The 57,671-nt window shown below is 45.2% G+C and carries 49 protein-coding genes, 4 tRNA genes and 3 rRNA genes (2 of these 56 cut by a window edge); 46 read left to right on the top strand and 10 right to left on the bottom strand.

Features of this window, described 5'->3' with window-relative positions:
* The 11 genes from clpB to J4N40_RS13630 form a co-directional block, all read left to right on the top strand.
* A protein-coding gene (gene clpB / locus J4N40_RS13680; RefSeq protein ID WP_005381873.1) for an ATP-dependent chaperone ClpB crosses the window boundary here: on the top strand, positions 1-1,200 show its 3' end. 1,374 nt of this gene lie to the left of the window's left edge; the window shows 1,200 of its 2,574 coding nt (coding positions 1,375-2,574); the start codon falls outside the window, past its left edge; its stop codon occupies positions 1,198-1,200.
* Between the two features lie 522 nt (positions 1,201-1,722).
* Positions 1,723-3,275 (top strand): 16S ribosomal RNA (locus J4N40_RS13675).
* Positions 3,276-3,370: 95 nt separating this feature from the next.
* A tRNA-Ala gene (locus tag J4N40_RS13670) sits at positions 3,371-3,446 on the top strand.
* Between the two features lie 10 nt (positions 3,447-3,456).
* Positions 3,457-3,532 (top strand) — tRNA-Glu (locus J4N40_RS13665).
* 294 nt (positions 3,533-3,826) lie between these two features.
* Positions 3,827-6,717: ribosomal RNA gene (locus tag J4N40_RS13660) — 23S ribosomal RNA — on the top strand.
* Between the two features lie 93 nt (positions 6,718-6,810).
* Positions 6,811-6,927 (top strand): 5S ribosomal RNA (gene rrf, locus J4N40_RS13655).
* The 16S, 23S and 5S rRNA genes sit together here with 4 tRNA genes alongside, the layout of an rRNA operon.
* Before the next feature lie 77 nt (positions 6,928-7,004).
* A tRNA-Asp gene (locus J4N40_RS13650) sits at positions 7,005-7,081 on the top strand.
* A 35-nt stretch (positions 7,082-7,116) separates the two neighbouring features.
* Positions 7,117-7,193: transfer RNA gene (locus J4N40_RS13645), tRNA-Trp, on the top strand.
* Between the two features lie 476 nt (positions 7,194-7,669).
* Positions 7,670-8,002: a DUF1904 domain-containing protein gene (locus tag J4N40_RS13640; protein ID WP_005381768.1), complete on the top strand. Its 333-nt coding sequence runs from the start codon at positions 7,670-7,672 to the stop codon at positions 8,000-8,002.
* A gap of 12 nt (positions 8,003-8,014) precedes the next feature.
* Positions 8,015-8,851 carry a penicillin-insensitive murein endopeptidase gene (mepA, locus tag J4N40_RS13635; RefSeq protein ID WP_005381766.1) on the top strand — a complete coding sequence of 279 codons (837 nt, stop codon included), beginning with the start codon at positions 8,015-8,017 and terminating at the stop codon, positions 8,849-8,851.
* 323 nt (positions 8,852-9,174) lie between these two features.
* Positions 9,175-9,483, top strand: a complete 309-nt coding sequence (locus J4N40_RS13630; RefSeq protein ID WP_005381765.1) for a hypothetical protein — start codon at positions 9,175-9,177, stop codon at positions 9,481-9,483.
* Between the two features lie 42 nt (positions 9,484-9,525).
* Here the strand turns inward: J4N40_RS13630 and J4N40_RS13625 are convergent, their stop codons facing one another.
* The 3 genes from J4N40_RS13625 to rdgC all read right to left on the bottom strand — a co-directional run bounded on the left by J4N40_RS13625 (position 9,526) and on the right by rdgC (position 12,263).
* Positions 9,526-9,780 (bottom strand): YfhL family 4Fe-4S dicluster ferredoxin, encoded by a 255-nt coding sequence (locus J4N40_RS13625; RefSeq protein WP_005381763.1) that lies wholly within the window; start codon positions 9,778-9,780, stop codon positions 9,526-9,528.
* Positions 9,781-9,782: 2 nt separating this feature from the next.
* Positions 9,783-11,183, bottom strand: a complete 1,401-nt coding sequence (trhP, locus tag J4N40_RS13620; protein WP_025768851.1) for a prephenate-dependent tRNA uridine(34) hydroxylase TrhP — start codon at positions 11,181-11,183, stop codon at positions 9,783-9,785.
* 165 nt (positions 11,184-11,348) lie between these two features.
* Positions 11,349-12,263 (bottom strand): recombination-associated protein RdgC, encoded by a 915-nt coding sequence (gene rdgC, locus J4N40_RS13615; RefSeq protein WP_017821958.1) that lies wholly within the window; start codon positions 12,261-12,263, stop codon positions 11,349-11,351.
* Between the two features lie 224 nt (positions 12,264-12,487).
* Between rdgC and phoB the strand changes: the two genes are divergently transcribed.
* Genes phoB through J4N40_RS13600 form a run of 3 tightly spaced genes read left to right on the top strand, consistent with a single transcriptional unit; the run spans position 12,488 to position 15,475 of the window.
* Entirely contained in the window at positions 12,488-13,177 is a 690-nt protein-coding gene (gene phoB / locus J4N40_RS13610) for a phosphate regulon transcriptional regulator PhoB (RefSeq protein ID WP_005381752.1), read from the top strand.
* A gap of 40 nt (positions 13,178-13,217) precedes the next feature.
* The gene (phoR, locus tag J4N40_RS13605) at positions 13,218-14,516 is read left to right on the top strand and encodes a phosphate regulon sensor histidine kinase PhoR (RefSeq protein ID WP_005383667.1); all 1,299 of its coding nucleotides are present in this window, start codon (positions 13,218-13,220) and stop codon (positions 14,514-14,516) included.
* A complete protein-coding gene (locus J4N40_RS13600; RefSeq protein ID WP_017821959.1) occupies positions 14,516-15,475 on the top strand; it encodes a PstS family phosphate ABC transporter substrate-binding protein in 960 nt (319 codons plus the stop codon). Before phoR ends, J4N40_RS13600 begins: the two co-directional genes overlap by 1 nt.
* Before the next feature lie 34 nt (positions 15,476-15,509).
* Here J4N40_RS13600 and ppx read toward each other — a convergent pair whose 3' ends face one another.
* A complete protein-coding gene (gene ppx, locus J4N40_RS13595) occupies positions 15,510-17,015 on the bottom strand; it encodes an exopolyphosphatase (protein ID WP_033905789.1) in 1,506 nt (501 codons plus the stop codon).
* A complete protein-coding gene (gene ppk1 / locus J4N40_RS13590; protein ID WP_005381748.1) occupies positions 16,999-19,089 on the bottom strand; it encodes a polyphosphate kinase 1 in 2,091 nt (696 codons plus the stop codon). Before ppk1 ends, ppx begins: the two co-directional genes overlap by 17 nt.
* Positions 19,090-19,296: 207 nt before the next feature.
* Between ppk1 and J4N40_RS13585 the strand changes: the two genes are divergently transcribed.
* Genes J4N40_RS13585 through phoU form a run of 4 tightly spaced genes read left to right on the top strand, consistent with a single transcriptional unit; the run spans position 19,297 to position 24,755 of the window.
* A complete protein-coding gene (locus J4N40_RS13585) occupies positions 19,297-21,501 on the top strand; it encodes an ABC transporter permease subunit (RefSeq protein ID WP_005381747.1) in 2,205 nt (734 codons plus the stop codon).
* Positions 21,502-21,531: 30 nt separating this feature from the next.
* The gene (pstA, locus tag J4N40_RS13580; RefSeq protein WP_085569935.1) at positions 21,532-23,205 is read left to right on the top strand and encodes a phosphate ABC transporter permease PstA; all 1,674 of its coding nucleotides are present in this window, start codon (positions 21,532-21,534) and stop codon (positions 23,203-23,205) included.
* A gap of 2 nt (positions 23,206-23,207) precedes the next feature.
* Complete coding sequence (pstB, locus tag J4N40_RS13575) at positions 23,208-24,026, top strand: phosphate ABC transporter ATP-binding protein PstB (RefSeq protein ID WP_005381745.1); 819 nt, start codon at positions 23,208-23,210, stop codon at positions 24,024-24,026.
* 30 nt (positions 24,027-24,056) lie between these two features.
* Positions 24,057-24,755: a phosphate signaling complex protein PhoU gene (gene phoU / locus J4N40_RS13570; protein WP_005381744.1), complete on the top strand. Its 699-nt coding sequence runs from the start codon at positions 24,057-24,059 to the stop codon at positions 24,753-24,755.
* 62 nt (positions 24,756-24,817) lie between these two features.
* On the opposite strand, the gene ppk2 is transcribed toward phoU, so the two are convergent.
* The 3 genes from ppk2 to J4N40_RS13555 all read right to left on the bottom strand — a co-directional run bounded on the left by ppk2 (position 24,818) and on the right by J4N40_RS13555 (position 27,303).
* Complete coding sequence (ppk2, locus tag J4N40_RS13565) at positions 24,818-25,594, bottom strand: polyphosphate kinase 2 (RefSeq protein WP_053306543.1); 777 nt, start codon at positions 25,592-25,594, stop codon at positions 24,818-24,820.
* 70 nt (positions 25,595-25,664) lie between these two features.
* Entirely contained in the window at positions 25,665-26,408 is a 744-nt protein-coding gene (locus tag J4N40_RS13560) for a copper homeostasis protein CutC (protein WP_115386388.1), read from the bottom strand.
* 283 nt (positions 26,409-26,691) lie between these two features.
* A complete protein-coding gene (locus J4N40_RS13555) occupies positions 26,692-27,303 on the bottom strand; it encodes a peroxiredoxin C (protein WP_005381738.1) in 612 nt (203 codons plus the stop codon).
* A gap of 199 nt (positions 27,304-27,502) precedes the next feature.
* Here J4N40_RS13555 and J4N40_RS13550 point away from each other — a divergent pair, with 199 nt between their 5' ends.
* The 3 genes from J4N40_RS13550 to aceA all read left to right on the top strand — a co-directional run bounded on the left by J4N40_RS13550 (position 27,503) and on the right by aceA (position 32,077).
* Positions 27,503-28,408, top strand: a complete 906-nt coding sequence (locus J4N40_RS13550; RefSeq protein ID WP_005383681.1) for a hydrogen peroxide-inducible genes activator — start codon at positions 27,503-27,505, stop codon at positions 28,406-28,408.
* 606 nt (positions 28,409-29,014) lie between these two features.
* Positions 29,015-30,643, top strand: coding sequence for a malate synthase A (gene aceB, locus J4N40_RS13545; protein ID WP_017820561.1), 1,629 nt, complete (start codon positions 29,015-29,017; stop codon positions 30,641-30,643).
* 120 nt (positions 30,644-30,763) lie between these two features.
* The gene (aceA, locus tag J4N40_RS13540) at positions 30,764-32,077 is read left to right on the top strand and encodes an isocitrate lyase (protein WP_104978818.1); all 1,314 of its coding nucleotides are present in this window, start codon (positions 30,764-30,766) and stop codon (positions 32,075-32,077) included.
* A 123-nt stretch (positions 32,078-32,200) separates the two neighbouring features.
* Here aceA and J4N40_RS13535 read toward each other — a convergent pair whose 3' ends face one another.
* The gene (locus J4N40_RS13535; protein WP_017820562.1) at positions 32,201-32,650 is read right to left on the bottom strand and encodes a CBS domain-containing protein; all 450 of its coding nucleotides are present in this window, start codon (positions 32,648-32,650) and stop codon (positions 32,201-32,203) included.
* A gap of 312 nt (positions 32,651-32,962) precedes the next feature.
* Here J4N40_RS13535 and J4N40_RS13530 point away from each other — a divergent pair, with 312 nt between their 5' ends.
* From J4N40_RS13530 to J4N40_RS13495, 8 genes are all read left to right on the top strand, one after another.
* Positions 32,963-34,129, top strand: coding sequence for a S1 family peptidase (locus J4N40_RS13530; protein WP_104978820.1), 1,167 nt, complete (start codon positions 32,963-32,965; stop codon positions 34,127-34,129).
* 268 nt (positions 34,130-34,397) lie between these two features.
* Positions 34,398-35,450 (top strand): tRNA preQ1(34) S-adenosylmethionine ribosyltransferase-isomerase QueA, encoded by a 1,053-nt coding sequence (gene queA / locus J4N40_RS13525; RefSeq protein ID WP_005381728.1) that lies wholly within the window; start codon positions 34,398-34,400, stop codon positions 35,448-35,450.
* A 147-nt stretch (positions 35,451-35,597) separates the two neighbouring features.
* Positions 35,598-36,734 carry a tRNA guanosine(34) transglycosylase Tgt gene (tgt, locus tag J4N40_RS13520; RefSeq protein ID WP_005381727.1) on the top strand — a complete coding sequence of 379 codons (1,137 nt, stop codon included), beginning with the start codon at positions 35,598-35,600 and terminating at the stop codon, positions 36,732-36,734.
* A 177-nt stretch (positions 36,735-36,911) separates the two neighbouring features.
* On the top strand, positions 36,912-37,241 hold the full coding sequence (gene yajC, locus J4N40_RS13515; protein WP_005381725.1) for a preprotein translocase subunit YajC: 330 nt from the start codon (positions 36,912-36,914) through the stop codon (positions 37,239-37,241).
* Between the two features lie 21 nt (positions 37,242-37,262).
* Positions 37,263-39,119, top strand: coding sequence for a protein translocase subunit SecD (secD, locus tag J4N40_RS13510; RefSeq protein ID WP_005381724.1), 1,857 nt, complete (start codon positions 37,263-37,265; stop codon positions 39,117-39,119).
* A 14-nt stretch (positions 39,120-39,133) separates the two neighbouring features.
* Positions 39,134-40,081 (top strand): protein translocase subunit SecF, encoded by a 948-nt coding sequence (secF, locus tag J4N40_RS13505; RefSeq protein WP_005383689.1) that lies wholly within the window; start codon positions 39,134-39,136, stop codon positions 40,079-40,081.
* Positions 40,082-40,245: 164 nt separating this feature from the next.
* Entirely contained in the window at positions 40,246-40,662 is a 417-nt protein-coding gene (locus tag J4N40_RS13500; protein WP_017633921.1) for a hypothetical protein, read from the top strand.
* Between the two features lie 141 nt (positions 40,663-40,803).
* Positions 40,804-41,115: a hypothetical protein gene (locus J4N40_RS13495; RefSeq protein ID WP_115385748.1), complete on the top strand. Its 312-nt coding sequence runs from the start codon at positions 40,804-40,806 to the stop codon at positions 41,113-41,115.
* A gap of 70 nt (positions 41,116-41,185) precedes the next feature.
* Here J4N40_RS13495 and suhB read toward each other — a convergent pair whose 3' ends face one another.
* Positions 41,186-41,989, bottom strand: coding sequence for an inositol-1-monophosphatase (gene suhB, locus J4N40_RS13490; RefSeq protein ID WP_005381722.1), 804 nt, complete (start codon positions 41,987-41,989; stop codon positions 41,186-41,188).
* Positions 41,990-42,220: 231 nt separating this feature from the next.
* Here suhB and trmJ point away from each other — a divergent pair, with 231 nt between their 5' ends.
* The 17 genes from trmJ to bamB all read left to right on the top strand — a co-directional run.
* Positions 42,221-42,940, top strand: coding sequence for a tRNA (cytosine(32)/uridine(32)-2'-O)-methyltransferase TrmJ (gene trmJ / locus J4N40_RS13485; protein ID WP_115385749.1), 720 nt, complete (start codon positions 42,221-42,223; stop codon positions 42,938-42,940).
* Between the two features lie 125 nt (positions 42,941-43,065).
* On the top strand, positions 43,066-43,572 hold the full coding sequence (iscR, locus tag J4N40_RS13480; RefSeq protein WP_005381720.1) for a Fe-S cluster assembly transcriptional regulator IscR: 507 nt from the start codon (positions 43,066-43,068) through the stop codon (positions 43,570-43,572).
* A gap of 28 nt (positions 43,573-43,600) precedes the next feature.
* Entirely contained in the window at positions 43,601-44,815 is a 1,215-nt protein-coding gene (locus J4N40_RS13475) for an IscS subfamily cysteine desulfurase (protein ID WP_005381719.1), read from the top strand.
* A 38-nt stretch (positions 44,816-44,853) separates the two neighbouring features.
* Complete coding sequence (iscU, locus tag J4N40_RS13470) at positions 44,854-45,237, top strand: Fe-S cluster assembly scaffold IscU (protein ID WP_005381718.1); 384 nt, start codon at positions 44,854-44,856, stop codon at positions 45,235-45,237.
* Positions 45,238-45,307: 70 nt separating this feature from the next.
* Positions 45,308-45,631, top strand: coding sequence for an iron-sulfur cluster assembly protein IscA (iscA, locus tag J4N40_RS13465; protein ID WP_005381717.1), 324 nt, complete (start codon positions 45,308-45,310; stop codon positions 45,629-45,631).
* Positions 45,632-45,686: 55 nt separating this feature from the next.
* On the top strand, positions 45,687-46,202 hold the full coding sequence (hscB, locus tag J4N40_RS13460; RefSeq protein ID WP_033905803.1) for a co-chaperone HscB: 516 nt from the start codon (positions 45,687-45,689) through the stop codon (positions 46,200-46,202).
* 21 nt (positions 46,203-46,223) lie between these two features.
* A complete protein-coding gene (gene hscA / locus J4N40_RS13455; protein ID WP_115385751.1) occupies positions 46,224-48,077 on the top strand; it encodes a Fe-S protein assembly chaperone HscA in 1,854 nt (617 codons plus the stop codon).
* Positions 48,078-48,090: 13 nt separating this feature from the next.
* The gene (gene fdx, locus J4N40_RS13450; protein ID WP_005381713.1) at positions 48,091-48,429 is read left to right on the top strand and encodes an ISC system 2Fe-2S type ferredoxin; all 339 of its coding nucleotides are present in this window, start codon (positions 48,091-48,093) and stop codon (positions 48,427-48,429) included.
* A 52-nt stretch (positions 48,430-48,481) separates the two neighbouring features.
* On the top strand, positions 48,482-48,676 hold the full coding sequence (gene iscX / locus J4N40_RS13445; protein ID WP_005381711.1) for a Fe-S cluster assembly protein IscX: 195 nt from the start codon (positions 48,482-48,484) through the stop codon (positions 48,674-48,676).
* Between the two features lie 161 nt (positions 48,677-48,837).
* The gene (pepB, locus tag J4N40_RS13440; protein WP_005381709.1) at positions 48,838-50,136 is read left to right on the top strand and encodes an aminopeptidase PepB; all 1,299 of its coding nucleotides are present in this window, start codon (positions 48,838-48,840) and stop codon (positions 50,134-50,136) included.
* 95 nt (positions 50,137-50,231) lie between these two features.
* Complete coding sequence (gene ndk / locus J4N40_RS13435) at positions 50,232-50,657, top strand: nucleoside-diphosphate kinase (RefSeq protein WP_042521171.1); 426 nt, start codon at positions 50,232-50,234, stop codon at positions 50,655-50,657.
* 373 nt (positions 50,658-51,030) lie between these two features.
* Positions 51,031-52,158, top strand: a complete 1,128-nt coding sequence (rlmN, locus tag J4N40_RS13430) for a dual-specificity RNA methyltransferase RlmN (RefSeq protein WP_017633913.1) — start codon at positions 51,031-51,033, stop codon at positions 52,156-52,158.
* A gap of 435 nt (positions 52,159-52,593) precedes the next feature.
* The gene (gene rodZ / locus J4N40_RS13425) at positions 52,594-53,544 is read left to right on the top strand and encodes a cytoskeleton protein RodZ (RefSeq protein WP_005383707.1); all 951 of its coding nucleotides are present in this window, start codon (positions 52,594-52,596) and stop codon (positions 53,542-53,544) included.
* A gap of 6 nt (positions 53,545-53,550) precedes the next feature.
* Positions 53,551-54,669 carry a flavodoxin-dependent (E)-4-hydroxy-3-methylbut-2-enyl-diphosphate synthase gene (gene ispG / locus J4N40_RS13420; protein ID WP_005381699.1) on the top strand — a complete coding sequence of 373 codons (1,119 nt, stop codon included), beginning with the start codon at positions 53,551-53,553 and terminating at the stop codon, positions 54,667-54,669.
* A gap of 26 nt (positions 54,670-54,695) precedes the next feature.
* Complete coding sequence (gene hisS, locus J4N40_RS13415; RefSeq protein ID WP_005381698.1) at positions 54,696-55,964, top strand: histidine--tRNA ligase; 1,269 nt, start codon at positions 54,696-54,698, stop codon at positions 55,962-55,964.
* Between the two features lie 126 nt (positions 55,965-56,090).
* Positions 56,091-56,705 (top strand): YfgM family protein, encoded by a 615-nt coding sequence (locus J4N40_RS13410; RefSeq protein ID WP_005381697.1) that lies wholly within the window; start codon positions 56,091-56,093, stop codon positions 56,703-56,705.
* 12 nt (positions 56,706-56,717) lie between these two features.
* A protein-coding gene (bamB, locus tag J4N40_RS13405) for an outer membrane protein assembly factor BamB (protein WP_005381696.1) crosses the window boundary here: on the top strand, positions 56,718-57,671 show its 5' portion. Its footprint extends 207 nt past the window's final position; 954 of the gene's 1,161 nt are visible here — the first part of the coding sequence; it begins with the start codon at positions 56,718-56,720; the stop codon falls past the right edge of the window.

The raw sequence follows: 57,671 nt of genomic DNA, 5'->3' as shown, positions 1-57,671 counted from the left end.
GAAGAGGTTTGGAATACAGAAAAAGCAGCTCTTTCTGGCACTCAACATATTAAGTCTGAGCTTGAACAAGCTCGTATGGACATGGAGTTTGCTCGCCGTGCTGGCGATCTAAACCGTATGTCGGAGCTTCAATATGGTCGTATTCCTGAACTTGAGAAGCAGTTAGATCTTGCAACCCAAGCTGAAATGCAGGAAATGACGCTATTGCGTAATAAAGTAACCGACAACGAGATTGCAGAAGTACTTTCTAAGCAAACCGGCATTCCGGTATCCAAGATGCTAGAAGCGGAAAAAGAGAAACTACTTCGTATGGAAGACGTGCTGCATAATCGTGTGGTAGGGCAAAGCGAAGCGGTCTCTGTTGTATCGAATGCCATTCGTCGTAGTCGAGCTGGGCTTTCTGATCCAAACCGACCAATTGGCTCCTTCTTATTCTTAGGTCCAACTGGTGTGGGTAAAACAGAGCTTTGTAAGACACTTGCGAGCTTTATGTTCGACAGTGAAGATGCGATGGTCCGTATCGATATGTCTGAGTTCATGGAGAAACACTCAGTGGCAAGGTTGGTTGGTGCTCCTCCAGGCTATGTCGGATATGAAGAGGGTGGTTACTTAACTGAAGCGGTTCGTCGCAAGCCGTATTCGGTAATTTTGTTAGACGAAGTAGAGAAAGCGCATCCGGATGTATTTAACATTCTGCTGCAAGTTCTCGATGATGGGCGTTTAACGGATGGTCAAGGTCGTACTGTTGACTTCCGTAATACGGTTGTGATCATGACATCTAACTTGGGTTCATCTCGTATCCAAGAGAATTTCGCAACATTAGACTATCAAGGTATCAAGAGTGAAGTGATGGATGTGGTTAGCAAACACTTCCGCCCAGAGTTCTTGAACCGTGTTGACGAAATCGTGGTGTTCCATCCACTTGGTCAAGAGCACATTAAGTCCATTGCTTCTATTCAATTGGAACGTTTGGCGAAACGACTAGAGGAGAAAGGCTATCAACTAGAAGTTTCCGACAAAGCACTCGACTTGATCGCTCAAGTTGGTTTCGATCCTGTGTATGGTGCGCGTCCTTTAAAACGTGCAATTCAGCAGAATGTCGAGAACCCGTTAGCCAAATCAATTCTTTCTGGTGAAATCGTTCCAGACAAGACAGTGCAGCTAATTGTTACTAATGACCAAATTTGTGCTCATCAATAATTGTATGGATACAGTAAAATTGAGATAAAAATCACACTAAAGGGGCCGTTTGGCCCCTTTTCTATAGTTTTTTAGAGTCTTTTGTCTGTTTTCTATACGAATAAACTAAAAAGGTGAGTTTTTTTAAAAAATGCACTTGTGTTCTTTAATGAACTCCCTATAATGCGCCTCCGTTGTCACGGGAAAGCAAGTGAAGCGGAACCTAAACAACTACGGTTAGTGAGTTAAAATTAACTCGCAGATAAATAACTTAAAAAAGTGTTTGACACGATAAGTTATCTAGCTAAAATAGCCGTCCACTTTGAAGAGAACTTCGAAGTGTGCTCTTTAAAAATATAGACCTATCAATCTGTGTGGGCACTCGTTGATGATAATCCAATTCGATACTTCGGTATCAAATTAGGTTTCAATGAAACGAAGTGACCATTGAATCGAAAGATTCAGCACAGTCAATTCAAACATTACTTCTGCTATTTATTAGCGAAAGGAATGTTCAGTATTCATTGAGCCGAACAAAATCTTAAATTGAAGAGTTTGATCATGGCTCAGATTGAACGCTGGCGGCAGGCCTAACACATGCAAGTCGAGCGGAAACGAGTTATCTGAACCTTCGGGGAACGATAACGGCGTCGAGCGGCGGACGGGTGAGTAATGCCTAGGAAATTGCCCTGATGTGGGGGATAACCATTGGAAACGATGGCTAATACCGCATGATGCCTACGGGCCAAAGAGGGGGACCTTCGGGCCTCTCGCGTCAGGATATGCCTAGGTGGGATTAGCTAGTTGGTGAGGTAAGGGCTCACCAAGGCGACGATCCCTAGCTGGTCTGAGAGGATGATCAGCCACACTGGAACTGAGACACGGTCCAGACTCCTACGGGAGGCAGCAGTGGGGAATATTGCACAATGGGCGCAAGCCTGATGCAGCCATGCCGCGTGTGTGAAGAAGGCCTTCGGGTTGTAAAGCACTTTCAGTCGTGAGGAAGGTGGTAGTGTTAATAGCACTATCATTTGACGTTAGCGACAGAAGAAGCACCGGCTAACTCCGTGCCAGCAGCCGCGGTAATACGGAGGGTGCGAGCGTTAATCGGAATTACTGGGCGTAAAGCGCATGCAGGTGGTTTGTTAAGTCAGATGTGAAAGCCCGGGGCTCAACCTCGGAATAGCATTTGAAACTGGCAGACTAGAGTACTGTAGAGGGGGGTAGAATTTCAGGTGTAGCGGTGAAATGCGTAGAGATCTGAAGGAATACCGGTGGCGAAGGCGGCCCCCTGGACAGATACTGACACTCAGATGCGAAAGCGTGGGGAGCAAACAGGATTAGATACCCTGGTAGTCCACGCCGTAAACGATGTCTACTTGGAGGTTGTGGCCTTGAGCCGTGGCTTTCGGAGCTAACGCGTTAAGTAGACCGCCTGGGGAGTACGGTCGCAAGATTAAAACTCAAATGAATTGACGGGGGCCCGCACAAGCGGTGGAGCATGTGGTTTAATTCGATGCAACGCGAAGAACCTTACCTACTCTTGACATCCAGAGAACTTTCCAGAGATGGATTGGTGCCTTCGGGAACTCTGAGACAGGTGCTGCATGGCTGTCGTCAGCTCGTGTTGTGAAATGTTGGGTTAAGTCCCGCAACGAGCGCAACCCTTATCCTTGTTTGCCAGCGAGTAATGTCGGGAACTCCAGGGAGACTGCCGGTGATAAACCGGAGGAAGGTGGGGACGACGTCAAGTCATCATGGCCCTTACGAGTAGGGCTACACACGTGCTACAATGGCGCATACAGAGGGCAGCCAACTTGCGAAAGTGAGCGAATCCCAAAAAGTGCGTCGTAGTCCGGATTGGAGTCTGCAACTCGACTCCATGAAGTCGGAATCGCTAGTAATCGTGGATCAGAATGCCACGGTGAATACGTTCCCGGGCCTTGTACACACCGCCCGTCACACCATGGGAGTGGGCTGCAAAAGAAGTAGGTAGTTTAACCTTCGGGGGGACGCTTACCACTTTGTGGTTCATGACTGGGGTGAAGTCGTAACAAGGTAGCGCTAGGGGAACCTGGCGCTGGATCACCTCCTTATACGATGATTATTACGATGAGTGTCCACACAGATTGATATGGTTTAGATTTCAGAGCAAAATTGGTTCTGCATAAAATGCTGAAGCAATTTATGTGGGGCTATAGCTCAGCTGGGAGAGCGCTTCGCTGGCAGCGAAGAGGTCATCGGTTCGATCCCGATTAGCTCCACCACATACTCAGTGTCCCGTTCGTCTAGAGGCCTAGGACACCGCCCTTTCACGGCGGTAACAGGGGTTCGACTCCCCTACGGGATACCATCTTTAAACATTCTCTCTTGAGAGTTTTTAAAAATGGTTACTTCATTAGAAGTGATTAGCTCTTTAACAATTTGGAAAGCTGACAAAACAATCTTTTAAGATTGTTTGTAAAGTTCTCAATGTTTGTCTTTAAGACAAACACCAAAAAACACATTCAAGTGTTCTTGGGAATATCACTTTTACAGTGATTATTCGAAATTGAGTCCGGCAAAATCGAATGTCTCTCGCTCATTCAAATAATGAGAGACAACTTTGGTGATTTGAACATCAACTCGAAACTCCTTCGGGTTGTATGGTTAAGTGACTAAGCGTACACGGTGGATGCCTTGGCAGTCAGAGGCGATGAAGGACGTATTAACTTGCGATAAGCCCAGATTAGGTAGTAAAAACCATTTGAGTCTGGGATTTCCGAATGGGGAAACCCAATACCATAAGGTATTACTGTTGAGTGAATACATAGCTCAACAGGGCGAACCGGGGGAACTGAAACATCTAAGTACCCCGAGGAAAAGAAATCAACCGAGATTCCGAAAGTAGCGGCGAGCGAAATTGGACTAGCCCTTAAGCTTTACACGCGTTAGACGAACAGCCTGGAAAGGCTGACGATACAGGGTGATAGTCCCGTAGTTGACGACGTGTGTTCAGTGAAATCGAGTAGGGCGGGACACGTGATATCCTGTCTGAATATGGGGGGACCATCCTCCAAGGCTAAATACTACTGACTGACCGATAGTGAACCAGTACCGTGAGGGAAAGGCGAAAAGAACCCCTGTGAGGGGAGTGAAATAGAACCTGAAACCGTGTACGTACAAGCAGTAGGAGCAGGCTTTATCCTGTGACTGCGTACCTTTTGTATAATGGGTCAGCGACTTATATTCAGTGGCAAGGTTAACCATCTAGGGGAGCCGTAGGGAAACCGAGTCTTAACTGGGCGTTCAGTCTCTGGATATAGACCCGAAACCAGGTGATCTAGCCATGGGCAGGTTGAAGGTTGAGTAACATCAACTGGAGGACCGAACCGACTAATGTTGAAAAATTAGCGGATGACTTGTGGCTAGGGGTGAAAGGCCAATCAAACCTGGAGATAGCTGGTTCTCCCCGAAAGCTATTTAGGTAGCGCCTCGGACGAATACTACTGGGGGTAGAGCACTGTTAAGGCTAGGGGGTCATCCCGACTTACCAACCCTTTGCAAACTCCGAATACCAGTAAGTACTATCCGGGAGACACACGGCGGGTGCTAACGTCCGTCGTGGAGAGGGAAACAACCCAGACCGCCAGCTAAGGTCCCAAATTACTACTAAGTGGGAAACGATGTGGGAAGGCTCAGACAGCCAGGATGTTGGCTTAGAAGCAGCCATCATTTAAAGAAAGCGTAATAGCTCACTGGTCGAGTCGGCCTGCGCGGAAGATGTAACGGGGCTAAGTAGTAAACCGAAGCTGCGGCAATATACTTTTGTATATTGGGTAGGGGAGCGTTCTGTAAGCGGTTGAAGGTGTGTGGTAACGCATGCTGGACGTATCAGAAGTGCGAATGCTGACATGAGTAACGATAAAGGGGGTGAAAAACCTCCTCGCCGGAAGACCAAGGGTTCCTGTCCAACGTTAATCGGGGCAGGGTAAGTCGACCCCTAAGGCGAGGCCGAAAGGCGTAGTCGATGGGAAACGGGTTAATATTCCCGTACTTCTTACAATTGCGATGGGGGGACGGAGAAGGCTAGGTGGGCCTGGCGACGGTTGTCCAGGTTCAAGTGCGTAGGCTTGAGAGTTAGGTAAATCCGGCTCTCTTTAAGGCTGAGACACGACGTCGAGCATCTACGGATGTGAAGTCATTGATGCCATGCTTCCAGGAAAAGCCTCTAAGCTTCAGATTGTAAGGAATCGTACCCCAAACCGACACAGGTGGTCGGGTAGAGAATACCAAGGCGCTTGAGAGAACTCGGGTGAAGGAACTAGGCAAAATGGTACCGTAACTTCGGGAGAAGGTACGCTCTCGACGGTGAAGTCCCTCGCGGATGGAGCTATTGAGAGTCGCAGATACCAGGTGGCTGCAACTGTTTATTAAAAACACAGCACTGTGCAAAATCGCAAGATGACGTATACGGTGTGACGCCTGCCCGGTGCCGGAAGGTTAATTGATGGGGTTAGACTTCGGTCGAAGCTCTTGATCGAAGCCCCGGTAAACGGCGGCCGTAACTATAACGGTCCTAAGGTAGCGAAATTCCTTGTCGGGTAAGTTCCGACCTGCACGAATGGCGTAATGATGGCCACGCTGTCTCCACCCGAGACTCAGTGAAATTGAAATCGCTGTGAAGATGCAGTGTACCCGCGGCTAGACGGAAAGACCCCGTGAACCTTTACTACAGCTTGGCACTGAACATTGACCCTACATGTGTAGGATAGGTGGGAGGCTTTGAAGCGCAGTCGCTAGATTGCGTGGAGCCGTCCTTGAAATACCACCCTTGTAGTGTTGATGTTCTAACGTCGACCCCTTATCGGGGTTGCGGACAGTGCCTGGTGGGTAGTTTGACTGGGGCGGTCTCCTCCCAAAGCGTAACGGAGGAGCACGAAGGTGGGCTAATCACGGTTGGACATCGTGAGGTTAGTGCAATGGCATAAGCCCGCTTGACTGCGAGAATGACAATTCGAGCAGGTGCGAAAGCAGGTCATAGTGATCCGGTGGTTCTGAATGGAAGGGCCATCGCTCAACGGATAAAAGGTACTCCGGGGATAACAGGCTGATACCGCCCAAGAGTTCATATCGACGGCGGTGTTTGGCACCTCGATGTCGGCTCATCACATCCTGGGGCTGAAGTCGGTCCCAAGGGTATGGCTGTTCGCCATTTAAAGTGGTACGCGAGCTGGGTTTAGAACGTCGTGAGACAGTTCGGTCCCTATCTGCCGTGGGCGTTGGAGAATTGAAAGGGGCTGCTCCTAGTACGAGAGGACCGGAGTGGACGAACCTCTGGTGTTCGGGTTGTGTCGCCAGACGCATTGCCCGGTAGCTAAGTTCGGGATCGATAACCGCTGAAAGCATCTAAGCGGGAAGCGAGCCTTGAGATGAGTTCTCCCTGATACTTTAAGTATCCTAAAGGGTTGTCGTAGACTACGACGTTGATAGGCAGGGTGTGTAAGCGTTGTGAGGCGTTGAGCTAACCTGTACTAATTGCCCGTGAGGCTTAACCATACAACACCCAAGGGGTTTTGATGGACTCAATGAAAGAACATTGAATGTGTAAGAACGAGAATTAAAAAACAGCTTTCCAGATTAAAGAATTTGCTTGGCGACCATAGCGTTTTGGACCCACCTGATTTCCATGCCGAACTCAGAAGTGAAACGAAATAGCGCCGATGGTAGTGTGGGGCTTCCCCATGTGAGAGTAGGACATCGCCAGGCTTTAGTTTTATTTTCACTTTTTCGAAAAGTGAAGACAAAAGCGGAGGCTTGCTTATTAAAGCGAGTGATACCACTGCGGAGTGGTAGTTCAGTTGGTTAGAATACCGGCCTGTCACGCCGGGGGTCGCGGGTTCGAGTCCCGTCCACTCCGCCACTTATTTGAGCGTCGTCTCAATAAACACGAATTACAGGGGTGTAGCTCCAATTGGCAGAGCAGCGGATTCCAAATCCGCGTGTTGGGAGTTCGAATCTCTCCACCCCTGCCATACTTTAAAGCCTCAGCAGTAATGCTGGGGCTTTTTTGCATCTGAAGAAAAGAGAAGCTGACTAGTTGGAAGAGTTGTCGATTCCTCTGATACCAAAGTATCGGGGGGATTGAAAGCTCATATCTCCGGGATATTGGTCCACTTCACCTATCCCCCCATATTCATAAGCTCTGGCTTAGGTCAGGGTCTCTTTTATTCCTAACGTATAGTTTCGATGTCAGGTGTATGTTTATCCAACGAATATGGCATACCTTTGCTTCAGATAGTTTTATTTTCTAGTAATGTAATTACTAAATGTTGATGTATCGCTTTGCTCTTTCTGTTTTACCTTCGAATTTCATAACACTTTTTCTTCGTTATCGAGCACATCTGATTCACAATCTATTGAAAGGTCAGTGGTTACATTGGCTTGGATGATTACTGACTTGGTTCCTGTTATCATCATGCATTAATGCTAATAATTAGGAAGTAAGTTTATGCCACATTTTCGATTCCGTGCTGTAGAGCCACAAGCTGTTCAGGCATTATCAAAACCTCTTACGGATGAACTTCAGCCTCTAATGGACTGTCCGCGTGAGGATTTTACTTTTGAGTATATCTACACTACGTTTTTCAATGAGGGTGAGGTGAGTGCTGCATATCCTTTTGTCGAAGTGCTTTGGTTCGACCGTGGCCAGGAAGTGCAAGATGAAGTTGCCAAGCTTATTACGCAACAAGTGCGCGGTATCGCTGGTGCCGATATTGATGTTGCGGTTATCTTTTCCGCCTTATCTCCTAAAGCTTATTACGATAATGGCGAACACTACTAAAGGTTAAAGGCTATGAGGCTGAGTTTCATTGTAACTTTGGGTTTATGTTTCTCAGCTTCAGTATGTTCTACTCCTTGGGAGTCTGCGGTTAATCCTACCCGAAACTCTTCCTCCTCTATTGGTAGTTATGCTAACGGTTGTTTAGATGGTGCATTACCCTTGCCTCTCGATGGCGTTGGTTATCAAGTCTTACGTAGTAAAACGAAGCGCTACTATGGGCACCCTAAAACGATAGAGTTTATTGAAAATCTGGCGCTTAAAGCTCATCAAAATCTCAACACCACTCTGCTAATTGGTGATTTGTCTTTACCTAGAGGTGGAAGGTTCTCCTCTGGTCATTCTAGTCATCAAACCGGGTTAGATATCGATATCTGGTTAAGACTTGCTGACCAACCGCTTTCTTATAACGAATTACAACTTCCTAAACCCATGAGTGTGGTGGATTTAAAAGGTTATTCCATACTTAATCATCGCTGGGAAGAACGGCACTTTAAGCTAATTCGGTACGCTTCAAAAAGTAAGGATGTTGCACGAATTTTTGTACATCCTGTTATTAAGGAGCAACTTTGCTTGCAAGAAAACGGCAAAGATCGTTCTTGGTTACGTAAAGTACGTCCATGGTGGGGGCATCATTACCACTTTCACGTCAGGTTATCTTGTCCTGATTCGAGCGACTATTGTGTTGATCAAGCACCACCTCCAGTAGGTGATGGTTGCGGTGCTGAGCTTGCAAGTTGGGCGCCAAAAGCAAAACCTACTGATACCCCTCAACGGGTAAAAACAACCTCTAAGCCCAAACGAAAAAAAGTCGTTCCACCTCAATGCTTGCCGCTTATCAATCCTAATTAGTGTTACTCTTCAGGTTTATCTGTACTTGGTGATCTCTTTTATGAAACTGGAGAAACATCATACTTTTGTCTACATTGAATAGTACCAATACAAAAACTAACCCAATCAGTTTTGGGGACATATTATAGAAATCTAAATTAAACAAAGAGTTGTAGTATGGGTAAGTTGTAACTTCTCTGTTTAGAAAAAGATCTTTCGTCACGATACTCTGGTTTCTTAGCAATATGTCTGTCAGTTGGCTAAAAAGCGATAACAACGCAGACAAGTGTGTAAGGCAGGGATATACCCTTTTCCTGTTAGAAGAGTAAATCAAGGACAAAACCATGACTATGATTTGTGCAAAAGAATTTGCAGAGTGGTTAAGACACAGATTTAGCAGTGATACTAAAGGAGTCTCTTTGACTCGAGAGGATGTGAATCACCTGACTGGGCGTCAACGCCTTGATCCGGGTTTTGTTAATGATGTGCATTATGAGCTGATGCAATATGGAATGGCTTTCGTTACTGATACGAGCCGAGAAAACTTTTATTTAATACCTGTTTCTCAAGCGGAAAATTGGCGTGAGAGACTAGAGTATCATTTTGAAAAAGAGCTGTTCTGCAATATTATCCCTATTGAAAAATCAGGTTGAGAAAAGGTTCAACTTTGATGTCAAAGTTGAACCTAATTGCTCTTATGCTAACCCTTGAATAATCACGAATTTTTCAAGCAACTGCTCTTCAGTTTCGACATGGTTCGGATCAGTGATTATGCATTTTGTAATTGGACACACTGACTGACAGGTCGGCTTTTCGTAATGCCCCTTACACTCTGTACATAGCGCTGGATCAATTTCGAAAATGCTCTCTCCCATACTGATTGCCCCATTGGGGCATTCGGGATCACACATGTCGCAGTTGATGCATTTGTCAGTAATGAGCAAGGCCATGATTACTTACCAGTCGGGTTACGGGTGTCCTGCCCTGAGTTCAAGTTACGCATCAATAGACCGTATTCTAAATCTAGATCTGCTGGTACTGGAATGAAGACGAAGTGACCATTCCCTTTGGCATCCTCAATAGACTCTGACTTACGGTTTTCCATCGCTTCTAGCGTGAAAACAACATTACCTTTTGGCGTCATTAGCTCAAGACTATCACCGACAAGGAATTTGTTTTTCACTTCTACTTCAGCCATATCGCCACGACGTTTACCAGTGAACTCACCGACAAACTGTTGAGCATCAGAAACTGAGTAGCCGTAATCGTAATTCTGGTAGGTGTCGTGAGTATGACGACGTAGGAAGCCTTCGGTATAGCCACGGTGAGCTAGGCTCTCTAGTGTGCCCATTAGGCTTTCATCAAATGGTCGGCCTGCTACAGCATCATCAATCGCTTTACGGTAAACCTGTGCAGTACGAGCACAGTAATAGAATGATTTAGTACGACCTTCGATTTTCAGCGAGTGCACACCCATCTTGGTTAGGCGCTCAACATGCTGTACCGCACGTAGGTCTTTAGAGTTCATGATGTAAGTACCATGCTCGTCTTCGTAAGCTGCCATTTTTTCTTCTGGACGGTGTGCTTCAGAAAGCAGAACGACTTCATCTGTTGGTTTACCGCGACCAATTGTGGTTTCAGGGCGCTCGTCTTGTACTTCGACAGGCTGTGCTTCAGTCGGGTCGAATTTCTCTACGATATCACCAGCGTCGTTTTCTTTACCCTCTTCAACTTTGTATTCCCAGCGGCATGCGTTAGTGCAAGTGCCTTGGTTAGGGTCACGTTTGTTGATATAGCCAGAAAGTAGGCAACGACCTGAGTAAGCCATGCATAATGCACCGTGAACGAATACTTCAAGCTCAGTTTCAGGGCAATGCTCACGAATTTCTTCGATTTCTTCTAGAGATAGCTCGCGAGAAACGATCACACGTTCCACGCCATTCGCTGCCCAGAACTTAACGGTCGCCCAGTTTACAGCGTTCGCTTGTACAGAAAGGTGAATTGGCATTTCTGGGAAAGCTTCACGAACCATCATAATTAGGCCTGGATCTGACATGATCAATGCGTCAGGACCCATCTCTACGATTGGCTTAAGATCACGGATGAACGTTTTTAGCTTCGAGTTGTGTGGTTGAATGTTACATACCACATAAAGCTTTTTGCCTAGGGCGTGGGCTTCATCGATACCGATTTTTAGGTTCTCGTGGTTAAACTCGTTGTTACGTACGCGAAGGCTGTAGCGAGGTTGGCCAGCGTAAACTGCATCTGCCCCGTAGGCGAATGCGTAACGCATGTTTTTCAGGCTGCCCGCTGGAGATAGTAGCTCAGGCACGAATGCTTTCTCAGTTGTCATTGCTCAATTCTCTTTTATCTGATCACAAGTCAGGCCAATTCCACCTAATGGAAATGGGGCGCAAATTTTACGTCAAAATGTGAACTGTGACTAGGGTAATTGTGCTTCAGATAGAAAAACGCCCTCAAAAAAAGTGAGGGCGTTATGGTTAACCTTTATACAATATTATGCGTTAGGATTCGGTAAGCCGCCTAGCGCATCGTATAGGTTGGGAAGGAAAGCACTGAACTCTCCACACATTAGAGAGAAGTCTGCATCAAATCGAGCTGCTTGATCTTCACGTGGAATATCATCGTTTTGATCTTTCAATTCATCAGAGAATTTTAGACGTTTGATGCCTGCATCTTCCGTCATAATGAACTCAATACGATCTTGCCAATTAAGCGCAAGTTTCGTCACGACTTTATCCGCAGCGATGTGGTTGCGGATTTCATCAGTGGTGAGCTCTTGCTTCTTACAGCGAATCACACCACCTTCTTCAAGTACGGATTTTAGCTCAGCTTCGTCCATCATGCTGATACCTTGAGGTGTGTCACCGCTTTTCACCCACTCGGTTAGCGTAGTTTCAATCGCCACTTCTGGAATAGCAGGAATAACAGGTAAACTACCCATGGTTTTACGAAGCAATGCTAATACATCTTCTGCTTTTTTGTAGCTGCTTGCATCAACAAGGATATAACCTTCTTTTGGCATGATAAGCACGTGAGTGTGGCTGCTGCGGCTGAATGCGCGCGGCAGTAAATCCATTACGATGTCATCTTTCAGGTTGTCTTTCTCTTTCTTCTTCAGAGGACGACCTTCTTGCGCTTCCATTGCTTCTACTTTTGCATTCAATGATTCTTTGATCACAGAGGCAGGTAGCATTTTCTCTTCTTTCTTGGCGCAAATCAGAATGCGGTTTTCTGACACGTGAGTCATCATATCGCCATGTCTACCCATTGCACTGACCCAGCCAAATTTCTGTTTGTCTTGACTGCCACACGGGGTGAATCGGAATTCAGACAGCTGAGTTTCTAGTTGTTCGGCGTTAAAAGTAACCTCGCGGTTAACGCGGTATACCAGACAGTTTTTAAACCACATAAATCTTCTCTAGGCTTGATGACAAGGGACTAATCATAGGGAATTTTTGTGCTGATGTCTTAATAGAAATGAAAAATATCCGAATGAACCTCAAAAGAAAGTTATATGAAAATTTGTTTTCAAAGGTCACAAAAGTGTCATAATTGGTAGTGATAATGCTTATGCATAGAGAGGCGCTTTGTCTCTTAAATTCATTAGCTCAACGAACATAAGGTTACTCAATTATGTCTAGAAGGATTCTGGTTGTTGAAGACGAAGCTCCTATTCGCGAAATGCTGTGCTTCGTACTTGAGCAGAAAGGTTACCAAGCGGTAGAAGCGGAAGATTACGATACTGCAGTAACCAAACTGGCTGAACCCTTCCCTGATTTAGTTTTACTGGATTGGATGTTACCAGGCGGTAGTGGCATTAACTTCATCAAACATATGAAGCGAGAGGAATTAACGCGCAACATTCCAGTTGTGATGCTTACCGCTCGTGGTGAAGAAGAAGATAAAGTGCGCGGTTTAGAAGTCGGTGCGGATGACTACATTACTAAGCCATTCTCTCCTAAAGAGTTGGTTGCACGCTTAAAAGCGGTGATTCGTCGCGTTACTCCGACTGCACTAGAAGATGTAATTGATGTACAGGGATTGAAGCTTGACCCTGTATCGCACCGTGTTACGGCTAATGATGCGCCATTAGACATGGGCCCAACAGAATTTAAGATGCTTCATTTTTTCATGACGCATCAAGAACGCGTATACAGCCGTGAGCAGCTATTAAACAATGTTTGGGGCACCAACGTGTATGTCGAAGACCGTACAGTCGATGTCCATATTCGCCGTCTGCGTAAAGCGTTGGAAGCTGCAGGGCATGATAAGCTGATCCAAACTGTTCGTGGTGCTGGATACCGCTTCTCGACGAAGGCATAAATTAACACGCAGCTTATCGGTACCATTTCTGGAGTTATGAGTGGTTGAAAGATTAACGTGGAAAAAGCTGGCCTGGGAGCTGGCTTTTTTTTACACCCCATGGGTGATAGTAGGTTGGATATTCGGTTATATGCCGTGGTTGCTTTTGGCTGCTACGGCATTGCAGCTTGTGTGGCATTTGCATAACCAAGTACGTTTATCTTCTTGGTTATGGGATGAAAAACGCCTCACGCCACCGTCTGGTAGCGGTAACTGGGAATCTTTGTTCAATGGGTTGTATCGCTTACAACAGCGCCAACGCCGCAAACGAAAAGAGCTTACTAATCTTATTCGTCGATTCAGAAATGGTGCAGAATCACTACCCGATGCGGTAGTGGTATTCCGTGCTGAAGGCAATATTGTTTGGTGCAACAAGCTGGCTCAGCACTTACTGGGCTTCCATTGGCCAGAAGATTCAGGTCAACCTATCTCCAATCTCATTCGTACACCTGATTTTATCAAGTACCTCAACAAGAAAGACTTCTCAGAGCCATTAGAAATGCGTTCACCACTCAACGTCGAACGCATGCTAGAACTACGTATCGTACCGTATACCGAGGGTGAGCACTTGATGGTAGTGCGTGATGTGAGCCAATTAAAACAACTTGAGGGAATGCGTCGCAACTTTTTTGCCAACGTATCTCATGAACTGCGTACACCAATGACGGTGCTACAAGGTTATTTGGAGATGACTGAAGACCCTGATATGGTCGTGGGTCCAATGTGGAGCAAAGCTCATGGTGTCATGACGGAGCAGCTTAACCGCATGAACAGTTTGGTGAACCAACTACTGACACTATCTAAAATTGAAGCGGCACCTATGCATGAGCTTGAGGAAGTCGTGAATGTGCCCGCGATGCTTGAAGTGTTAGAAAAAGAGGCGGTTAGCCTTAGTGGGGACAACCAACATAAATTGAAATTTGATGTTGATGCAAGCCTACGCGTGTTGGGCGATGATGACCAGTTACGTAGTGCTATCTCTAACCTCGTTTATAACGCCGTCAAATACACACCACCTGGTGCGAACATTAATGTTCGTTGGTTCCAGACCTCTCAAGGCGCATGCTTAGAGGTGGAAGATAGCGGTGATGGTATTGAACCTCAGCACCTACACCGACTTACCGAGCGTTTTTATCGAGTAGATAAAGCAAGATCACGTGATACTGGAGGAAGTGGTTTAGGGCTAGCCATTGTAAAACACGCGCTGAGTCACCATGACTCTCATTTAGAAATTCACAGTGAAGTAGGCGTGGGCAGTAAGTTTTCTTTCGTATTGCCTGAGCGTTTGGTGGTGAAATAATGGCGTTACGATTGGCAAAAACATTCAGTTTATTCGCGCTTGTTTGTTCCTGTATGGCTGGCGCTCAAGATAAACCATTGCCGAGTTATCATAAAACGACGGGGATTGTCGGGAACTTGCTCTCTGTTGGCTCCGATACACTTGCGGGTATGACAACGCTTTGGGTTGAAGAGTTTAAATCCATTTACCCGAATATTAATGCGCAAGTCCAAGCATCTGGCTCTTCTACTGCCCCTCCAGCATTGACCGAACAAACAGCCCAGTTTGGTCCCATGAGTCGCCCTATGCGTTTAAGAGAGGTTGAAGCGTTTGAACGTGAACATGGCTACAAGCCAACGGCGCTCAGGGTAGCCATCGATGCAATCGGTATTTTTGTTCATCAAGATAATCCAATTCAAGGGCTTAACTTTAGTCAGTTAGATGCTTTGTTTTCTGCCACGCTACGCTGTGGTGAAAGTCAATTTGTCACAAACTGGCAGCAACTCGGTCTTGAATCACAGTGGGCAAAGCGAAACGTCCAGTTGTTTGGTCGTAACTCCGTTTCTGGAACTTATGGTTACTTCAAAAGCAATGCCTTGTGTGGCGGCGATTTCAAGACTCGAGTTAACGAGCAGCCAGGCTCCGCGTCAGTTGTGCAAGCTGTAGCGTCAACCATCAGTGGAATTGGTTATTCCGGTGTCGGTTATCGAGTGGCAGGCGTGCGCTTAGTCCCTGTGGCTAAAATGGGAAATGACTACGTGACTCCAACGCGAGAACATATTGTTAGTGGTAAGTACCCACTATCACGTTACTTATATGTTTACGTGAATAAGCACCCTGATTACCCATTAACACCAATTGAAGCTGAGTTTATTCGCTTTATCTTTTCTGCTCAGGGACAAGCGTTGGTTGAGAAAGATGGTTATGTGCCCATTACGGCAGACTTTGCAGAAGAAGAGTTAAAAAAAGTCGGCCTGTAAGCCGACTTTTTATTTAGGTATGGACAGTACGAGATCAGAAAGTGAGTGTCCACTTCGCGCTGTCCCAACGTTCTTGTTCTTCCTGTAAATCCGCGTGAAGTAATTTATTGTTTTCTAGCCATGCTTCATCTGTGCATGTGAGAATCCATTCGTCATTTTTGATAGATAAGGTGATATCAGGCAATGGATCTTCATTACGCTGCCCATTTAATACGATAGAAAGCCGTAATATTTTGATGAGGCTTATAACGTCACTCTGTTTATAGAGGTTGAAATCTGGTAGTTCTTGCAATTTGAGCGCTTTACGCTGGAAGCGAGCTAATGTTGCGAGCACTAATTGCTGCTCACGGTTGAAGCCTTGTAGGGTGGAGTGCAACAGAATATAAAAAGAGTGGCGATGGAAACTACGCAAGTTGATACTTAATCCGACTTCATGAAGCAACGCTGCCCACTCTAGTAAGTCAAATAACTCACTCTTTTTCTTAATGCCTAGTTCAGAGCGTACCTGACATAACATCTCACGTGCATGCCCCTTCACACGAGCGGCATGCTCTAAGTCGACCCGGTGCTTGTTGGCTAAATTTTCTGTGGTGCGCATACGAATATCGGAGCGCGCAAAACGCTCTTCCATTTCGTACAACAGGCCTTCGCGTAGAGCACCATCGGAGAAAAACATTTGCTCAATGCGAAGCGCTTTGAAAATCGCGGACAAAATCGCTACGCCTGCTGCGAATACGGGTTTACGTTCTTCTGTTAGACCCGCCAGTTCAATATCTTCAATGGAATCAAATTTACACAGAGTTTCGATAAGTGTATCCAGTCGACTCGCTGTGATCAGGCCATCTTCAAAACCTAATCCTACTAGCACTTCTTGAATCGCTTTGATGGTTCCTGATGAGCCGAGAGCAATATCCCAGCCCTTTTTACGATATGTTGAAGCGATGGACTCGAGTTTTTGTTCGGCCGCTAACATCGCCTTGCTGAAGTTTTTTCCTGACAGTTTGCCGTTTTTAAAGTATTGCTCTGTAAAACTGACGCATCCCATCTGTTTACTGTTGAGAAGCTCAGGCTCAAATTCTTGTCCAATAATCATCTCGGTACTGCCGCCTCCGATATCGATGACTAGTTTGGAGTTGGATTCTACTTGAGTGTGCGCGACGCCTAAGTAAATCAGGCGGGCTTCTTCTTCTCCAGGGATAATTTCTATCGGGAAAGGCATCACTTCTTTCGCACGCTCAATGAAAAGGTGGGCATTTTTAGCGCGTCTTAGTGTGTGTGTGGCGGCGATACGTACATTTGACTCATCAAGCCCTTGCAGCCTCTCAGCGAACATGGCTAAGCATTCTAGCGCACGCTCCATTGCGGCGTGACTTAAGTTCAATTCACTGTCGAGTCCTGATGCTAAGCGAACACGTTGTTTATGACGACTAACCAGTTGTAGGTCACTGCCGACAACTTTGGCCACCACCATATGGAAACTGTTTGAGCCGAGGTCTATCGCGGCAATGTAGCGAGTATCTTGTTCAAGTATTTGAGGCATCTGAATTTTGTTTTCTAGTTTGCTTTTCTATATTTTTAAGATAGTCATAGATAGCGATTTGAGAGCGAACTTTTTTGCGATTACCTCGTGGTACGTAAGCGTTACTCATTTCTTTATCTATTAAACGAGCCTTTACTGTATCGGTAAAATGGATATTCGTTATATCAATAATTCTCTGTTTCAAACGTGGATCACGGACTGGTACTGCTACCTCGATACGGTGATCAATATTTCTTGTCATCCAGTCTGCGGAGGAGATATAAACTTGCGGATCGCCATCATTGTGGGTGATCACCACGCGAGGGTGCTCAAGAAAGCGGTCAACAATACTGATGATGCGAATATTGTCGCTGATCCCCTCAATGCCCGGTACTAATGAGCACATACCTCGAATGATCATGTTTATTTTTACACCGGAAGTACTTGCTCCATAAAGCTTATTGACGATGCCTTTATCGACTAGGTTATTGACCTTGATCGTAAGAGCGGCTTTTTTCCCTAGCTTGGCATTCGCAATTTCATTATCAATTAAGCGGTAGATTTGGGTTCGAGAATTACGAGGAGATACCATAAGGTGATTGAACTTCACTGGTCGGTATGGATTCTCAATGTAACCGAAGACATTACGGACTTCATTAGTGATTTCTTGATCTGCCGTAAGCAGGGAGAAGTCGGTATAAATTCGTGCCGTCTTCTCATGGAAGTTGCCTGTGCCGATGTGTGCGTAGCGAATAATTTCTTCACCTTCGCGGCGGCTAATCATCAGTAGCTTTGAGTGAATCTTAAGACCAGGCGCACCAAAGATGACGTGCACACCCGCTTCGGTTAATACTTTTGACCATTCGATATTGGCTTCTTCATCAAAGCGAGCTTGCAGTTCGACGACCACAGTGACATTTTTGCCGTTGTGCACTGCATCAATTAAAGAGTTCATCAAGCGAGAATCTTTCGCGACGCGATAAATGTTAATCTTGATACTAAGTACTTTGGGATCGAAGGAGGCTTGGCGCACTAACTCACTAATGTGGTCAAAAGTGTGGTAGGGATAATAGAGCAGAATATCTTTCGCTTTAATCGCGTCAAAGCTGTTGGCATAACCTTCGAAATCGGCACATTTCATTGGCGGGAGAGGTTTATTTTCAAGATACTCTCGTCCAACATTTGGAAAGCCGATGAAGTCTTTAAAGTTGTGATAGCGTCCGCCGGGGATAAGGTTATCGTAGTTAGAGATATTAAGTTTGTTACACAGAAACTCTAACATTTGAGGCGGCATATCGCGTTCGTAGACGAAGCGAACGGGCTTTGCTGTCAGTCGCTGATTGACACCCTCTGACATTTGTTCAAGCAAGCTGTACTCGATTTCATTGCGTAAATCGTATTCAGCGTCACGCGTCATTTTCATCGCATAGCCGCTAAGCTCATCATAATCAAAAAAGCCTTTGAACAGCTCGTCCAAACAGTGGCGGATAATATTATCAAGTAAGATGATGGTTTTTCGACGCTTTCCTTTCTGTTCTGGTACCATCACAAAGCGGGGAAGGTGATCGGTCGGAATTTCGATCAGAGCGTACTGGTAATGTTCTTCTTTACGCAGTTCTACGGCGATGTAAGCGTACTCGTCTTTGAGAAATTGCAGAACATCGATCTCGTCTTTCATTAGGAGGGGAGTGATATGCGGCATTACCTCTCTACGGAAGTATTTCGCGATCCACTTTTGTTGCGATTCATCCAGTTGTTGCTCGTTGACCAAGAAAATGCGACGTCGCGCCATTTCTCGAATCAACTCGCTGTAAAGCTCATCAAATTGTTCGTTAAGCTTTAGTGCTTTCGACTGCATTTTGGTTAACAGTCGTTTAGGGCTATCACTGCCACCGCGCTCTTGGCTGATTAGGATTCTGCGCTTCACGTCCGCAAAGCGTACTTTGTAAAATTCATCTAAATTGTTGGAAAAGATCCCAAGAAAGCGAATACGTTCGATCAAAGGGACGGTTTTATCGGCAGCTTCTTGTAATACTCGTTCGTTGAAAGACAACCAACTCAGTTCTTTTTCTATATATAGTTTTTCTGCGCTCATAACCTTACCTAGCCAAAAGTGAAGTATTACGTACTCATCTTGGAAAAATGGATGAGTGAGAACATTATGAGATTTTCATTACAGATTTATTTCATACCACGCATTGCATAAGAGTTGTATTCTTTTCAGGTGTTTAATGTGATCTGTAATATAATTGTCATCTTAACGACATATTCTAGTACTAAGTCAAAAAAGGTAGAGATTTAAATGGCACAAGCCGAGTTTTCATTGCAGGAAAAAGATAAGAAACGACTGATAAAAGATCGTTTAGTTCGACTTGCAGTGACATCCGGTGGTGTCGGCGTACTCGCGGCGCTTATTTTGATCTTTGTCTACCTCGCCATGGTGATCATTCCGCTTTTTTCTGATGCGGAGATCAAAACCAACCAAGCCATTCGAGCTACTCATATTGAAACACCACTTGCGATTTCAGTGGATGATTACGCTCAGCTCGCGTTCGTTCTAACCCAAAGTGGTGAGATTCAATATTTGTCGATGGACGATCCTACGAAACCTGCGGTGTATACACAGCAAATCGCCCAGAAACCCGTCGCTTTCTCTCAATCTGCTCCTGGGCTAGGTTGGTATGGATTTGTTGATGGGCAGGGTAAAGCGAACCTTTTCAAGCCAGAATTTAATGCTACATTGAGAGAAAATACACGTCCTCCGGAAGTGATTGAGCTAGACACCAGCATGGATCTGACACTAAGTACGCCTCAAGATCCTGTGACTCAGTTTGTATTTGCAGCTTCGACGCCCTTACCAACGGTTGTTTGGCAGACGCAAAGTGGTGAAGTGAAAGCTCGCTGGCAAGTGGCTTCGTCTTTGGGTACGTCTCCTACAACGATCGATTTTACGTTCTCTTCAGGCTTTAATACGCCTCAGCAAATGTTGTTGACACCTGACGGTGAAACGCTTTATTTGCGCGATGGCTCTGAGTTGATCGTGTTAAAGAAAACCGCACGTAAATTTGCTGTGCGAGAGGTGGTCGATCTCACTCAAGGTGATAAGAAGCATTCCGTTCGTACGATAGACTTATTGGCTGGTGCTTACTCGCTTTTGGTGACGCACAACGATGGTCGGGTGTCGCAATGGTTTGATACGCTGCAAGAAGAAAAACGCACGTTAACGCATATTCGTGATTTTAAATTGGCATCAGAGCTTAAGTATTTGTTGCCGGATTCTCATCGAAAAGGATTTTATAGCTTTTACACCAACGGCACGTTGCAAAGCCATTATACAACCAGTGAAAAACTGGTGTTGTTTAAGCGTGCGTACAATCAAGCGCCCGCAATCGCAGCAATGTCTAACAATGAGCGCTACTTAATCACTTGGCAAAATAATGCGTTAAATGTTGCTGAAGTGGACAATGCCTATCCGGAAATTTCATTGTCCTCATTATGGCAAGAAGTGTGGTACGAAGGGTATCCTGAGCCTGAATTTGTGTGGCAATCGACTTCGGCGAGCGATAACTTTGAGGCTAAGTTCAGCCTAGTACCTATTGCATTTGGGACGATAAAAGCGGCGATGTTTGCGATGCTGTTTTCAGTACCGCTCGCAGTGCTAGGTGCTATTTATACGGCTTACTTTATGTCGCCACGCATGCGTCGTGTAGTAAAACCGTCGATTGAGCTAATGGAAGCACTGCCGACGGTGATCATAGGTTTCCTCGCGGGATTGTGGTTCGCGCCTATTGTCGAAGACCATTTGATTACGATCGTCGTTATGCTGTTTGTTTTGCCCTTGAGCACCATGATTATGGGCGGGCTATGGGCATTAATACCGCAACCTTTGCGGAATCGTCTGCCTAATGGTTGGCATGCTTTAGTGCTCATGCCTGTCATATTGGTACTGATTGGGCTTGGAGTGTGGATTTCGCCTACGATTGAGCAGACGTTCTTTGGTGGCGATATGCGCTTATTCTTAACCGAGCATGGTATTGGTTACGATCAACGCAATGCATTGGTGGTGGGGTTAGCGATGGGGTTTGCTGTTATCCCGACGATTTTTACCATTGCCGAAGATGCCATTTTCTCTGTACCGAAGCATTTATCGGATGGCTCTTTGGCATTAGGGGCCACGCCTTGGCAAACTTTAATCTATGTTGTCTTGCTTACTGCAAGCCCAGGTATTTTTTCTGCCATTATGATGGGCCTGGGACGCGCTGTTGGCGAAACCATGATTGTGTTAATGGCAACGGGCAATACGCCATTAATGGATTGGAATATTTTGGAAGGATTGCGCAGCCTGTCGGCGACCATCGCTGTTGAGTTGCCAGAGTCGGAAGTTGGAAGTTCGCATTATCGCCTGCTGTTCCTGGCTGCATTGATTTTATTTGTGTTTACGTTTGCAGTAAACGCGCTTGCGGAGTGGGTTCGTCAGAGACTGAGAGATAAGTACCGTGCGTTGTAATAATGGTTTGAATAAAGAGCGAGTAATAACGTGTTAAATTGGATTCGTTCTGGCGCACCGTGGATATGGCTGACAGGTGGTGCAGTCAGCATCAGTTTGTTGTCGGTATTAGGGTTGTTACTCCTTATCGGCTGGAAAGGCCTGACTTACTTTTGGCCAGCGCCCTTGTATCAGTGGAATGTTGCAGCGCTGACACCTGTACAAGGCGAAGTGCTACATGAAAATACTATTCTGATTGGTCAAGTGTATGAGCGCAGCTTTGTACCGAAGAGTTATTTGCCTGAAAGCGCAGCACAACAGTTAGAAGACGATGAAGATTTTGCCACTCGACTCAGTATCAAAATCGCTAACCGAGAGTTGTATCCCGCCGATTTTATCTCCGTATTGCAAATGCAGTTGGATGAGCCCACGACGCCAAAAGAGTGGGCGGTGATAGAGCGCAGTAGCGGTGGTTATTTCTTTGGTAAGCTGGTGGCGTTTCAAGATGGCGATAATATATACACCAGTGATATTCAATCGATACTAAATAAAAAGCTTGATGATGCAGAAACTCTGCGCCATGAGATTGATTCTTTGGTGGTCGATCAGCTTAAAGAGCTTGGTTGGAAGCTAGAGCAGTTGCGATTAGAAAAGCGCAAGCATGAATTGAATGACACGCTGACAGAAAGCTTCTTAAAGGAAAATCAGACGAAAAAAGAGCAGATAGAAAAAGCGCTTGCGACGTTAGATTTGCAACTTGATGGTTTACGACTTCAGCTATCTGACTATGCCTTGATTGCCGAGGATATGACGGGGTCACAAGTATCGATTCCGCTCGAAGACATTTTGGACTACTGGTATCCAAACCAAATGTCACTGCCTGATAAAGTCATGCATTGGGGAAAACAGGTTTGGAAGTTTTTATCTGAAGATCCAAGAGAGTCTAACTCCGAAGGAGGCGTGTTCCCTGCGATATTTGGTACGGTTTTCTTAGTACTCATCATGTCGATCATTGTGATGCCACTCGGGGTGATCGCCGCTATCTATCTACATGAATACGCTAAGAATAACGCTCTAACCAGAGTTATTCGTATTGCGGTTATAAACCTAGCGGGTGTTCCATCGATTGTTTATGGCGTGTTTGGTTTAGGTTTCTTCGTTTATACGATTGGTGCCTCTATCGACAACGTATTCTATGCGGAGAAGCTACCGGCACCAACCTTTGGTACGCCGGGTTTGTTATGGTCAGCACTAACTCTTGCCGTGCTGACGCTTCCAGTTGTGATTGTGACGACAGAAGAAGGTTTAACTCGAATTCCGAGCTCCGTACGACATGGCTCTCTAGCACTTGGTGCAACTCAGTTCGAAACGCTATGGCGCGTGGTTTTGCCTATGGCGACGCCAGCTATTATCACAGGTTTGATCCTTGCGATTGCGCGTGCAGCTGGCGAAGTAGCGCCACTGATGCTGGTGGGGGTCGTGAAATTGGCATCCAGTTTACCGGTTGACGGACAATTCCCTTATGTGCATTTGGATAGAAAGTTCATGCATTTAGGTTTTCACATTTACGATGTTGGCTTTCAAACCTCCAACATCGAAGCGGCGCGACCATTAGTTTATGCCACCTCTTTCTTACTCGTGACAGTGATTGTCGGGCTAAACTTAACAGCAATCAGTATTCGCAATAATTTACGAGAAAAATACAGAACGTTAGGGCAAGATTAAGTATGTTTAATTTTGATAGTACATTAGGTTATGAGCCACCATTGGATGTTCATAATTTAACGGATGAACAAACAGCCATCTCAATCGAGAACCTTAATCTGTTCTATGGTCAAACTCAGGCGCTGCATGATATTTCGATGCGAATTCCCAAAGGGCGAGTCACCGCTTTTATCGGTCCTTCAGGGTGTGGAAAGTCGACGTTATTACGTTGCATCAATCGCATGAACGACTTAGTGGAAGGGTGTCGAGTCACAGGTAAAGTGCGTCTCCATGGCAAGAATGTTTATCATCCTAATGTCGATGTTGCGACACTTCGACGCCGAGTGGGGATGGTGTTTCAAAGACCCAATCCATTTCCTAAGTCTATTTATGAAAACGTAGTTTATGGCTTACGCTTACAAGGTGTAAAAAACAGCCGCAGTTTAGATGACGCAGTGGAGCGATCCTTGCGCTCGGCGGCGTTGTGGGATGAGGTAAAAGACCGCTTGCATGAGAACGCATTTGGCTTATCTGGGGGGCAGCAACAGCGCTTGGTCATTGCGCGCGCGGTGGCGATTGAGCCGGAAGTCCTGTTATTGGACGAGCCAACATCAGCGTTGGATCCAATCTCAACTTTAACTATTGAAGAGCTTATCAATGAGCTGAAGACTCAATATACTGTCGTTATCGTTACCCATAACATGCAACAAGCGGCGCGAGTGAGTGATCATACTGCATTCATTCATATGGGTAAGTTAATTGAATACTCTGACGCGGACTCGATCTTCACCTCGCCAATGAAGAAGCAGACCGAAGATTACATTACGGGTCGCTACGGTTAAGTCGCGACTCTATACGGAATAAGGAACATCATGCACTTTGGACGTCATATTTCAGGACAATTTAACGTAGAGCTAGAATCGATTCGTACTCATGTATTAACCATGGGGGGCTTGGTAGAACAGCAGCTTTCGTATGCTATTCAAGCCTTGCATAAAGAAGACATCGAACTGGCGCGTAAGGTTGTGCGTGACGATCATAAAGTGAATGCGATGGAAGTCTCGATCGATGACGCTTGTACACGCATTATTGCTAAGCGTCAGCCAACGGCAAAAGACTTGCGCTTAATTATGGCTATCATCAAAACGATCACTGATTTAGAACGCATCGGTGATGTGGCGACACGCATTGCTTACGTTGCCATCGAAAGCCCATCATCAAAAGAACGACAATTCCAAGTGTCGTTAGAGCCTCTCTGCCGTCAGGCAATTAATATGCTGCATCAGGTTTTAGATGCGTTTGCCCGCATGGATGTAGAAGCGGCAGCAGAGGTGCATAAACAAGATGACAAACTAGACGCCGAGTATGAAGCGGTGATTCGTCAGTTGATGACTTACATGATGGAAGATCCAAAAAATATCCCTAACATTCTGCAAGTGATGTGGTCGGCACGCGCGATTGAACGTGTGGGGGACCGCTGCCAGAACATCTGTGAATACATTATTTACTTCGTGAAAGGGAAAGATGTACGCCATCTAGGTGATCAAAGTATTGATGACGTACTGAAGTAACTGACTTCAATAAATAGACCAGCTTTTAGGCTGGTCTATTTATTAGAGAGAAGGAAAGCACGTCAATATTTATCAGGAACGAAGGTCTGATCATCAATGGGCGCTCTGACGTAACCTTCTTTATTGAGTTCAGGTAATTCGATGGGTGAGTACTCAAGTGCTTTGTAATCAATCTGGCTTAGTAAATGACTGATACAGTTCAAGCGCGCTTTCTTTTTGTCATCAGAAGGGACGACCCACCAAGGGCAGTTTTTCGTGTCTGTATAGGCAAACATATTATCTTTTGCTTCCGAATACTCCGCCCAGCGATGACGTGACTCTAAATCCATTGGGCTGAATTTCCAACGTTTGATTGGCGTATTAATTCGACCTAGGAAACGTTTTTCCTGCTCTTCGTCTGAAACCGAAAACCAATACTTAATAAGAATAATCCCAGAGCGTTGCAACATTCTTTCGAATTCAGGACAAGAGCGTAAAAACTCTTCGTATTCGTCTGGAGTACAGAACCCCATGACTTTTTCGACACCTGCTCGGTTATACCAACTTCGGTCAAATAAAACGATTTCACCAGCAGATGGTAAATGAGCGACGTAACGTTGGAAGTACCATTGCGTTTTTTCTTTTTCTGTCGGTGCAGGCAGAGCTACTACGCGACAAACACGCGGGTTTAGCTTTTCTGTAATTCGCTTTATCACTCCGCCTTTGCCCGCAGCATCACGGCCTTCAAACAGAACCACCACTTTTAACCCTTTGTGTTTGACCCACTCTTGAAGTTTTACGAGCTCAACTTGAAGGTTTTTGAGCTCCTTTTCGTATTCCTTTTTCTTCAATTTAGACATACACCTTTCCTCACTCCTTGATAAACAATATGTTAGCACTCAAAAGCTATGCGCGTGAGGTTACGGTCGTCTATTTGAGAGCTGCTACGACATCGGTAATGGCTTGTGTACTTGTGATGGGGATTAAAAAATCATCGACATCGGATGCGCCCATTTTGCTTTGTTCAGCAACAAAGGTCATTTGGCTAGGGCGTGTGGTTTTGCCTGACAGATGGATTTCAGGAACTTGAGTGTCTTCTACTAACGCACGTGCGTTACTCGCATTAACGCCAGCCCCCGCCATGATTGCTATGCGTCCTTGGGCTTGCTTAACCAAAGCTCTAAGCACATCGATCCCTTGTGGTGCTGAAGGCGCAAGACCGGAGGTTAAAATACGTTCACAACCTAAGCTGATCACTTCTTCCAAAGCTTTTTCAGCGTCACGACACTGGTCAAAGGCACGATGGAAGGTCACGCCTAAGCCAAGCGCTTGAGCAAATTCACACAGCGTAGCCGCGTAAGGCATATGAATATCACCGTCTTGAGTGAGCACGCCGAACACGACACCGCTCAAGCCTGATTGGTGAGCTGCTTCAATATCCCAACGCATCATTTCGATCTCTTCTTCATTGTAGAAGAAGTCACCTTGGCGTGGGCGGATCATGGCATAAACTGGAACACTCGAAAGCTTAGCCGCTTGCTGCATAAAGCCATAACTGGGTGTTAGTCCGCCTAAAGCCAAAGAGGAGCAAAGTTCAATCCGAGTGGCGCCGCCAGCAATGGCGTAGTGCAGAGATTCAATATTATCAATACAGACTTCTAGGTGAGTAACCACGTTCATTCATCCTGCTAACGTTACAAATAGGTGTTGTGGCTAAGATATTAACAGGGCAAGTAAGCAGAATCTGTATGGAGGGGATGATAAATAGAGGTAAAGTTTACGCTAAAGCGTTACCTCATTTTGGCGGTTTATCTGAAGGAAAAAGAAAGCCCAGAGCTGAGGCTCTGGGCTTTGATAGGACTTTACTTAGACTGATTGGCGTTTGCGGTTTTCCGCATTAGCTTATTGCTTTATATACATCCAACCATCACACCCGTTGAGCTAGGGTGAAGGTCTATTATTTTTTGCCTAGGTCAGCTGCGTGCTCAGATAGGAACGCTGCAACACCTTTTGGAGATGCGTCCATACCTGCTTTACCTTCTTCCCATTGTGCAGGACATACTTCGCCGTGCTTCTGGTGGAAGTTAAGAGCGTCAACCATGCGTAGCATTTCGTCGATGTTACGGCCTAGTGGTAGGTCGTTAACTACTTGGTGACGTACAACGCCTTCTTCGTCGATTAGGAAAGAACCACGGAAAGCAACGCCTGCTTCTGGGTGCTCAACGTCGTAAGCTTTACAGATTTCGTGCTTAACGTCAGCAACTAGTGGGTACTTAACTTGACCGATACCGCCATCTTCGATAGCAGTGTTACGCCATGCGTTGTGAGAGAACTGAGAATCGATAGAAACACCGATTACTTCAACACCTTTAGCTTGGAAGTCAGCTAGACGGTTGTCGAATGCGATTAGCTCAGATGGGCAAACGAAAGTGAAATCTAGTGGGTAGAAGAATACTACTGCTTTCTTACCTTTAGTGAACTCTGCAAAGTTGAAGTTTTCAACGATTTCACCGTTACCTAGAACAGCTGCTGCAGTAAAATCAGGGGCTTGACGACCTACTAGTACCATTTTTTTGCTCCTAAAAAGTATGGTTAGCTCCAAACCGAATTCAGTTGTGTCGGTTTGGTTCGTGTTTGTACGAGACAAACTATAGTACAGATTGTAGTATTGAAAAAAGCGAAATAAATAGATTGAGTTAATCGAAAAAAACGATAATAACAAAACTCTTAACTCGATCACTGGAACGGCGGTAGATACAAATACAATTATGAATAAATGGCCCAGTTTGAAGCAGTTACACTATTTAGTCACACTGCATGAAACAAGACATTTTAGTGACGCTGCAGAGCGTTGTTTTGTCAGTCAGTCGACTTTAAGTAAGGGTATTCAAAACTTAGAGGAATTGATAGGTTGTCCCTTATATGAAAAGAAAGATAAGAAAAGTCCACTGGTTTTTACCCAAACAGGAGAAATGGTAGTAAAGCAGGGGCGAGAGCTGTTAGCAAAAGGGCAAGATTTGGTCGAGCTTGGACGTATGTGCCAAGGCGACGATATGCAAGGCCAGCTAAAAGTGGGATGTATACCAACAATTGCTCCGTTTTTACTGTGTGATTTGGTACAAGAGGTGAACTACCGTTTTCCACAACTGAATCTTTTATTAAGAGAAGACACGACGACAAACTTACTTCAAGCGCTCAGACATGGTGAGCTGGATGTGCTTATTTTAGCGTTACCAGTCGAAATTGATGGGATGGAAAGCCGAGTAGTGGGTAAGGATCCGTTTCGAATGGTTATAAGCGCTAATCAAGCCCAATCGGTCCCTGTGCCGATTCGTTACGCGGATTTACCTGACGAATCCGTCTTTCTACTAGAGAAAGAACATTGCTTAACGGAACATGCGGTATCAGCGTGTAAATTAACAGACAAAGAAAAAATCAATCCGTTTACGGCAACCAGCCTCCATACACTGGTGCAAATGGTTGCGAATGGTTTGGGAACAACGTTCATTCCTCAAATGGCTATCGACCATGGCTTGCTGCATAACCAGAATTTAGTCGTGATCGATCCTCCTGGTAAACAAGCTTATCGCGAAATCGGCTTAGTTTGGCGTCCGAGCTCGTCAAGAACGAAAACATTTAATCAACTTGCAGAAGTCGTTTCAGAGCTGCTTTAGCTATTAGTATTAGCCCTTACTTCTCCATTATTTATCTAAAAGCGCACTGGAAACAGTGCGCTTTCTAGTATTTTATTCTGTTGGTAAACTTTGACTTGTAAAATTTTACAGCTCTTCTTTGATGAAGCTTTCATAAAATAGTGAAATTTCACAATGTTAATTTTACACAAAGCCCTGCATACCTTGTTTGACCCCTGTTTAAATACATCTCTTCAGCCCTTGTGAATACAAGGTGTTTGTTTACCAGTCTATATTCATACGCTTGTTTGAAATGATAAAACGACTTTAAATTTAATGTAATTTTATTACGTAATAACTTACAAAATAAGGCGCTTGATAGATGGTTTTTACCTTGCGGAATAAAACTTTGAATTTTCTGTTTTGTTTATATTGGGGGTTTCACTAAACCCCTTGTTGATATAGCTTATTTAAAGGCCGATACGACTTATGTCTAGATTGAAAATACACGTAGCATTACGCAATCTATCGGCATGGCTAGACGAGTTGAACACAAAGTTAAAGGATGTAATTTGTTGTTCATAACTTACAAATGTAGCTTTACGCTGACTGCCCAAGATTGATAAAGCACGTTAAGGATGAATGATTATGCTTGCTCAGACAGAACAAAAAACACAACAACTAAAGCAAACCCAAGGCATGCTTGAGGTGAATGGAGTCGTTGCCCCAGAACATCAAGCAATTTTCCCTGTTGAAGCCCAAACCTTTTTATCTCTACTGTGTGAAAAATTTGCCGGACGTGTTGAACAGTTGCTGGAAGCAAGAGAAGAGAAGCAAGCACGTATTGATGCTGGTGAGCTACCAGATTTTCTACCAGAGACACAAGACATCCGTGAAGGAAGTTGGAAGATCCTAGGAATCCCACAAGATCTGCAAGATCGCCGTGTGGAGATTACCGGACCAACTGACCGCAAGATGGTGATTAACGCACTGAATGCGAATGTAAAAGTGTTCATGGCAGACTTCGAAGATTCAATGTCTCCTGCATGGAGTAAAGTGCTAGATGGTCAAATTAACTTGCGCGATGCTGTTAATGGCACCATCAGTTACACCAATCCTGGCAATGGCAAACATTATCAGCTGGAAGATGACCCAGCGGTGTTGATCTGCCGTGTTCGCGGCCTTCATTTAAAAGAAAAACACGTTACGTGGCACGGTCAGATCATTCCAGGTGCGCTATTCGATTTCGCTCTGTATTTCTATAACAACTACAAAGCGTTACTTCAAAAAGGCAGCGGCCCTTATTTCTACCTTCCAAAACTGCAATCGCATCACGAAGCGAAGTGGTGGAGCGAAGTGTTCCATTTCACGGAAGACTATTTCGGTTTGGATACAGGCACGATCAAAGCGACTGTGCTGATTGAAACCTTACCAGCGGTATTTGAAATGGACGAGATTCTGTTCTCGCTTAAAGAACACATCGTTGGTTTGAACTGTGGTCGCTGGGATTACATCTTTAGCTACATCAAAACATTGAAAAAACACTCAGACCGAGTACTGCCAGATCGCCAAGTGGTAACGATGGACAAGCCATTCTTAAACGCTTACTCGCGATTATTGGTACGTACTTGCCATAAACGAGGTGCTTTCGCGATGGGAGGAATGGCCGCATTTATCCCAGCTAAAGACCCGAAAGAGAATCAAAAAGTATTAGACAAGATCCAGACTGACAAATCGTTAGAAGCTAACAACGGCCACGACGGTACTTGGGTGGCTCATCCAGGTTTGGCTGACACTGCTATGGAAGTCTTTAGTGCTGTGCTGGGTGAACGCACCAACCAGTTGGATGTGAGCCGTGCAGAGGATGCGCCTATTACAGCAGCTGAACTGCTTGAGCCTTGTGAAGGCGAGCGCACTGAAGGCGGAATGCGCCACAATATTCGCGTTGCGCTGCAATACATCGAAGCTTGGATTTCTGGCAATGGTTGTGTGCCGATTTACGGACTGATGGAAGACGCAGCAACGGCAGAAATCTCACGCGCCTCTATCTGGCAATGGATTCAACACGGCAAGTCGCTAGACAACGGATTAAAGGTCACTAAAGAGCTGTTCGAGCTCTATCTCAAAGAGGAGATTGAAGTCGTGAAGCAAGAAATTGGCGAGCAGCGCTACCATGCGGGTCGATTTGAAGAAGCAGCAGACTTAATGGCAAGGCTCACGACGAGCGATGAACTGACCAACTTTTTGACAGTTCCTGGTTATGACTACCTGGATTAATAAAGAATAACTGTAACACCAATAACGTGAAGGATTTTCAAGGCAGATAGGGAAGTACTGCCTGAGAACGGAAACTCAACGCACACGCATAAAGTGCAAATTATAAAGAGGGATAGACCAATGACTAACTTAACTCGCCGCCAACAAATTGAAGCTCTGGAAAAAGACTGGGCAACTAACCCACGCTGGAAAAATGTGAAGCGTACTTACTCTGCCGAGGAAGTGGTGGAACTGCGTGGCTCTATGGTGCCTGCAAACACAATTGCACAACGTGGTGCAGACAAACTTTGGTCACTGGTCAACGGTAGTGCGAAAAAAGGTTACGTAAACTGTCTTGGTGCGCTAACGGGTGGTCAAGCGGTTCAACAAGCTAAGGCAGGTATTGAAGCGATTTATCTGTCAGGCTGGCAGGTAGCGGCGGATAACAACACCGCCTCGACGATGTATCCAGACCAATCTCTTTACCCAGTAGATTCTGTACCGTCAGTAGTAAAACGCATCAACAACTCATTCCGTCGTGCAGACCAAATTCAGTGGGCTGCTGGTAAGACGCCTGAAGATGAAGGTGGTATTGATTACTTCCTACCTATCGTAGCGGATGCTGAAGCGGGCTTTGGTGGTGTGCTTAACGCTTACGAACTAATGAAATCGATGATCGAAGCCGGTGCCGCGGGCGTTCACTTTGAAGACCAGTTAGCATCGGTGAAAAAGTGTGGCCATATGGGTGGTAAGGTATTAGTTCCTACGCAAGAAGCGGTACAAAAGCTCGTTGCAGCTCGTTTGGCTGCTGACGTAGCGGGTACAACAACATTAGTTATTGCTCGTACTGATGCGAATGCGGCGGATCTCATTACTTCAGATTGCGACCCATATGATAAAGACTTCATCGAAGGTGAGCGTACTCAAGAAGGTTTCTACCGCGTTCGCGCGGGTATCGACCAAGCTATCTCTCGCGGCCTGGCTTACGCACCATATGCAGACTTGATTTGGTGTGAAACGGCTACGCCATGTTTGGAAGAAGCACGTAAGTTTGCAGAAGCAATTCACGCTGAATACCCAGATCAATTGTTGGCGTACAACTGCTCGCCTTCATTCAACTGGGAGAAAAACCTAGATGCAGAAACCATTGCTAAGTTCCAACAAGAGCTTGCAGACATGGGCTACAAGTACCAATTCATCACGCTAGCAGGCATTCACAACATGTGGTTCAACATGTTTGAACTGGCGCACGCTTACGCTCAAGGTGAAGGTATGCGTCATTATGTTGAGAAAGTTCAGCGTCCTGAATTCCAAGCAGCTGAAAAAGGCTATACGTTTGTTGCGCACCAACAAGAAGTAGGTACAGGTTACTTCGATAGAATGACCAATACTATCCAAGGTGGTAACTCTTCAGTGACAGCATTGACAGGTTCGACCGAAGAAGACCAATTCTAATTGGCAGAGAAACACTTCCTTAATCAGCGTCAGTAATGGCATTTTGAGCGGCAACCCTGCCGCTCTTTTTTCGTTTAACCGGTGTAAAAACGAAACTTACAACAAAGAGAATACGCTTGCGTACTACTCTTCCTGCTCGATTTCTTCAGGTTCCACTTCTTCTTGCAGTTCCAATAAGTTAATCGCAATGGTCACAAAGTCACTGTCAGTAATGATGCCGACCAATCGACCTTTGGTGACAACAGGTAGACAGCCAACTTTATGCTTTTGCATATAGATAGCGCTCTCTTTGAGCCCCGCGATAGGCTCTGCCGTCATGATATTGGTGTGCATCATTTCGTAGAGCGGTGTGTCTAAAGTAAAAGATTGTTCAGCCTCATCTGGGTGCAAGCTCGATTCTTGAGCAGCAAGAATGTCGCGTTGAGTCACCAAGCCTTGTAAGTGGTTATTGGCATCAACAACCGGAATGTGTCGAATATCAAGCGCATCCATCATGCTTTTTGCATCACGCAAGGTGTGCGTGCGCAGTAAGGTATGAGGATTACGAGTCATCATGTCTTCAACCTTGATCATAGAGACCTCCAGCGGCATTGTCCTTCTCTTAAATATAGAGAATATTTTTCTGTATATCTGGGAGCTAACTCGTTTTTCATCAATTAAATAGCACAATGCTGATGGGCTGCGTAATCTGTGTTTTATTGGTGTTTTTATTAATTTGAATAAGTCGGTTTGTGTGCGAGTCAGTTGGCATTTTTAGTTGATATTGAATGTGTTCCCAAGGTAATCCAATGAATTGAATCGCACATTTTTATTCGCTGGATTTTCCAAGATTCTTCTCTCGAAGAAGATACGTCCAGGCTTACCAAATTGAAGACAGCAACCTAGATGAAACGAACAACGTGTAACAAACTTATTGCGCTGGCAGTGGCGGCATTCAGTGTGCCATCAACACAGGCGATTGTGTTAGGAGATGAACAAACCGATCCTGTTGACCGCGTTACTTTGCGAGCAAGTAACATGGCAGAGTTTCCGCTGTGTGGTGGAACGATGCTGACAGAGCAATGGGTACTGACTGCGGCGCACTGTGTGGTGATGGGACAAGGAACCAATGAAGCAACCTACTATGTGACCCCGCCGGGTGAGCTGTCGGTGAATGCGAATGCGTATGAACTTAATTCTGCAGGGCTTGATAACTTTTATCCGGTGTCTCACGTTGTGGTTCATCCGGATTACACCCGGATTTCAAAAGCTGAGACCGACAGTAATGGCAACGTGAAACCTATCCAAACCGGTTTAGATTCAGACATCGCGTTGCTGTATCTCACGCGCCCAGTGGCAAACGCGAACTTTGCTGACCTAGCGAGTAAAGTTGACATGGAGAGTATCGAAGCACGTTTGGTGGCGGATTGGAACGATAATTACCTGACCAATCAACGTGTCGAAAATGTGCAAGTGTTTGGATGGGGGGCTACTCAGCCGGATGCTTCTGAACCTTCTAATACGCTCAAAACCACCATTAGCACATTTTTACCCATCGACAAATGTTATGAGCGTTTAGAAATTGGCAGCAGTTTTCCGGGGATCATTGATTCAAGAGACAACCAAACCAAAATTTGTACGCTACCAACACAAAACCATGTATTGGAGCCAGATAGCCATACTCAATATGGCAACTCTGCATGTAAAGGTGACAGTGGTGGCCCGTTGGTCGATGTGGCGACCGGCAAACAAATTGGTATTGTTAGTGGCGGCCCCCTTATTCTACCAACGTGTGGCTCTTTGACGATCCCAAGTTTCTACACCAAGGTGAGCCACTATTACGACTGGGTACAGTCTTACATCACTGCCGATGCGCCACCAAGTCGTTACATCATTGCGCCGAATTTTATCAAAAGTGCTAACAATGAAAGTGGTGACAATAAAGAGTGTCACGATGGCATTGCGACCAATAACTGTGATTTCAAAGGCTCAGATGATGAAGGTGGCAGTCTAGGGTTTTGGTTATTGGGTTTATTCGTGCCGTTATTCTTGTGGCGAAAGCATGAGGTTTGATAGGGCGATTGGAATGCCAAACTAATAAGCAGCGGTATACGCTGCTTTGCTTTTTTCATGTTCTCTCTTTTGGGCTCAAATTAAAAATAGTGCCAAGTCATCGAGGCTTTTCACGTTTTATTACACTCTTCACCATGGCTTTTACTGCTATATTCTGGTGATTTGCTTGCTATTGCAGCATGTAAACATATACTAGTCTGCTGCGAAAAACTCGTCGCAATTTTATCGTCGCCTAGACGTGATTTGACCAATAGATAAGACAAGTAACATGCAAGTATCAGATTTCCATTTCGACCTTCCAGATGAACTCATCGCTCGCTACCCTCAACCAGAGCGTACCGCTAGCCGACTGCTGCAAATGGACGGCAATACCGGAGAGCTCATTGATGGCACATTTACTGATGTATTGGGCCAAGTTCAACCCGGTGACTTAGTGGTGTTTAATAATACTCGTGTTATTCCTGCTCGTCTTTTTGGCCGCAAGGAATCGGGCGGTAAATTAGAAGTGCTGGTGGAGCGCATGTTGGATGAGAAAAGCATCCTCGCGCACGTTCGTTGCTCTAAATCACCAAAACCAGGTACAACCATTATTGTTGGCGAGAATGATGAATATTCAGCAGAAATGGTTGCACGCCATGATGCTTTATTTGAACTGAAATTTAGTTCTGATAAGACGGTACTAGAAATTCTGGAAGAAATCGGCCATATGCCGCTTCCTCCTTACATCGACCGTCCAGACGAAGATGCAGATAAAGAGCGTTACCAAACGGTATATAATCAAAAGCCAGGTGCGGTTGCGGCACCGACAGCGGGCCTTCACTTTGATGATGTTCTCTTGGAGAAAATCAAAGCGAAAGGTGCAGAGTTTGCTTACGTTACTTTGCACGTTGGGGCGGGTACATTCCAGCCAGTAAAAGTGGAAAATATCAACGATCACCACATGCATGCCGAGTACGTAGAAGTACCACAAGAAGTCGTCGAAGCAATTAAAGCGACGAAAGCGCGTGGCGGACGAATTATTGCTGTTGGTACCACATCTGTGCGTTCACTTGAAAGTGCAGCGCAAGACGCATTGCAAAAAGGGACTGAGCTGGCCCCATTCTTTGGCGATACAGAAATCTTTATTTTCCCTGGTTACGAATATCAGCTGGTGGATTGCTTGATCACAAACTTCCACTTGCCTGAATCAACACTGATCATGTTGGTGAGTGCATTTGCTGGATACGAGAACACCATGAATGCTTACAAACATGCGGTGGAAAACAAATACCGTTTCTTCTCGTATGGCGATTCAATGTTCATCAAGAAGAAAACGGCGTAGTTAAAAGTAGATTTACGAGTGCTAGCAGTAAGCTAGGAAATAAAGCATCCATTGCTTTGTCTCTCGCAAGGAAAAGCGACCGCTCCTTAAAGTAGGGTAGAGCCCTAAACACTCAGTCAGACTGTTTCTCTGACACCCGGAGGCATCGTGAAATTAAAATTCGATCTTAAGAAGAAAAACGGCAATGCACGTCGTGGTCAACTGACTTTCGAACGCGGCACTGTTCAAACTCCTGCGTTCATGCCAGTAGGTACTTACGGTACCGTTAAAGGTATGACACCAGAAGAAGTAAAAGGTACTGGTGCAGAAATTCTGCTAGGTAATACGTTCCACCTGTGGCTACGTCCTGGTCAAGAAGTGATGAAAATGCACGGTGACCTGCACGATTTTATGAACTGGCACGGTCCTATTCTTACTGATTCAGGCGGCTTCCAAGTATTCAGCCTTGGTAAGATGCGTACGATCACTGAAGAGGGTGTTCACTTTCGTAACCCAGTAAACGGTGACAAGATTTTCATGGACGCAGAAAAGTCGATGGAAATTCAAAAAGATCTGGGCTCTGACATCGTTATGATTTTTGACGAGTGTACGCCTTACCCAGCGACACACGATGAAGCGAAGAAATCGATGGAAATGTCATTACGCTGGGCACAGCGTTCACGTGACCATTTCGAGAAGCTAGAAAACCCGAACAACCTATTTGGTATTGTTCAAGGTGGTGTTTACGAAGATTTACGTGATGTGTCGGTAAAAGGTCTAACGGAAATCGGTTTTGACGGTTATGCGGTTGGTGGTTTGGCAGTAGGTGAGCCTAAAGAAGACATGCACCGTATTCTTGAGCATACTTGTCCTCAACTTCCTGAAGACAAACCTCGCTACTTGATGGGCGTTGGTAAGCCAGAAGATTTGGTTGAAGGTGTTCGTCGTGGTATCGACATGTTTGACTGTGTAATGCCAACGCGTAACGCACGTAATGGTCACTTATTTGTGACTGGTGGTGTGATCAAGATCCGTAATGCGAAACATAAAACGGATACAACACCATTGGATCCGCATTGTGACTGTTACACTTGTCAAAACTACAGCAAGTCGTACCTTCACCATTTAGAGCGTTGTAATGAAATCTTAGGCGCTCGCTTGAATACAATCCATAACCTGCGTTACTACCAACGTCTGATGGAAAGCATTCGTAAAGCAATTGATGAAGATCGCTTCGATGAATTTGTTACTGAGTTCTATGAGCGTCGTGGCCGTGAAGTGCCACCACTAGCAAAAGAGCAGTAATTGAAAAACTAAAAGAATTAAAGCCTTTGGCATGTCGCCAGAGGCTTTTGCTAATAAAGTAGGCTAACGCACGTTATTTTTGAGAGAGCGATCTCTATTAGTTACTCTCAGACTTGAATCTAAAATGCGAAAGCCCAATTTGTTTGATTATCAATAAAATATAATGAGGATGTTTTAATGTTTATTTCTCAGGCTCACGCAGCAGCAGAAGGCGCGCCAGCAGGCGGTGGTTTTGAAATGCTAATCATGCTTGGCATGTTCGCAGTGATCTTTTACTTCATGATTTATCGCCCACAAGCGAAACGCGTAAAAGAACACAAAAACCTAATGGCTTCTATGGGCAAAGGCGACGAAGTTTTAACTAGCGGTGGCCTAGTGGGTAAAATCACTAAGATTGCTGAAGACAATGACTACATTTCAATTGAGCTTAACGCGAACAATGAAGTAGTAATCAAGAAAGACTTCATCACTGCAGTGCTACCAAAAGGTACGCTTAAGTCTCTATAAAACAGCTAAAGGATCCTCGCTGTGCTAAACCGTTATCCATTATGGAAGTACTTGATGGTGCTTTTTGCCATCATCACCGCTGCGTTATACGCACTTCCAAATATCTACGGTGAAGATCCGGCTATTCAAGTTACAGGGGCGCGTGGCGCCTCTGTAGATATGTCAACGCTGGATGCTGTCACTACTGCTCTTAACAAAGAGCAACTTTCTCATAAATCCATTGCTCTCGAAGATGGATCAATTCTTGTTCGTTTTAACGACACTGACACACAAATCAGTGCTCGTGATGTCATCAGCGAAGCGCTAGGCAAAGACACAATTGTTGCACTTAACCTTGCACCTTCTACACCCGATTGGCTAGAAGCGATTGGCGCGTCACCATTGAAGCTAGGTCTTGACCTTCGCGGTGGTGTTCACTTCTTAATGGAAGTGGATATGGATGCAGCGATGGAAAAGCTTGTTGGTCAACAAGAAGAAGCTTTCCGTAGCGAACTTCGTGACGCCAAGATTCGTTACCGTGCAATCCGCCCTTCTGGAAAAGAAGCGGTAGAAGTGTTGTTGCGTAACGAAGAGCAATTAGCAGAAGCGAAAGCAACGCTAGAAAAGAATCACCCGGACATGATTTTTGTCGATTCTGATTCAAATGGCCGTTACGCTCTTACTGCAACCTTTACTGAGCAACGTTTACAAGAGATCCGTAACTATGCTGTTGAGCAAAACATTACGATTTTACGTAATCGTGTCAACGAACTAGGTGTTGCGGAACCATTGGTTCAACGTCAAGGTGCTAGTCGCATTGTAGTTGAACTGCCTGGTGTTCAAGATACTGCTCGTGCAAAAGAAATTCTCGGAGCTACGGCAACGCTTGAATTCCGCGAAGTTGATGATAAAGCTGACCTATCGGCAGCGGCAAATGGTCGTGCGCCAGCAGGTAGTGAAATCAAGATGGACCGTGATGGTCGCCCAGTAGTGCTTAAGAAGCGTGTTATTCTTGGCGGTCAAAGCATCACAGATGCAAGCTCAAGTGTTGATGAATATGGTCGTCCACAAGTTAACATCTCGCTAGACAGCGAAGGTGGTAATAAGATGTCTGCGTTCTCTAAGAAGAACATTGGTAAGCTAATGGCTACCGTGTTTGCAGAATACAAAGACAGTGGCCGTCGTACGCCTGAAGGCAAAGTTATTCTGGATAAGCATGAAGAAGTCATCAACCAAGCAACGATTCAATCGGCTCTTGGTCGTAACTTCCGTATCACAGGTATCGACTCTGCTGCAGAAGCACACAACCTAGCACTTCTACTACGTGCTGGTGCACTGATTGCACCTATCTCTATCGTTGAAGAACGTACCATTGGTCCATCAATGGGCCAGCAAAACATCGATATGGGTATCCAAGCATGTATCTGGGGTATGGTTGCCGTAATGCTATTTACGCTGCTTTACTACCGCGGCTTTGGTTTGATTGCAAACATCGCTCTAATGGCAAACTTGGTGCTTATCATTGGTGTTATGTCGATGATTCCAGGCGCTACCATGACGCTTCCAGGGATAGCCGGTATTGTGTTAACAGTCGGTATGGCGGTTGATGCGAACGTACTGATCTTCGAGCGTATCCGTGAAGAAATTCGTGATGGACGTAGTCCACAACAAGCGATTCACCAAGGTTATGCGAATGCATTCAGCACGATTGCTGATGCGAACATCACAACACTAATTACTGCAATCATTCTATTTGCGGTCGGTACAGGTGCGGTGAAAGGTTTCGCAGTTACTCTATCTATCGGTATCTTAACTTCAATGTTCACCGCCATTATTGGTACACGTTGTATCGTGAACCTGATCTACGGTGGCAAACGCGTTGATAAATTGTCGATCTAAGGCTGGGAATTATTATGTTTCAAATTCTAAAAGCAGAGAAGACGATCGGCTTTATGCGTTGGTCGAAAGTAGCATTCGTTTTTTCAATTATAATGATTGCTGCTTCTATCTTCACTTTGTCAACCAAGTGGCTTAATTGGGGTCTAGATTTCACTGGCGGTACGCTTATCGAGGTCGGTTTTGAACAGCCAGCAAACCTTGAAGAGATTCGTGCAGCACTAGATTCAAAAGGCTTTGGCGATGCGACAGTACAAAACTTCGGCAGTGCTCGTGAAGTCATGGTTCGTCTTCGTCCACGTGATGACGTTTCTGGTGAAACGCTAGGTAACCAAATCATTGGTGCTATCAAAGATGGTACTGGCGAAAGCGTAGAAATGCGTCGTATTGAGTTCGTAGGTCCCAACGTTGGTGATGAGCTAACAGAAGCTGGTGGTCTAGCGATCTTGGTATCGCTGATCTGTATCCTGCTTTATGTATCGATGCGATTTGAATGGCGTCTAGCGGCTGGTGCGGTAATGGCATTGGCTCACGATATTATTATCACGCTAGGTGTCTTCTCGTTTCTACAAATTGAAGTTGACCTGACCATCGTAGCTGCGCTACTGACGGTTGTGGGCTACTCACTCAACGATACCATCGTTGTATTTGACCGGATTCGTGAAAACTTCCGTAAGATGCGTAAGGGCGAACCTTCAGACATTATGGACGCCTCAATCACTCAAACGTTGAGCCGTACATTGATTACATCTGGTACGACCTTGTTCGTGGTAATTGCACTGTTCATGCAGGGTGGTGCTATGATTCACGGCTTTGCAACCGCACTTTTACTCGGTATCACTGTAGGTACTTACTCTTCTATCTACGTAGCATCAGCACTGGCTCTAAAACTGGGTATCCAGAAAGAGCACTTGATGCCACCTCAAGTAGAAAAAGAAGGTGCAGAGTTCGACGAAATGCCATAAGGCAGATTGAAAACCGAAAACAAAAACCGCTGAACAATCAGCGGTTTTTTTATGCCTGATAGATTTGAAAGTTTCATTTTTTTTTGAGGTACTTCCAGCTTGAATTGTAGTTTTTTGCTTGAGTTGAATATCGGAAGTATGTTCAACAATTTCGGGAGGAAATAATGTCAAGGCAAGCTGAAATAAAAGTACAGTTACTGAAGTTTGTAGAGATTTCTTACAAGCACAATAAAGGCGTTACCACCAAGCTAGTTACTGGAGGGAAAAGGTTCAAGTTAGCAGTTGATGAGTCAGGTAAAGTAACTTTATCTGGTGAGCTTGGATTTACTAAGTTTGAAGTTTCAAAAGAAATGGTTGAAGAGCTGGGCATAAAATTAAAAGCCGTTTCTGTTACTTTTAAAACTACTCGTGATGGTGTTTTGACATACAGTGGGAGTGTTTCTCTTTTTGGTGTTGTTTCCTTTGGTGTTACTGGGCAGGTAAATGTCCGAGAGCTTTTAGAGCAGTGCGAGTGGGGGCTTTGTAAGTACAGATTTAAGCCGAGTAAAATTGATCAAGCGCTCCGTGAAGCTGGGGTTTAGTTGGTTATGCTAAATAGAATTCTACCTATTCCGGTTTTACTAAGTGTTTCAACGCCCTGCATCGCAAGTCCACTCCACGATACTTACCTTGATATACGTAATAATTTATACAAGATGCAGTATATAGAGGTGGTAGAAGCGATGGCAGGACCAAATCTATCGATTGAAGAGCTGAACAGTATTAAGTCTCACCCAATAAAATTTGGTCATCAATTTCCATTTTTATCATCTATCCCATCAAGTTTGGTTACAGAGCTGTCTTACTTTGAAGAGTACAGTGAGGATGGAGGAGTTGGATGTCTTTCTGTAAACGGCTTTGGTGATGTATACCAGCCAGTCACGGTTTCGCTGCAGTTTTTAATGAAGGAACAAGTATGGAAGGTTAAGCACGTAAAAATAGACCACTTATCTGACTACGACCGTTTCTACAAACAGGCTGATTGTTCGAAATAAAAAAGCCCTGCTCAATGAGCGGGGCTTTCTAAAGTCATCAGCGTGACGGGCTATATATGACTTTCAAATATTACTTAAGGATCGCGCTGTTACCGTTTTCGCGAATGTGCTTAAGGATAGATTTTACGCCACGAGCGCTTGAAGCAACGATGTTACCAGACTTCATGTAGTCAGTGCCGCCAGCAAAGTCTGTTAGGATTGCGCCAGCTTCACGAGCAATAAGCTCACCTGCTGCCATATCCCAAGGTTTTAGGCCTAGCTCGAAGTAACCATCAACACGGCCAGCAGCCACGTAACAAAGGTCAAGAGCAGCAGAGCCGCTACGACGGAAATCAGCACATTCAGTGAATAGCGCACCAACGATCTTGATGTAAGACTCAGCGTGTTGTTTCTGCTTGAATGGGAAGCCTGTTGCTAGAACAGTACCTTGAAGGTCTTTTAGTTGAGCAACACGAATACGTGCACTGTTTAGTTGAGCGCCGGCACCGCGTTGTGCAGTGAATAGCTCGTTTTGCATTGGATCGTAAACACAAGCAACTTCAGTTTTACCCTTAATACGAACAGCGATAGAAACCGCGAAAGTTGGGTAACCTTTTACAAAGTTAGTGGTGCCATCCAGTGGGTCGATGATCCATTGTACGTCTTTATCTTTACCTTCGATAAGACCTTGTTCTTCAGCAACGATACAGTGCTCAGGGTAAGACTGCTTGATAGTATCGATGATGATGTATTCTGCTTCTTTGTCTACGTTAGTGACAAAGTCATTAGTGCCTTTAAGAGTAGATTCTACTTTATCAGTGTTTTCTAATGATTTAGCAATATGATTGCCAGCCTTTCGCGCAGCGCGAATAGCAATGTTTAGCATTGGATGCATACGAATTTCCCAACGGATGTTAAAGAACAAATGAAAGCGGCGGCGAGTATACCAGAGATAATTAAAAAGGGAAGTGGTTATTTTTTGTTCTAAATGCGGCTGGTTGAGTGTACAGAGCATACTGCGGACGAGAACAATAACCAAGAATGAGAAGAGAGGTCTGCTTGCCTCTAGGGGGTCTTAAAAAACTATGATAACATTCTGCGGTTTTAATTTAGGTAGCAAACACAGATGTTGGATCAAGTAAAAATTGTACTCGTAGGTACCTCTCATTCAGGCAATATTGGCTCAGCAGCTCGAGCAATGAAAGTGATGGGTTTAAACCAACTAGTATTAGTCGATCCACAATGTGAAGTGGATGAACAAACTTTTGCTTTAGCTGCGGGTGCTGGTGATATTGCTCAAAATGCAAAGATTGTCGGCACATTAGAAGAAGCGGTTGAAGATTGTGGCCTTGTTGTGGGTTCTAGCGCCCGCTCTCGTACATTAGAATGGCCAATGCTCGAGCCACGTGAATGCGGTGAGAAATTTGCAGTTGAAGGCCGAAAGCATCCTGTTGCGCTCGTGTTTGGCCGAGAAAGAACTGGTTTGACAAACGAAGAGCTACAAAAGTGCCACTACCATGTTTGTATTCCCGCTAATCCTGAGTACAGCTCGCTTAACCTAGCGATGGCTGTACAAACTCTCAGTTACGAAGTGCGAGTTGCACACTTGAACTTAGAGCAAAGCCAGTTTTCCCCAAATGAATCGGAAGAATACCCGCGTCATCGAGAACTTGAAATGTTCTTCGAGCATCTTGAAAAGGTGATGGTTGAGACCCAGTTTATTAACAAAGAGCAACCTGGACAGGTGATGAATAAGTTGCGTCGTTTGTTCTCTCGAGCTCGACCAGAAACCCAAGAACTTAATATTCTACGAGGCGTTTTGACTTCGATAGAAAAGAAGTTCTGAGTGAATAATAACCACTTTAGGTGTAAGGATGAATACCTGAGTAAAATGGTCAAATAAATACTTGACCAAATTACTCAGGTATGGAAAAATCTTAACCATTACAAACCATGTGGATACGGTGTGGTATGAAACTTACATCTAAAGGAAGATATGCGGTGACAGCCATGCTGGATGTGGCACTGCATTCGCAACAAAACCCTGTACCTCTGGCTGATATTTCAGAGCGTCAAGGGATCTCGCTCTCTTACTTAGAGCAGCTATTTTCAAAATTGCGTAAAGCAGGTCTCGTTGCCAGCGTTCGTGGTCCTGGTGGTGGTTACCGACTTGGTGCCGACGCTCACAGTATCGCTATTGGTACCGTGATTGCTGCCGTTGATGAGTCAGTAGATGCAACCAAATGCCAAGGTAAAGGAGATTGCCAAGGTGGAACACGTTGCCTTACTCACACGCTGTGGCGTGACCTAAGCTCTCGCATTAGTGACTTTTTGAATAACATCACTCTTGGTGAGTTGATGACAGACAATGAAGTACTCGAAATTTCTGATCGTCAGGACATTGATCTGGCGGTAACCCATGGGCTATCAAACAAAAATACAACCGCCGCGCCCATCGGTGTAAACGTCCGCTCTTAGCGGTCAGCTTTTTACATTGGAGTAGAGAATGAAACTGCCGATTTATCTTGATTATTCCGCTACATGTCCAGTTGATCCACGTGTTGCTGAAAAAATGGTTCAGTACATGACAATGGATGGCACATTTGGCAACCCAGCGTCACGTTCGCACCGTTACGGCTGGCAGGCAGAAGAAGCGGTCGATACTGCTCGTGAGCAAATTGCTGACCTTCTAAATGCAGATCCTCGCGAAATCGTATTTACATCTGGTGCGACAGAATCAGACAACCTTGCGATTAAAGGTGCAGCGCACTTTTACTCGAAGAAAGGCAAGCACGTAATCACTTGTAAAACAGAGCACAAAGCCGTTCTTGACCCATGTCGTCAACTTGAGCGTGAAGGCTTTGAAGTGACTTACCTTGAGCCAGAATCAAATGGCTTGATCGATCTAGAGAAGCTTAGAGCAGCCATGCGTGATGACACCGTGCTTGTGTCTATTATGCATGTAAACAACGAGATTGGTGTGGTTCAAGACATTACAGCGATCGGCGAACTGTGCCGTGAGCGTAAAATTGTTTTCCACGTGGACGCTGCGCAATCTGCAGGTAAATTACCAATCGACGTTCAAGAGATGAAAGTTGATCTAATTTCACTTTCTGCTCACAAAGTTTACGGTCCTAAAGGTATCGGTGCACTTTACGTACGTCGTAAGCCTCGTATTCGTCTTGAAGCGCAAATGCACGGTGGCGGTCATGAGCGTGGTTTCCGCTCTGGTACACTACCTACTCACCAAATCGTAGGCATGGGTGAAGCATTCCGCATTGCAAAAGAAGACATGCAAAAAGATTACGATCATGCTTTAGCGCTTCGTAACCGTCTTTTTGATGGCGTGAAAGACTTAGAAGCAGTGACGGTAAACGGTGACTTTGAGCAGCGTGTACCACACAACCTAAACATCAGTTTCGCATTCGTAGAAGGTGAATCACTACTAATGTCGCTTAAAGATCTAGCGGTATCTTCTGGTAGTGCTTGTACGTCTGCAAGCCTTGAGCCTTCTTACGTTCTTCGTGCCCTAGGCATGGATGACGAATTGGCTCACAGCTCGGTTCGTTTCTCGTTTGGTCGTTTCACGACTGAAGAAGAAATTGATTACGCAATTGAACAAATCCGCGTTGCAGTGACTAAGCTACGCGACATGTCTCCTCTATGGGATATGTACAAAGAAGGGATTGATTTGAGCACTGTTGAATGGGCTCACCATTAATCTCAGGGATTGAAATAGAGGATTCGAGGTAATTTATCATGGCATACAGCGAAAAAGTAATTGATCACTACGAGAACCCACGTAACGTTGGTTCATTCGATAAAGAAGATCCATCAGTAGGTAGCGGCATGGTTGGCGCTCCTGCGTGTGGTGACGTAATGAAGCTTCAAATCAAAGTGACACCTGAAGGTATCATCGAAGATGCGAAGTTCAAAACATACGGTTGTGGTAGTGCAATCGCATCAAGCTCACTAGTAACTGAGTGGGTAAAAGGTAAGTCAGTTGATGAAGCGGCAGCAATTAAAAACTCTGAGATTGCTGAAGAGCTAGAGCTTCCACCAGTGAAAGTTCACTGTTCTATTCTTGCTGAAGATGCAATCAAAGCAGCGGTTGCTGACTACAAGAAAAAACACCAAGAATAATTATTCCGTAATATAATGGGAGCTTTGACGCTCCCATTCCAATCGAAATTTAGACAGACTAAGGTGCAGTATGGCCATCACAATGACAGAATCAGCGGCAAGTCGCGTAAGAGCATTCCTAGATAACCGAGGCAAAGGTATCGGTTTACGTCTTGGAGTGAAGACGACTGGCTGTTCCGGCATGGCATACGTACTTGAGTTTGTTGATGAGCTCAATGAAGAAGACGAAGTATTTGAACTCTCTGGAGTGAAAATTATCATCGATCAAAAGAGCTTAGTGTACCTAGATGGTACTGAATTGGATTACGTGAAAGAAGGGTTGAATGAAGGTTTTGAATTCAACAACCCTAACGCGAAAAGTGAATGTGGTTGTGGTGAAAGCTTCAACGTCTAATTGATTGTCCTTCTGGGCAAACGAGTCCGGAAGGCTTTACTAGGACCCGAACTTAATGAATCACTTTGAATTATTTGGGCTACCAAGTCAGTTTAAGCTGGATGGTAGCCTTCTTTCTTCTCAGTTCCGAGAGCTACAAAAACGCTTCCACCCGGATAACTTTGCAACGGGCTCAGAACGTGACCGTTTGATGGCGGTGCAAAAGGCGGCGCAAATCAACGATGCCTATCAAGTTCTGAAAAATCCTATTTCTCGCGCCGAGTATATCCTCGCAGAGCAAGGTGTTGAGATCCGAGGTGAACAGCAAACAATGCAAGATCCGATGTTCTTAATGGAGCAAATGGAACTGCGCGAAGAACTGGAAGAGATTGCTGACAAGTCCGATCCTGAATCGGCGCTTTTTGACTTCGACTCTAAGGTCAGCAAAATGTACAAACAGCATCTGGCAAGCGTCGAGCAAGAGCTTGATGATGGTCTATGGGCTGAAGCCGCAGACCGAGTTCGTAAGCTAAAATTCATTGCCAAACTAAAGAACGAAATTGAGCTAGTCGAAGACAAACTCCTCGGCTAGTAAGCGTGACAAGGACCTATCATGGCACTACTTCAAATCGCAGAACCGGGCCAAAGCTCGGCACCTCATGAGCATAAGTTAGCAGCGGGTATCGACTTAGGTACTACCAACTCTTTGGTTGCTTCTGTACGTAGCGGCGATGCAACTCCACTTGCGGACGAGCAGGGCCGTACTATTTTACCTTCAGTCGTTAATTACGCTGAGGAAACGTTAACGGTCGGCCACGAAGCCAAAGCCAAAGCAGAGTTTGAACCAGAGAACACGATTATCTCTGTAAAACGTTTGATCGGTCGTTCATTAAAGGACATTCAGTCCCGTTACTCTTCACTTCCTTATCGTTTTAAAGAGAGTGAAAACGGCCTGCCAATTCTGCAAACACCTCAAGGTGACAAAAACCCGATTGAAGTATCTGCGGACATCCTAAAAGTATTGGGTAAGCGAGCTGAAGATACGTTAGGTGGTGAGTTAGCTGGTGTCGTTATTACCGTTCCTGCTTACTTTGATGACGCGCAACGTGCAGGTACAAAAGATGCGGCGAAATTAGCTGGTCTTCATGTTCTCCGTCTACTTAACGAACCAACCGCTGCGGCAATTGCTTATGGCCTAGACTCTGGTCAAGAAGGTGTGATTGCGGTTTACGATCTAGGTGGCGGTACTTTTGATATCTCTATCCTACGTTTATCGAAAGGCGTATTTGAAGTATTAGCAACAGGTGGCGACTCTGCATTAGGCGGTGACGACTTCGACCATCTATTTGCCGATTATTTAATGGAGCAAGCGGGTCTAGAAGCGCCGCTTTCTGCAGAAAAGAACCGTACACTGTTGAACATTGCTACTGAAGCTAAGATTGCTTTCTCTGAGCAAGACAGTGTTGACGTTGACGTTTTTGGTTGGAAAGGCACCGTGACTCGCGAGCAGTTCGAAGATCTGATTCGTCCGCTAGTGAAGAAAACCCTGATGTCTTGCCGCCGTGCGCTGAAAGATGCGGATGTAGATGCGGAAGATGTACTTGAAGTAGTCATGGTCGGTGGCTCAACACGCACATTGCTTGTACGAGAAATGGTTGGCGAATTCTTTGGCCGTACACCACTGACAAGCATTAACCCAGATGAAGTCGTCGCAATCGGTGCGGGTATTCAAGCTGATATCCTAGCGGGTAACAAACCTGACTCTGAAATGTTGCTTCTTGATGTGATTCCACTGTCGCTCGGTATTGAAACCATGGGTGGTTTGGTCGAGAAGATCATCCCCCGCAACACTACGATTCCCGTTGCGCGTGCGCAAGAATTTACCACATTCAAAGATGGCCAAACGGCGATGAGTGTTCATGTGGTACAAGGTGAACGTGAAATGGTTGATGACTGTCGTTCACTTGCTCGCTTCTCGTTAAAAGGTATTCCTCCGATGGCAGCGGGTGCGGCACATATTCGCGTGACTTACCAAGTTGACGCAGATGGCCTTCTTTCTGTTACGGCAATGGAGAAGAGCACTGGTGTTCAATCAGAGATTCAAGTAAAACCTTCTTACGGCTTAAGTGACAATGAAGTGGCGGATATGTTGCGTGATTCAATGACGCACGCAAAAGAAGACATGCAAGCTCGTGCCTTAGCTGAGCAGCGTGTTGAAGCCGACCGAGTGATAGAAGGTTTGATTGCAGCGATGCAAGCTGATGGTGATGACTTACTATCAGAACAAGAGAAACAAAACTTGATTAAAGCCATCGAAGCCTTGATTGAGCTGCGTAATGGTGATGATGCAGATGCGATAGAGCAGGGCATTAAAAATACCGATAAAGCGAGCCAAGATTTCGCATCACGCCGTATGGATAAATCGATTCGAGCTGCGTTGTCAGGTCAATCAGTAGACGATATATAAGAGATAAGTAGTTATGCCTAAGATTATTGTATTACCACACGACGATTTGTGCCCAGAAGGTGCAGTGTTGGAAGCAAACTCTGGTGACACCGTTCTAGACGTAGCGCTAAAAAACGGTATCGGTATTGAACATGCGTGTGAGAAGTCATGTGCGTGTACTACCTGCCACGTAATCATCCGTGAAGGTTTTGATTCACTCGAAGAAAGTGAAGAACTAGAAGACGACATGCTAGATAAAGCGTGGGGTCTAGAGCCTGAGTCACGCCTAGGGTGTCAGGCGAGAATTGCTGATGAAGACTTGGTGGTAGAAATTCCTAAATACACATTAAACCACGCTTCAGAAGATCACTAAAACTATCTTCCCAATATAGGAATATAGGGAAGAAGCAAAAGGAAGATGAGCAATGAAATGGACAGATTCTCGCGATATCGCGATTGAACTTTGTGACAAGTTTCCAGATGTCGATCCAAAAACAGTGCGTTTTACCGATCTTCATCAATGGATCATGGAGTTAGATGAGTTTGACGATGAGCCAAACCGTTCTAATGAAAAGATTCTAGAAGCCGTTATCATGTGCTGGATGGACGAAGCAGACTAAGTCTGTAAAACACAGCCTAGTTAACAATTCTTACTAAAAAAAGCGGACCTTTAGGTCCGTTTTTTTATCCAATTGACATTTTTGCCCTACATAATGCTAACATCCGTGAGTTATTTAAAAGAAGCAGCGTAGGCAACGCTGCTATAAGACAAGGAGAAACCATGTCTACACAGATGTCTGTATTTTTAAGTCAAGAGTCGGCAGCACCACATTGGGGTGAAAAAGCACTGCTTTCATTCGCTGAAAACGGCGCAACTATTCACTTAGGTGAAGGTCATGATCTCGGCGCAATTCAACGTGCAGCTCGTCAGCTAGATGGCCAAGGAATTCGTTCTATTTTTCTTTCTGGTGATAACTGGGATCTAGAGAGCGTATGGGCTTTCCACCAAGGGTTCCGTAACCCTAAAAAACATGGCTCAGTTGAGTGGGCAGCATTGTCTGATGAAGATCAAGCAGAGCTTCAAGCTCGTATTACTTCGACTGATTTTACCCGCGATATTATCAACAAAACGGCAGAAGAAGTTGCTCCTCGTCAGCTAGCGACAATGGCTGCTGAATTCATCAAATCTGTTGCGCCGAAAGGCACGGTGACAGCTCGTATCGTCAAAGACAAAGACTTGTTGGCAGAAGGTTGGGAAGGTATTTACGCAGTAGGCCGTGGTTCTGAGCGTACTTCTGCGATGCTTCAGTTAGACTACAACCCAACTGGTGACGAAAACGCACCTGTATTCGCATGTCTTGTGGGTAAAGGCATCACCTTTGATTCCGGTGGTTACAGCTTGAAGCCTTCTACCTTCATGAGTGCAATGAAAGCAGATATGGGTGGCTCGGGTACTATAACTGGTGGCCTAGGATTAGCTATCTTGCGCGGTTTAAACAAGCGCGTAAAACTGATCTTGTGTTGTGCTGAGAACATGGTTTCTGGCCGTGCCCTTAAGCTTGGCGACATCATCACTTACAAAAACGGCAAAACCGTTGAGATTATGAATACCGACGCGGAAGGTCGCTTGGTGCTTGCCGACGGTCTTATCTACGCCAGTGAGCAAAAGCCTGAGTTAATTATTGACTGCGCGACGCTAACAGGCGCAGCGAAGAATGCGTTAGGTAACGATTACCATGCGCTAATGAGCTTTGATGATGAGCTATCGCATCAAGCGCTTACGGCGGCAAACCAGGAAAAAGAAGGCTTGTGGCCGCTACCACTTGCTGACTTCCATCGAGAAATGCTGCCATCTAATTTTGCCGATTTATCTAATATCAGCTCTGGTGATTATTCTCCAGGTGCAAGCACTGCAGCTGCATTCTTGTCTTACTTCGTTGAGGACTACAAAAAAGGCTGGTTACATTTCGACTGTGCGGGTACGTATCGTAAAGCCGCTTCTGATAAATGGGCTGCGGGAGCAACGGGTATGGGTGTTCGTACACTTGCTCGTTTCCTCAATGAGCAAGCTGGAAAATAAGATTGATTGCAGCACTCTCTTGTTTGAGTGCTGCTCTTACCCAGTAAGTCACTTTAAAAGCACAACTATTATTACAAGTACAGAAAGGAAATTTTATGGCTCTAGAAAGAACATTTTCAATCATTAAGCCTGATGCTGTAGAGCGAAACCTAATTGGTGAAATCTACAATCGTATTGAAAAGGCTGGCCTACGTATCATCGCTGCCAAAATGGTTCACCTGACAGAAGATCAGGCAAGCGGCTTTTATGCAGAGCATGAAGGTAAAGAGTTTTTCCCTCCTCTAAAAGAGTTCATGACATCTGGTCCTATTATGGTTCAGGTATTGGAAGGTGAAAATGCGATTGCACGTTACCGCGAGCTAATGGGTAAAACCAACCCAGAGGAAGCGGCATGCGGCACTTTGCGTGCTGATTACGCACTCAGCATGCGTCACAATTCAGTTCATGGTTCCGATAGCCCTGAGTCTGCCGCTCGTGAAATTGAGTTTTTCTTCCCTGAATCAGAAGTTTTCTCTCGCTAACTCGTTCATGCATCACTTTTGCGTGATGATCTAGTTCGTAACAACCTCGGATTTGTCCGAGGTTTTTTATTCCGCGTTCTCCATTTCACCGGCGAGTTCATTCGTAATTATTCGCGAAGACGTTGGCTAATCTGAGCATCTTACAGGGGGGAAAGCTTAGTTAAGTGTGTTTGTTCTCACTGTTTTCTCTGTATCACTTCTACGCTTTTGCTGTCGGTTGTCTAATCATTATTCTCACCGCAAAGTTTGTTTAAAATTTAATCGTTTTTATTTTAATGCCTTAGCAAACTCAGGGTCTTACACCCCTTGTTGTAGCTGCATAAAGGCTGTACAATTCGCGCCCTTATTCTTGTTTCAGTCATTGAGAGGCAACATGACCACTGAAAAAATCAATCTACTCGACTTTGATCGCAAAGGCATGCGTCAGTTTTTCGCGGAAGAACTTGGCGAGAAAGCGTTTCGTGCCGATCAGGTTATGAAGTGGATCTACCATTTCGGTGTCGATGACTTCGAAAAAATGACAAACATCAACAAGAAGCTGCGCGAAAAGCTTTTACACAAGTGTGAAATTAAAGCACCAACTGTAGCAGAAGCCCAGCATTCTTCAGACGGCACGATCAAGTGGGCAATGAAGGTTGGTGATCAGGATGTAGAAACGGTTTACATTCCAGAAGATGATCGCGCAACGCTTTGTGTATCTTCTCAAGTAGGTTGTGCATTGGAATGTAAGTTCTGCTCAACAGCACAGCAGGGCTTTAACCGTAACTTGAAAGTTTCAGAGATCATCGGTCAGGTGTGGCGTGCTGCACGTGAAATTGGTCTTGAGAAAGAAACAGGCCGTCGCCCAATTACGAACGTCGTGATGATGGGCATGGGTGAGCCGCTTCTTAATATGAAGAACTTGATTCCTGCATTGGAGTTAATGCTGGATGACCTTGGCTTTGGTTTGTCGAAGCGTCGCGTAACCGTATCAACATCAGGTGTCGTTTCTGGTCTTGATCAGATGACGGGCAAAATCGACGTTGCGTTAGCGATCTCTCTTCATGCGCCAAACGATAAGCTGCGTAGTGAAATCATGCCAATTAACGATCGTTGGGATATTCAAGATTTCCTAGCATCCGTTCGTCGTTACATTGCTTCATCGAATGCAAACCGTGGCAAGGTAACAGTCGAGTACGTGTTGCTTGATCATGTGAACGATGACATGGACCATGCACGCGAGCTGGCTGAATTGATGAAAGACACACCATGTAAGATTAACTTGATTCCGTTTAACCCGTACCCAGGTTCACCTTACAAGAAACCAAGTAACTCACGTATTGATCGCTTCCAAAAAACATTGATGCAATACGAGCACACAGTTACGGTTCGTAAAACACGTGGTGATGACATTGATGCCGCATGTGGTCAGTTGGTCGGTGATGTAATTGACCGAACTAAACGTACGGCAATGCTGAAAGCGTCACGCGGTGCTGATACCATTGAAGTGAAAGCTGTATAAACGACCGGAATTCAAAAATAGCCAGAGCCATTCGCTCTGGCTATTTTGTTTATTGTTTAGGACATTTTCGCCAAGATTTGGGACTATCACTCTTCAACCTAAGGTTATTTGGGTATAATTTCGAATTCCTTTGTCAAAGTTTGGACAAAAGCTTGAGCTATCTGTTAGTTTGAGTGTAAAGAGTTTTTGTCTTCGTTGCGCATTCGCTTATCATGATATGTAACACTAACGATGACACCGATAATTCTCAGCACTTTCTCACATACGTTTTGCTGATTTTTGCAAAACGGGTATTCGCACTCAGATCGCTGAGAGTTTCTTAAAATTATTATTTTTGGTTAACGCGTTTTGGCTAGCTATCTTTAAAGAGGCTTAAGAACAATAACGAAAATACATGACCACGTTAGCCACTAAAACAGATTAAATACCGCCATTATGACAGAACACGAAAATACGAATGAAGTGCCACTCTCTATTGAAGCTGGCACATTACTGAAAAACAAACGTGAATCCTTGGGAATGAGCCAAAAGCAAGTTGCCGACCGCCTGAGGCTTCGCATTTCTGTGATTGAAGATATTGAAAATAACCGATTTGAATCTCAACAAGTCGCGACATTTACGCGTGGTTACTTACGCTCTTACGCTAAATTCGTAGGTCTTGATGAGAAGGTGGTTTTGACGGCGTTAGAGCAGACTGCCGATGCTCAGCCTCAAGAGCAAGAAATTGAAATGCAAAGCTTCTCTCGTAAAACAAAAGACGAGAAGCACAATAGCCGTATTATGCTCCTTACTTGGGTTATCGGGCTAGTCATTATTGGCATTTCAGCTGCATGGTGGTGGCAAAACCAACAAGAGAATAGCCTAACTAAGGAAGTAACGGATTCAAGTGTTGAAGCGCCGCAGCCCACTGCTCAAGAATTAGCTGATATCGATTTGATGACGGCTGAAGAGTTAATCGCAAGCACTCCTGAAGAAGTTGCTTCAACTAATGAAGGTGTTGCTGAATTGACTGAAGCACCCGTTGAGCAAGGGGCGGATCCTTTGCTGACTGAAACTGAAAATACAACAAGCGTAGATTCTGAAGAACCTGTTGCCGTGATTGAAGCGGCGGAAGAGGAACAGCCTGCGCCAGTAGTACCTGAAGGCATGACACTTCTTACTATGAAGTTTAAAGCGGACTGTTGGATTCAAGTAAAAGACACCAATGGTAAAACGCTGGTAAGTGGTACTCATAAGCCAGGACAAGATGTAGAACTTACCGGAAAAGCGCCATTTAAAGTGATATTAGGCGCACCGGAAGGGGTTACAATGACATTTGCAAGTGAACCTGTCGACCTTTCTGGGTATACTTCAGGCAAAGTAGCTAGATTCACTCTACCGTTATAAAAAATTATGCAACACGAATCTCCAATTATTCGTCGTAAATCGACGCGTATTTATGTGGGTGATGTGCCAATTGGTGATGGTGCGCCAATTGCAGTACAGTCAATGACTAACACTCGCACGACTGACGTAGAAGCGACAGTCGCTCAAATCCGAGCACTAGAAAAAGTCGGCGCAGATATCGTTCGAGTTTCTGTACCTACGATGGACGCAGCAGAAGCTTTCAAACTGATTAAACAGCAAGTTTCTGTACCATTAGTGGCTGATATTCATTTCGACTATCGTATCGCGCTGAAAGTTGCGGAGTACGGAGTTGACTGTTTACGTATCAACCCAGGTAACATCGGCAATGAAGAGCGCATTCGCGCTGTTGTTGATTGCGCTCGCGATAAAAATATCCCGATCCGTATTGGTGTCAATGGTGGATCTTTGGAAAAAGATCTACAGATGAAATACGGTGAGCCTACGCCAGAAGCCTTGGTTGAATCGGCGATGCGTCACGTAGATCATCTCGATCGTCTTAACTTTGATCAATTTAAAGTTAGCGTGAAAGCTTCAGACGTTTTTCTTGCGGTGGATTCATATCGTCTGCTGGCGAAGAAAATCGATCAGCCTCTTCATTTAGGTATCACAGAGGCGGGTGGTGCTCGAGCTGGCGCTGTTAAGTCATCTGTTGGCTTAGGTATGCTGTTATCTGAAGGAATAGGCGATACGCTGCGTATCTCTTTGGCTGCCGATCCAGTTGAAGAAATCAAAGTCGGTTTCGACATCCTTAAATCTCTGCGCATTCGCTCTCGAGGCATCAACTTTATTGCGTGCCCAAGCTGCTCACGCCAAGAATTCGATGTGATTGGTACGGTGAATGCACTGGAGCAACGTTTAGAAGACATCATCACGCCAATGGATGTGTCTATCATCGGTTGTGTGGTAAACGGCCCTGGTGAAGCAGAAGTTTCTCACTTAGGTCTAGCAGGTAGTAACAAGAAGAGCGCATTCTACGAAGATGGTAAACGCCAGAAAGAGCGCTTTGATAACGATGACCTTGTGAATAAGCTAGAAGCTAAGATCCGTGCGAAAGCAGCTATGATGAATGGCGAAAACCGCATCGAAGTTAAAGTACAAGATTAATCTCAACGAGAATTACGGTAAGTATTGTGGCAAAAACAATTCAAGCAATTCGAGGCATGAACGATTGCCTCCCAACTCAGTCGCCACTGTGGCAAAAACTAGAAAACACAGTGAAAAATGTAATTAGCGCATACGGTTATAACGAAGTGCGCATGCCAATCGTTGAAGAAACAAACCTATTCAGCCGCGCTGTTGGTGAAGAAACAGACGTCGTTTCAAAAGAAATGTACACCTTTGATGACCGTAACGGCGACAGCCTAACACTTCGCCCTGAAGGTACGGCGGGTTGTGTACGTTCATGTATTCAAAACAGCCTTATCAACCGTGATGAACAGCGTCTGTGGTACATGGGGCCTATGTTCCGCCATGAACGTCCGCAGAAAGGTCGTTACCGTCAATTCCACCAGTGTGGTGTTGAGGTGTTTGGTCTAAATGGTCCAGATGTTGATGCAGAGCTTATCATGATGACGGCGCGTCTATGGCGTGAGCTAGGTATCAATGAGCATGTCCGTCTTGAGCTGAACTCTATCGGTTCTCAAGAAGACCGCGCAGACTACCGTACTGCACTGGTTGCATTCCTTGAGCAACATATTGATGTGCTAGACGAAGATTGTAAGCGTCGCATGCACACGAATCCACTGCGTGTTCTGGATACGAAGAACCCAGACGTTCAAGCTATTTTAGGTGATGCACCTCGCCTTTCAGATTACTTGGGTGAAGAGTCTAAAGCACACTTCGCAGGTCTATGTGAACTTTTAGACGCCGCAGGTATCAAATACACAGTTAACGAACGTCTAGTTCGTGGTCTGGATTACTACAATCGCACGGTATTTGAGTGGATCACTGAGAGCCTAGGTGCTCAAGGCACTGTATGTGGCGGTGGTCGTTACGATGGCCTTGTAGAGCAATTAGGTGGTAAACCAACACCAGCGGTTGGCTTTGCAATGGGCCTAGAGCGTCTAGTACTGATGCTAGAAACGTTGGAACTGACAGACGTTCGTCGCAGTGTTGACGTGTACGTAGTCACAGCGGGTGAAGGCACCATGATGGCAGGAATGAAGCTAGCAGAACAGCTTCGCGAGTCTGTTCCAGGCGTTCGTGTGATGAATCACTTCGGTGGCGGTAACTTCAAGAAACAGTTTAAACGCGCAGACAAAGTTGGTGCTGTTGTAGCATTGGTTCTGGGCGAAAACGAAGTTGCGGATAATACCGTAGTACTGAAAGACTTAGCTGGTGGTGAGCAAGAGACTTACAACCAAGCAGAAGTTGCAGAAAAGATCGCAGCACTGATTTAAGTCTTTTAGTAATCTAACAAAATTACATCCTAGTTCGTAAGCTAAGGCTCCCAAATGTGGAGCCTTTAAACGAAATAGGAACAATGGCAGCTAAGCTGCCATTTACATGTTTTAAGAGGACAGGAAGTGGAACTTTACGATACTGAAGAACAACAAGTTGAAGCCATTAAAGACTGGTGGAAGGAAAACGGCAAAGCCGTCATCATCGGTGCGGTTGTTGGTTTAGGTGGTCTATTCGGCTGGCGTTACTACCAGGATTCTGTGATTCAGGCGAGTGAAGCAGCTTCTCAAAGCTACACGACAGCAATGAATGCTTTGCAAGACAAAGGCACTGATGCTCAAGCTGACGTGAAAGCTTTCATTGAGTCAAATGAAGTAAAAGAATATTCAGTATTGGCTGCGCTACAACTTGCTAAAGCACAAGTTGAAGCTCAAGACCTTTCTGCTGCATTGGAGCAACTGAAGTGGGCGCAAAGCAACACTCAAGATGCTGCGTTGTTACCATTGATTAGTTACCGCATTGCGCGTATTGAGACGGAAATGGGTAACTTCGACGCTGCAACGGCAGAGCTAAGTAACGTCACTGATACAGCATGGACAGGTCGTATTGCTGAACTTCGTGGCGATATTGCGATTCGCCAAGGTGACAAAGATGCTGCGTACGCTGCGTATACTGAAGCTCAGCAAGCGGCAGATGCAAGCCCGACACTACAAATGAAATTGGACGATCTGGCGAAATAAGGACCGCATTGGATGAAAAGAGTCTTTAAGAAAGCCTTGCTAGGGGCGTTAACAATGGGAGTACTTGCCGGTTGTGCAGGTGAGAAAGACACCATTGTAATGGCGCCACTACCTCAGGTAGACAGTCAGTTTACAACCAGTAGTGAGTGGAGCACATCGGTTGGCGATGGTGTTGGTCATTACTTTTCAAAACTATCCCCTGTATTTGCGAATGATACATTGTTCGTGGCAAGTCGTGATGGCTTAGTAAAAGCGCTGGATCCTGAAAACGGTAAACAACGTTGGCAAACGGACCTAGAAGAAGATGTCATTGCTCGTCTCTCTGGTGGTATCACAGCGGCATACGGAAACCTTTACATTGGCTCTGAGAATGGTGAAGTCATCTCTCTTGACCAAGAAACAGGTGAAATTGTTTGGCGTGTCAAAGTTGGTGGTGAGGTACTGGCGAAGCCAGTTGCAGATTCAGGCCTTATTATCATCAATACTAGCCGAGGCATGTTGATTGCCCTTAATGAGAGTACAGGTGAGCAACGCTGGGCATTGAGTACAGAAGTGCCGAACTTAACTTTACGTGGCGACAGTACTCCGACTGCAATTGGTGGCGGTGTATTTTGGGGAACGGCAAATGGCCGACTCGCAGCTGCTATCGTTGAGCGTGGTCAGTTGATTTGGCAACAGCCTGTTGGTACGCCAAAAGGCGCGACAGAAATTGATCGTTTGGTTGACGTTGATTCATCGCCAATTGTGCTAGGCGGTACTCTTTTCACCATTGGATACAATGGCCAACTTATCGCTATTGACTTGCGTTCAGCGAACCCGATTTGGAAGCGTAATTACTCATCTGCGACAGACATTTCTACAGATGGTAGTCGCATCTTTGTGATAACGGAAAAAGATCATGTTGTTGCCGTTGATTCACGAAGCGGAACTGAGTTGTGGGAAAACAGCTTGCTTGAGCACCGACAA

This window comes from Vibrio sp. SCSIO 43097 (assembly GCF_023650755.1).
Taxonomy (GTDB): Bacteria; Pseudomonadota; Gammaproteobacteria; order Enterobacterales; family Vibrionaceae; genus Vibrio; species Vibrio alginolyticus.
Note: the sequence above shows the minus strand (reverse complement) of the source record. Positions and strands in the feature narration are given on the sequence as shown.

Bases quoted from the DNA above. Each gene is read 5' to 3' on its own strand.
- J4N40_RS13640 (WP_005381768.1), top strand. From the start codon at position 7,670: ATGCCACATTTTCGATTCCGTGCTGTAGAGCCACAAGCTGTTCAGGCA.
- mepA (WP_005381766.1), top strand. From the start codon at position 8,015: ATGAGGCTGAGTTTCATTGTAACTTTGGGTTTATGTTTCTCAGCTTCA.
- J4N40_RS13630 (WP_005381765.1), top strand. From the start codon at position 9,175: ATGACTATGATTTGTGCAAAAGAATTTGCAGAGTGGTTAAGACACAGA.
- J4N40_RS13625 (WP_005381763.1), bottom strand. From the start codon at position 9,780: ATGGCCTTGCTCATTACTGACAAATGCATCAACTGCGACATGTGTGAT.
- trhP (WP_025768851.1), bottom strand. From the start codon at position 11,183: ATGACAACTGAGAAAGCATTCGTGCCTGAGCTACTATCTCCAGCGGGC.
- rdgC (WP_017821958.1), bottom strand. From the start codon at position 12,263: ATGTGGTTTAAAAACTGTCTGGTATACCGCGTTAACCGCGAGGTTACT.
- phoB (WP_005381752.1), top strand. From the start codon at position 12,488: ATGTCTAGAAGGATTCTGGTTGTTGAAGACGAAGCTCCTATTCGCGAA.
- J4N40_RS13600 (WP_017821959.1), top strand. From the start codon at position 14,516: ATGGCGTTACGATTGGCAAAAACATTCAGTTTATTCGCGCTTGTTTGT.
- ppx (WP_033905789.1), bottom strand. From the start codon at position 17,015: ATGCCTCAAATACTTGAACAAGATACTCGCTACATTGCCGCGATAGAC.
- ppk1 (WP_005381748.1), bottom strand. From the start codon at position 19,089: ATGAGCGCAGAAAAACTATATATAGAAAAAGAACTGAGTTGGTTGTCT.
- J4N40_RS13585 (WP_005381747.1), top strand. From the start codon at position 19,297: ATGGCACAAGCCGAGTTTTCATTGCAGGAAAAAGATAAGAAACGACTG.
- pstB (WP_005381745.1), top strand. From the start codon at position 23,208: ATGTTTAATTTTGATAGTACATTAGGTTATGAGCCACCATTGGATGTT.
- phoU (WP_005381744.1), top strand. From the start codon at position 24,057: ATGCACTTTGGACGTCATATTTCAGGACAATTTAACGTAGAGCTAGAA.
- ppk2 (WP_053306543.1), bottom strand. From the start codon at position 25,594: ATGTCTAAATTGAAGAAAAAGGAATACGAAAAGGAGCTCAAAAACCTT.
- J4N40_RS13555 (WP_005381738.1), bottom strand. From the start codon at position 27,303: ATGGTACTAGTAGGTCGTCAAGCCCCTGATTTTACTGCAGCAGCTGTT.
- J4N40_RS13550 (WP_005383681.1), top strand. From the start codon at position 27,503: ATGAATAAATGGCCCAGTTTGAAGCAGTTACACTATTTAGTCACACTG.
- aceB (WP_017820561.1), top strand. From the start codon at position 29,015: ATGCTTGCTCAGACAGAACAAAAAACACAACAACTAAAGCAAACCCAA.
- aceA (WP_104978818.1), top strand. From the start codon at position 30,764: ATGACTAACTTAACTCGCCGCCAACAAATTGAAGCTCTGGAAAAAGAC.
- J4N40_RS13535 (WP_017820562.1), bottom strand. From the start codon at position 32,650: ATGATCAAGGTTGAAGACATGATGACTCGTAATCCTCATACCTTACTG.
- J4N40_RS13530 (WP_104978820.1), top strand. From the start codon at position 32,963: ATGAAACGAACAACGTGTAACAAACTTATTGCGCTGGCAGTGGCGGCA.
- queA (WP_005381728.1), top strand. From the start codon at position 34,398: ATGCAAGTATCAGATTTCCATTTCGACCTTCCAGATGAACTCATCGCT.
- yajC (WP_005381725.1), top strand. From the start codon at position 36,912: ATGTTTATTTCTCAGGCTCACGCAGCAGCAGAAGGCGCGCCAGCAGGC.
- secF (WP_005383689.1), top strand. From the start codon at position 39,134: ATGTTTCAAATTCTAAAAGCAGAGAAGACGATCGGCTTTATGCGTTGG.
- J4N40_RS13500 (WP_017633921.1), top strand. From the start codon at position 40,246: ATGTCAAGGCAAGCTGAAATAAAAGTACAGTTACTGAAGTTTGTAGAG.
- J4N40_RS13495 (WP_115385748.1), top strand. From the start codon at position 40,804: ATGGCAGGACCAAATCTATCGATTGAAGAGCTGAACAGTATTAAGTCT.
- suhB (WP_005381722.1), bottom strand. From the start codon at position 41,989: ATGCATCCAATGCTAAACATTGCTATTCGCGCTGCGCGAAAGGCTGGC.
- trmJ (WP_115385749.1), top strand. From the start codon at position 42,221: ATGTTGGATCAAGTAAAAATTGTACTCGTAGGTACCTCTCATTCAGGC.
- iscR (WP_005381720.1), top strand. From the start codon at position 43,066: ATGAAACTTACATCTAAAGGAAGATATGCGGTGACAGCCATGCTGGAT.
- J4N40_RS13475 (WP_005381719.1), top strand. From the start codon at position 43,601: ATGAAACTGCCGATTTATCTTGATTATTCCGCTACATGTCCAGTTGAT.
- iscU (WP_005381718.1), top strand. From the start codon at position 44,854: ATGGCATACAGCGAAAAAGTAATTGATCACTACGAGAACCCACGTAAC.
- iscA (WP_005381717.1), top strand. From the start codon at position 45,308: ATGGCCATCACAATGACAGAATCAGCGGCAAGTCGCGTAAGAGCATTC.
- hscB (WP_033905803.1), top strand. From the start codon at position 45,687: ATGAATCACTTTGAATTATTTGGGCTACCAAGTCAGTTTAAGCTGGAT.
- hscA (WP_115385751.1), top strand. From the start codon at position 46,224: ATGGCACTACTTCAAATCGCAGAACCGGGCCAAAGCTCGGCACCTCAT.
- fdx (WP_005381713.1), top strand. From the start codon at position 48,091: ATGCCTAAGATTATTGTATTACCACACGACGATTTGTGCCCAGAAGGT.
- iscX (WP_005381711.1), top strand. From the start codon at position 48,482: ATGAAATGGACAGATTCTCGCGATATCGCGATTGAACTTTGTGACAAG.
- pepB (WP_005381709.1), top strand. From the start codon at position 48,838: ATGTCTACACAGATGTCTGTATTTTTAAGTCAAGAGTCGGCAGCACCA.
- ndk (WP_042521171.1), top strand. From the start codon at position 50,232: ATGGCTCTAGAAAGAACATTTTCAATCATTAAGCCTGATGCTGTAGAG.
- rlmN (WP_017633913.1), top strand. From the start codon at position 51,031: ATGACCACTGAAAAAATCAATCTACTCGACTTTGATCGCAAAGGCATG.
- rodZ (WP_005383707.1), top strand. From the start codon at position 52,594: ATGACAGAACACGAAAATACGAATGAAGTGCCACTCTCTATTGAAGCT.
- ispG (WP_005381699.1), top strand. From the start codon at position 53,551: ATGCAACACGAATCTCCAATTATTCGTCGTAAATCGACGCGTATTTAT.